Origin of the sequence: Thermomonospora catenispora (genome assembly GCF_006363815.1) — a bacterium.
Taxonomy (GTDB): domain Bacteria; phylum Actinomycetota; class Actinomycetes; order Streptosporangiales; family Streptosporangiaceae; genus Thermomonospora; species Thermomonospora catenispora.
Genome location: NZ_RRYT01000001.1, coordinates 1 through 56,958, shown reverse-complemented (window position 1 = coordinate 56,958; position 56,958 = coordinate 1). Strand labels below are relative to the sequence as shown.

Here is a 56,958-nt window from a genome sequence, read left to right as displayed (position 1 = left end):
CACACCTTCGCCGTCTATCCCTCGCTGTCGGGCAGCATCACCGAGGCCGCCCGCCGGCTGATGCACGACTCGGCCTACTGACCGGCCCGCCCGGCCCGCCGGGTTTCCGGCCCTCCCGACCGCTCGCCGAGCAGGGCGGGAAGGGGCCCGTCGAGGACGGGCGCAGGGCCGCCGGACGCCTCGCGATGTGAGAAACGCCGCTGAACGGGCACACGTGGCGCGAAGGCATCCTCAACGGGAGGTCAAGCCAGTGACCGCCACAGGAATCATCACCGCCATCATCATCGGCGCGATCATCGGAGCGTTGGGCCGGCTGGTGCTGCCGGGCAAGCAGCCCATCGGGCTGCTGCTGACCATCGGCGTGGGCATCGTCGCCGCCCTGGTGGGCACCGCCCTGGCCCAGGCCGTCGGCGTGGCCGACACCAAGGGCATCGACTGGATCGAACTGATCTTCCAGATCGGGTTGGCCGCCATCGGCGTGGCCCTGGTCGCCGGGTTCCGGCGCCGTGGCACGGGCACGCGACCGCACCAGTGACAGCTCGCCCCTCTGTGCCGAGGAGGGGCGGGGAGGGACGAGCGGCAAGCGGAAAGGGGGCCCTGCGCGGGCCCCTTCGGCACGTCCACGGCGACGGGTCGGCGGCGCATCCGTGCGGTGCATTCCGTTCGATGCATCCGTTCGACGTGTTCGACGACCGGTCGGCGATGTACTCGGCGATGTACTTGACGATGTGCCCGGTGATGTGCCCGGCGATGTGCCCGGCGATGCGCCCGTGCGGCGGGGCCGGTCAGCGGCGGGCCCGGTGCGACTGGCCGGCGGGCGGCAGGCCGTGCTGGCGCAGGCGGGCGTCGCGGAGTTCGTCGGCGCTGATCGCCACGGTCAGCGTGCTGGCCGCGAAGGCCAGCAGGGGGACGGCGAGGTGCAGCCACCATGGGCCGGGCAGCAGCGCGAGCAGCAGGCAGATGGGGAGCATCAGCGCCAGGTGGCGGGCCATGATGCGACCCCGCCACCCGGCGTCGGTCAGGTCGTGCCGCACCCAGTCGCGGTTGGCCGGCGGCAGCCGGAAACCCAGCGTGTAGCGGATCCACTGCCAGACGGTGGGGTCTCCGGGCAGGCGGTTCACCGGCCGTGCCCCCGCCGCGGGATCGGGTCAAAAGTCGCCGCCGCCGAAGTCGCCGCCGCCGAAATCGCCACTGCCGAAGTCCCAGCCTCCGCCGATGCCGCCGCTGTCGCCGCCGAAGCCGCCTTCGCCGCCGTATCCGCCCATGTGGCCGCCGCCGAAGCCCCAGCCCCCGTAGGGACCGGAGAACATCGAGCCCAGGGCCGTCCCGATCAGCAGGCCGCTCAGCAGGTCGACGCCGCCGTACCCCCGGTAGTAGCCCCCGGCGTACGGTGCATAGGCGGGACCGGCCTCCCAGTACGGGCGCCGGACGCCGTCCACCGGCACCAGCCGGGCGTCCGGGTCGGCCCCATTCTCCACGGCGTCCGCGTCCGCCGCACAGGCGGGCACGTCCCTGGGCGCACCGCCCGGCGGCGCCCACAGCACGTCCCGGACGGACGGCCCGTGCTGGGGGTTGAAGAAGCACGGCGGCCGGCGTTCGGGGACGGGTTCGCCGGCCAGCCGGGCGCGGACCGCCGTCATGTGGTAGCGGCCGTCCTCCAGCGCCGCGGTGACGTTGCGCATGTCCTCTGGGCGCCGCGCCGCCTCCACCGCCGCCTTGGCCGCGTCGTAGGAGTTCAGCGCCTGCTCGTACTCCTCGCGGATCGCCGGGTCGAGGGACGGGTCGGTGACGTTCAGGTCCAGGGCCACGATGTCCTCGCCGAGCCGGGTGATGTCCTCCTGGACGCCCTCCTTCAGCTCCGCCATCTGCAGCTCGGCGCGGCGGCGGCGCCGGTTGCCGGACACCAGCCCGATCACGACCAGTCCCGCGGTCACCAGGACCAGCAGCCCCAGCAGCGTGAACGTGGTGATCGCGCCGGATCGGGCGTCGCGGGCGGCCTCGCGTTCGGCCAGGGCGGCGAACTCCACCAGCCGGTCGTCGATGTCGCCGCCGCTGGTCTGCGAGATCAGCCGGTTGATCTCCCGGCCGGACAGCTCGTCGGAGATCCCCAGCATCCGGTTGTCGGCGGTGACGGCCAGATAGGTGTCGCCGCGGCCGACCCGTGCGCGCACCGCGTCCAGCATCCGGATCAGCGACTGCTGGGTGACGTCCGGCTTGGTGACCACCGCCCGGATGTCGGCCTGCTCGGCGGCCTCCAGCGCCCGCCGCACCCGCTCCTGGCCGGCCGGGTCCAAGGCGCCGCGCGCCTCGGTGGTCACATACAGCCGGGAGCGGCTCAGCCCGTCGGCGATCTGGCTGACGGTGTCCGCGCCCGCGGGCGCCGTCATGAGGGTGCACAGCAACAGCCCGGCCGCCGCCGATGCGGCGGTGAGCCGGGCGATGAGGGTGGTCATGGTCTTCCGCCTTCTGCCTCGGGTCGCCTCGGCGGGCTTCCCGGTCAGGGTTGGGTGTAGCGCAGCACGGCGCCCAGTCCGCCGGGTGCGTCCAACTCCCGCGGGAACAGGATCTCAGCGTCCGTGGCCGTCGCCGCGCGGGCCAGCACCGATCCGGCCGGCGCGGGACGCGGATCGGACACGCCCATCTCCTGCAGGGCCTTCTTGGTGGTGGCCAGTTCGTGGGCCTGCGGACCGAACCACAGTTCGCCGCGGATCCGGCCGCCGGCCGCCAGCAGGGTCTCCACCTGCCCGTTGCGCAGCGCCTCCGTGACGGCCTCCAGCCCGGCGACCGCGTCGCCGCGCCCGTGCCCTTCGCGGAACCGCGCCATCACCTCGGCCAGGCGCCGGTCCTGCACCTCGCGCAGGATCCGGCCGACCTCCTTCTCCAGCAGCTCCTCATCGGCCCCGGCGTTGCGGGCGCCCCGATCGGTGATCACCGTCCGGGAGGCCCACCGCTCTCCCAGGTCGTGCGCGATCAGCTCGCGGGCGCGGACGTCGCCGGCCACGATGATCACCGCGGCGTCCACCGCCTCGGCCTCCCGGACGACCGCCGCGGCCACCTCTCGGGCGTTGGCCTCCCAGGTCTCCTCGGCGTTGCGCTGGAAGTGCGACTCCGACCAGCCGCCCGCCCGGACCTTGCGAATCGGCCAGTCCATCCCGTCCACGGTGGTGACCTGCCGTTTGTCGGTCACGCTGATGATCTCCGCGCCCGTGCGGTCGGCCTTGACGCACACATGCGGGACCGGTTCGCGCCGGCTCGCCAGCAGCGGCATGACATACGGCAGCTCGCCCACCTTGAGCAGCATCTGCGGCGGGGGTTCGGGCAGCACCTCGTGGTGCACCACCCGGCCGTCGGCGGCGAACAGCGCACGCCCCGGGGCGGCGTTGTCCCGGTCGGTGATGATCTCCTCCAGCGCACGGAGGGTCGCCTCGTCGACACCGAGCCTGCTCAGCTCGGTCCGCGCGTGCCGCCAGCGCAGGGCGAGGGCCTTGGCGGCGTCCGCGGTGTGCCGTTCGGTGGCCAGGTAGACCGAGGTGAACGGACCGGAGTGCTCGTACAGGGGACGTAGATAGGCCAGTTTCACGAGATCCCTCCTTCGCGTCCGCCCGTACCCAGCAGGCGGGATCCATGCCTGCCCGGCGCCGAGACCCGGAGGCCCGCGGCGTGGCGACCGCCGTGCCGTGGGCGATGCGCGCATCCGGCGATCGTCGGTCCGGGCGGGGGAGAGGGGGCGGGGAGGGACGGGGCGAGGCTCAGCGCGGGGGAGCGGGGTCCGCCGGCGGCGGGTCGGCGGCGCGCGCGATGATCTCGCCGAGCATCGCGACCAGGCGTTCGCGGTCCGTCGGGGCGAGGCCGCCGAAGAGCCGGGCGGCCGCCCGGGCGGCGGCCTCGCCGCTCGCCCGGACCGTGGCGCGCCCGCGGGGGGTCAGCTCGATCGCGTAGGCGCGCCGGTCGCGGGCGTCGCGGTTGCGGACGGCCAGGCCGTGGCGCTCCAGCTCGTCCATGATCCGGACCATCGTCGATTTGTCGAGGTCGAGCAGGGAGCTGAGCTCGCGTTGGCTGACGGGGCCGTGCCTGTCGAGGGCCGCCAGCACGCCGAAGTGACGGGTCTGGATGCCCAGGTGCCCGAGGGCCCGGTCGAGGACGCGCCGGGCGTGCTGATGCGCCGTCGCCAGGAGCATTCCCAGGGCCACGTCGTCGCCGTTCGGGTCGCCGATGGCGGTCATGGGTGGGGTCGGCACCAGCCCATGATAGGGGGCTAGCCAGATAGTCTCAGATGAGATTGTCTCGGATGCTTCTGGCTATGCAGAACTCATCCGTCAACCGACGCACCGCACTGCGCGCGGGCGCGCTGGCCGCGGTCGCCCTCGGCGCCGGGGCCGCGGCCGGCGCCGCCCACGTCACCGGACCCGCCGCCGGGTCCCCCACCGGGCGTTCCGCGGCCGGACGCATCGACACCCACCATCACGCGGTGCCCCCCGCCATGCGCGCCTGGGCGGTCGAACACGGTCTGCTGCCCCCACGGGGCGGCCCCCGTTGGGGACAGTGGGACCTGAACAAGACCCTGGAGACCATGGACGCCAACCGGATCGCCCTCGGCGTCGCCTCCGCCCCCGCCCCCTCGGAGGTCTTCCACGACAAGTCCGTCGCCGCCGCCGGCGCGCGGGTCTTCAACGAGTCCCTGGCCGACCTGGTCCGGGATCGCCCCACCCGCTTCGGCTTCTTCGCCTACCTGCCGCTGCTGCACGTGGACGTGGCGCTGCGGGAGGCGGAGTACGCGCTGGACGAGCTCGGCGCCGACGGAGTGCTGATGATGAACACCGCCGGCGGCCGCTACCTGGGGGACAAGGTCTTCGACCCGCTGTTCGAGGAGCTGAACCGGCGCCGCGCCGTCATCATGACACCCCCTGTGTCAACCTCAAGCAGCAGATGGAGTGGTCGCTTGCTTGGTTTGTGCGGCTGCGGTCCCGTGTTTGGCGGGGTCGTAGGGGATGCCGTCGAGCCAGCAGCGGTAGATCACCCGTATCCAGGCGCGGGCCAGGACACGGACGGCGTGGGGGTGGTCCATGCCGCGGGCGCGGGCGCGCTGGTAGATGCCGGCGGCCCAGGGATTGGCGTGCCGGCTGTTGTCGGCGAAGCCGGTGATGGCCTGGCGGAAGCGTTTGTTGCAGGCCCACCGGTAGGTGACCGCGTGGTGACGTCCGGACGCCTTGGTGACCGGAGCGACTCCGGCGAACGCCGCGACCGCGTCGGGGCCGTCGTAGGCGGAGCGGGCGTCTCCCCATTCGGCCAGGACCTGTGCGGCCCGGATCTGCCCGGCCCTGGGCAGCGAGGTGAACACGGCGGCATCGGGATGTTCGGCCAGCCGTGCCCGGACCGAGCGGTCCAGGTCCTTGCGCACCGTGCCGAGGGTCTTCAGGACCGCGACCAGGGCCAGCACGGCGTCGCGGCCTGCGGCGGTCTCGGCCTGGCCCATCACCCCGGGCGGGGCCGACCGCAGCCGGGCCAGCAGCACCGCTGCGGGGCGCTTGCCGGAGTAGCCGTGCCGGGCGCAGAACGCCGCGATCCGCTTCTCGCCCAGGTGGGCCGCCGAGGCCGGGGTCGGATAGTCGGTCAGGAACGCCAGCCCGATCGGCGACTCGACGTCTTTGAAGATCTCCTTGGCGCCGGGCCAGAAGGCATCCAGCAGCGAGGAGAGCATGTTGGTCGCCATCACCCGCAGCTTGACGATGTCGTCGCGTGTGCGCACCACCGTGCGCAGCGCCTTGGTCTGGTCCGAATACGGCCGTGCCGGGGTCAGCCGGTGCTGGCGCAGCCGCAGGTACTCGGCGATGACGTGAGCGTCGCCGGCGTCGGACTTGGCTCCCGACAGCACCTCGGCGTCCCGCCATGCCTTGATCGCGTTCGACTTCACCGGCACCACCGGGTGTCCTGCCTCCAGCAGGACGTCCACCAGCCGGCCGTCGGGGCGCTCGATCCCGATCGGCACCTGCTCGGCCTCGCCCAGCCTGCCCAGACGGCGGGCCAGCTCGGTGAACCCGGCGGCGCTGTGGGCGACGGTGAACCGGGTTCTGATCTTCCCGGCCTCGTCGATCACGCATACCGCGTGCTCGGACGATCCCCAGTCGATCCCGACGTAGTAAACGCAGTCCGGCAGTGCCACAGGGCTCCTTCAGCTCATCGGCGACAAACCGGTGACGGGACTGCTCTCCGGGCGGTCACTGACTGGCGCTCTGCGGCGCATCCCTCTGTTGCCGGTCCACAGTCCCGGGAGAGCCGGGGGCGGCAGTGTCATGCGGGCTGTCGCACAGCGACCCACCCAGGCCGTCACCCCGGCTCTCACCGGCATCCAACCACGAGCACTCTTCCAGTGCCCGCACCAAGGAGGGTGCACCAGTGACCAACCCCGACGCCCTTCCCGAGGATCCCGAGCCGATCCCCGGCGTCGAGAACTACATCGCCGACTTCATGTACGACACCACCCGCTGCGCCCTCAGCCTCATCGCCTCGGGAACGCTGGACCGCTACCCCCGGATCTCGGTCATCCTCTCCCACGGCGGCGGGTTCCTCCCCTACATCGCGGCCCGCGTCGAACGGGCCGGCCGCCGGGGCGAGGGGCCCGATCCCGACGCCTTCCGCCGGGCGCTCAAGCGCTTCTACTACGACACGGCCATGCCGGTGTCGCCCTACGCCTCGCCGACGCTGCTCGGCGCCGTCGGCGCCGAACGCGTCCTGTACGGCACCGACTGGCCTCAGGTGGAGGCGCACGAGGTCGCCCACGCCCGCCGCGCCTTCGACCGCGACCCGGCGATCAGCCCGTCGGCGCGCGCCGCCATCGACCGCGCCAACGCCCTTCGGCTCCTGCCCACCGTCGCCGCCCGCCTGCGCTGACCCCGGAGAGATCCCCTCCGCCTCCCGCGACGACGCCGAAGACGGCGCGCGGCTCCCGGCCGCGGAACGGCCGGGAGCCGCGCGGGAGCCGCGACGAGGGGCGGGCTCAGGCGTCCTTGATCTCGCAGATCACGGCGCCGCTGCTGACGGTGGCGCCGACCTCGGCGGACAGGCCGGTGACCACGCCGGGCTTGTGCGCGGTCAAGGGCTGCTCCATCTTCATCGCCTCCAACACCACGATGGTGTCGCCGGCCTCGACGGTGGCGCCCTCCTCCACGTCGACCTTGACGATGGTGCCCTGCATGGGGCTGACCAGGGCGTCGCCGCCGGCGGCGACGCCGGTCTTCTTGCCGCGCCGGCGCCGGGCCGGGGCGGCCTTGCCCCCGCCGGGCTGACCGCCCAGCGCCCCCAGACCGGCGGGCAGCACGACCTCCAGGCGCTTGCCGCCCACCTCGACGGTGATGCGCTCGCGCTCGGCCTCCTCGGCCTCCTCGGCGGGCACGGCGGGGTAGGGCTCGATGGTGTTGTCGAACTCGGTCTCGATCCACCGGGTGTGGACGGAGAACGGCTCGGAGACGAACGCCGGGTCCTCCAGCACCGCCCGGTGGAACGGCAGCACCGTCGGCATCCCGTCGACCTGCATCTCGGCCAGCGCGCGCCGGGAGCGCTCGATGGCCTGCCGCCGGGTGGCGCCGGTGACGATCAGCTTGGCGATCAGGGAGTCGTACTCCTGCGGGACGGACGCCCCCTCCTCGTACCCGGCGTCCAGCCGGACCCCGGGGCCGGACGGCGGACGCCAGGTGGACAGGGTGCCCACGGCGGGCAGGAAGTTGCGGCCGGCGTCCTCGGCGTTGATGCGGAACTCGATGGAGTGGCCGCGCACCGGCGGGTCGTCATAGCCCAGCGGCTCGCCGGCGGCGATGCGGAACATCTCCCGCACCAGGTCGATGCCGGTGACCTCCTCGGTGACCGGGTGCTCGACCTGCAGCCGGGTGTTGACCTCCAGGAACGAGATCGTCCCGTCCCGCCCGACCAGGAACTCGCACGTGCCGGCGCCGACGTACCCGGCCTCCTTCAGGATCGCCTTGGAGGAGGAGTACAGCAGCTCGACCTGCTCCTCGGTCAGGAACGGCGCCGGGGCCTCCTCCACCAGCTTCTGGTGCCTGCGCTGCAGCGAGCAGTCCCGGGTGGAGACCACCACCACGTTGCCGTGCGCGTCGGCCAGGCACTGGGTCTCCACGTGCCGGGGACGGTCCAGGTAACGCTCCACGAAGCACTCGCCGCGGCCGAACGCCCCGACCGCCTCGCGCACCGCCGACTCGTACAGGTCGGGGATCTCCTCCGGGGTGCGGGCCACCTTCAGCCCGCGTCCGCCGCCGCCGTAGGCGGCCTTGATCGCGATCGGCAGGCCGTGCTCGCGGGCGAACTCCAGCACCTCCTCCACGCCCGACACCGGGTCCTTGGTCCCGGCCACCAGCGGCGCGCCGACCTTCTGCGCGATGTGCCGGGCCCGCACCTTGTCGCCCAGCGCCCGGATCGCCTCCGGCGGCGGGCCGATCCAGGTCAGCCCGGCGTTGTGCACCGCGGCGGCGAAGTCGGCGTTCTCGGCCAGGAAGCCGTATCCGGGATGCACCGCGTCCGCCCCCGACTCCGTCGCGATCTTGAGGATCTTGTCGATGTCGAGGTAGCTCTCGGCCGCGGTGCGCCCGCCCAGTGCGTACGCCTCGTCGGCGACCCGCACGTGCAACGCGTCCAGATCCGGCTCGGCGTACACCGCCACGCTCGCCAGGCCCTCATCTCTGCAGGCACGGGCGATACGTACGGCGATCTCACCGCGATTGGCGATCAGGACCTTGCGCACCTACGTCTCCTCCCGAGGTGCCGCCCTGGCGCGGAACCGCGCTGACCAGCGTGCCCGCACCGCACCGGCGACTTGAGCGAACCTGCTGGGCAGTCTAGATAACCGCGTTCGGCGGACTTTCGTAAGCCCCCGCTTTCTGGGGCTTTGCGCAAGGCGGACCCGAGGTCCGTCCGCCCGGGGGCGGAGGAGTCCGGCGGGACGAGAGCCGACCCTGACACCGGCGGGCACGGCGTGTATCGTCCGTCTCGACCGACAGCCGACCGTTCGTCGTCGCGTCCGCGGGGGCGCGTTCGTGGGGAGGTCGATGGTTCGCCACCGGGGCCACCGCGCCGCCCTGGCCGTTCTCCTGGCCGGCTGCGTCATCCTTCCCTCCTCGACCGTCCGTCACGACGGCCCGGCCAGGGTGGATCAGGAGACCGAGCGGCAGCTCACCGTGGCCGCCCGCACCATGCTGGAGCACCGCACCGAGGCGCTGGTGCAGCGGGTGCGGGCCCGTTCGCTGCCCTCTGAGGTGCTGGGGGTGCGGATCGCCCCCCAGGTCGTCCGCGCGCAGCAGGAGGCGCTGCGCAGGCTGGAGACCCGCAACCGCGCGCCGGTGCCGGGCGGGCCTCCGTTCACCGACGCCGAGACCCGCCTGACGGACGCCTCGGTGGTGCGCCGCGGCGACCGGATCACCCTGGACGCCACCGAGTACACCAAGATCCACTACCTCACCCCGCAAGGCCGTCGGGCGGTGACCCAGCGGGTCCGGCGCCGGTTCGAGTTCACCGTCGGGCCCGATCGGATCACCCTGGTCGGGGAGCGGTTGATCGACCCGGACGCCACCCCGATCAACGACCCGGACCGGCCGATGCCGGTGGTCTCGTCCCACTCGACCCACTCGACGATCTCGGTGGAGTCGACGGGCCCGGCGACCCCTGCGGCGGACCCGACGGACCGGGCGGTCCCTGCGGCGGGCCCCACGGCGGGCCCGACCCCCTCGGCGGCCGAGCCGAATCGATGAGGCCCGGCCCCGCGGCGACCCCCGGCGCCGCCCCCGTCGGCCCCTGCCGGCCCGTGCCGGGTCCGCCGAACGCCTTCCACAGGGCGCGATCGTGCGCGTAAATAGGTGTGTCACCGGTGTCGCACCGAAAGGAACGGGTCGATGAGCGACAGGCGGGGTGCCAACATCGCGGCCCTGGAAGAGCTCGCCCGGATGTTCGCCAAGCACTCCAGGAACCTGGACGCCCTGATCAAGGACCTGAACAGCCGTACCGTGAGCAGCACCGAGATCTGGTGGGGCCCGGGCGCCGACCGTTTCCGCGCCGCCTGGCAGGAGGCCAAGGCCGCCTTCGACCGCATGGCGCTGGCCCTGGAGGAGGGCGGCCAGGACATCCGCCGCTCCCGCGAGAACATCGAGGCCGCGACCCGCTGACGGCGCGCGCCGGCGGACACGGCCCCCGGCGGCGCCTCGATTCCGCCCCTGGGGCCCGCGGACGCCCCGCCGCCTCCCGCGCGGCGCTGAAGCGTGCCCGAGCGGTCGACCCGGCTGTCATGATCAGACGGGGAACCGTCGTCGAGCGAACGGGAGAGCGGTGGTGCGACCATTGCGGCCCGAGGATCCGGCGGAGATCGGCGGACATCGGTTGCTCGGCCGGTTGGGCGGCGGCGGCATGGGACAGGTGTATCTTGGCCGCTCGCCGGACGGGCGGACGGTCGCGGTCAAGCGGGTGCTGCCCGAGCTGACCGCCGACCGGGAGTTCCGCCGCCGGTTCGCCCAGGAGGTGGAGGCGGCCCGCCGGGTCGGCGGCCCCCGCACCGCCGAGCTCGTGGACGCCGACCCGTTCGCCGACCCGCCGTGGCTGGCCACCGTCTACGTCGCCGGGCCGTCGCTGCAGGAGGCGGTCGAGGCGCACGGGCCGCTGTCGCCGGGGGCGGTGCGCACGCTGGGCGTGGGCCTGGTGGACGGGCTGGCGGCGATCCACTCCGCCGGGCTGGTGCACCGCGACCTCAAGCCCGGGAACGTCCTGCTCGCCGCCGACGGTCCCCGGATCATCGACTTCGGCATCGCGCGCGCCGCCGACTTCACCGCGCTGACCGCGGCCGGGGCGATGCTGGGCACCGCCGGGTTCATGGCGCCCGAGCAGGTGGACGGCTCCCGTGAGGTGGGGCCGCCGGGGGATGTGTTCGCGCTGGGCGCGGTGCTGGCGTATGCGGCCTGCGGACGCGGACCCTTCCACGCCGGCTCCATCGCCTCGATGGTCTACCGGATCACCCGCGAGGACCCCGACCTGGACGGCGTCCCCCCGGACCTGCGGGACCTGCTGGAGGCGTGTCTGGAGAAGGATCCGGCGGCACGGCCGGAGCTCCCCCGGATCAGGAGCGCCCTGTCCGCGGACGGCGCATCGGAGGAGTGGCCGCCGCCCCCCGTCGCCGCGATGATCGCCGAACGGGAGGCGGCCGCGCGGCACGCCCCCGCGGCCGTCCCGCGGCCGGCGCCCGCGCCCGCCCCCGTCCCGCCGCAGCCGGGGCCGGCCTTCACGCCGCCCGCCCCCTCGCCCGGCCCGCCGACCGTCCCCCCGTCCCCGCCGGTCTCGGCGCCCTCCGCTGCCGTGCCGCCGGCGGTCCCCACGGGGACCGGCGCCCCCCGACGGTCCGGCGGCGTCGCCCTCCTCGCCGTGGTCGCGGCCGTGGCGCTGCTGCTCGCGGCCGGGGTCACGGGGGTCTTCCTGCTCACCCGCGGCGACCCGGAGGGCGGACCGACGGCCGGACCCACCACCGTCCGGCCACGGCCCTCGACGGTGGAGGCCTCGGCGCTGGTCGGCACCTGGGAGGGGACCTACCGGTGCGCCCAGGGGCTCACCGCGCTGAACCTCCAGATCACCCGGGCCGGAGACGGCCGTCTGGAGGCGACCTTCCGGTTCGGTCCCCACCCCTCGAACCCGGACGTGGAGACCGGCGCGTTCGCCATGCGCGGCGACCTCACCGACGGGAGGCTGCGGCTGGACGGCGACCACTGGATCTCCCGGCCCGACGGCTACCTGATGGTCGGTCTGCGGGCCGACATCACCGAGCCGCATCCTCAGCGGATCGAGGGCACCGTCGAGTCGACCACCGGCTGCACCGTCTTCAGCGTCGAACGCCGCTGATCAGCCGGCCGGCGCCGGCTCCTTCAGGACCTTGCCCAGATGGATCGACTCGGGGGCGCAGGCGTAGAGGCCGAACGGCTCGACGTCGGTGTAGCCCGCCGACCGGTACAGCGTCACGGCCTCGGGCTGCCGGTCCCCGGTCTCCAGGATGACGCGGCGACGACCGGCCTCGCGGGCGGTGCGCTCGATCTCGGCCAGCAGCCGGCGGGCGTATCCGTTGCCGCGGGCGGAGGGGACCACGTACATCCGCTTGAGCTCGGCGTCCTCCCCGTGCTCTCCGTGGGAGCGCCAGCCCGCGCACGCCACCGCCGTCCCGTCCACGTATCCGACGAGGAACAGCCCGCGCGGGGGAGCGAAGTCGGCCACCGACACCGGGGTCTCGTCCGGGCCGCCGTATCGCTCGACCACCTCTTGTTGGATCGCCTCGACCAGCCGGACGGCGTCCGGATGGTCGTATCCCACCGCTTTGATCAGCATGGTCCCATGGTCATCGACGGCGGTCGCCGGAACGAACCGAATTTCCGGGCCCTCCCGGAGCGGGCGCCGCTCCCCGGCCGCGACGACGCCGGGGCGGTCGTCGGCGTTCTGCGGCCCGGCGGGTGTGCGGGGCCGTTTTCCGGGCATTGCTGCGGTCGGTCGCACAGGCGACATGGGGAGGGGAGTCCGGTGACGACGGCACCGTTGAACAGGACCCTGCTGAGAACCGAGTCCATCGCGACGTTCACCGACTACGCCGACGCGCAGCGGGTGGTGGACCGCCTGTCGGACCTGCAGTTCCCGGTCGAGCATGCGGTGATCGTGGGGGCCGACCTGCGGATGGTCGAGCAGGTGCTCGGCCGGCTCACGGCGCTGCGGGCCGCCCTGGGCGGCGCCGCCTCCGGGGCCTGGTTCGGTCTGCTGATCGGGCTGTTCTTCGCGATCTTCACCCCGGGCAGGCTGTCGTGGCTGGCCGTCATCCTGGCCGGCCTGGTCTGGGGGGCGGTCGCCGGCGCCCTGTTCGGCGCCGCCTCGCACGCCCTCAGCGGCGGCCACCGCGACTTCGTGTCCCGGAGCTCCTTCGTGGCGGCCTCGTACGAGGTGCGGGTCGATGCGCAGTACGCGCCGGAGGCCCGCCGGCTGCTGGAGGGCGGCGACACCGCCGCGGTCGGCTGACGGCCCGGAACGGAGACCCGGCCCCGGAGGCGGACCCCCGGGAACGCCGGGAGCGGTGCCTGCGACGGCCGCGGCGGCGGTCCGCCCACGGCGCGTTCCGGCGGGCGGGGAAGCGCCGGATCCTCATCGGCCCGCCCGCACGCGGGGCGGGCCGTCCCGCCGGTCGGGAGCCCGGTGGAGGTGTCCCGCCGGCGGGACGGTCACTTGGCGCTCTCGGCGGCGGGCTCGGCCTTGGCCTGGGGGACGGGGTGGCCGGCGCGGTTCTCGGCGAGGACGACGTCGGACATGATGCCGACCGCCAGGCCGAGGATGCCGCTGAGGACCACCAGGCCGGCGCCCACGCCGAACAGCATCCAGTTCGGACCGATGCACAGCGCCACGCCGCCGAGGACGAAACCGAGCAGGCACACCGCGACGACCAGCCAGGAGCTGGGCCGGCCGGCATGACTTCCGGACATTGAACCTCCTGTCAGAGGGCACCGCCGAGGTGCCCGTCGATGGGCGGAGATCCCGTCCGCTGGGGAGGGATCGCACGGGGAACGGCCGCTGCCGGCACACCGGCCGAGTACCGGTGCCGGCCGCCAGACAGTGTCCCATCGCCGGGACCGACCCCGTGGACGAGGGTCGGTGATGGCGCCCGGCGGCGCCGGCGGGGCACCGTCCCCCGGGCCGCGCCGTCCGCGCCGGGGCCGCCGGTCCCGCCGTTCGCGCCGGGCGCGCTGCTCAGTGCAGGTCCAGCAGCCCCAGCACGACGAACGCCCCGAAGTGGACCACCAGGGTGATCACGAGCATCGCCACGAAGATGTACTTGGCCGTGGGGTGGTCGAAGTACTTGCCGCCCTCGGCCTTGCGCGCCTGCTGCTCCGCCTGCCGGAGGGCGAGCTGTTCCTCCAGGGGGAGGAAACCGAGCGGCTTCTTCATGGCTTCTCCTGAGGTTCGGGTGCGGGCGTCCTCCTTGTATAGCCCCTGTCCCTCACCCCTTCGTCCCCTGGTCGCCGGCCGCCCGGAAAACGGAGGTCACAAGATCTCGCACATGGGGCGTATGGCGTTCGGTCATGGTCTACGGTGTCCTATGCGTCCTGTTCGGTGGAATGTTCAACTACCGACCAGGGCGTCTGCCGCCCGGGATAGGCGGAGCCTGGACCAGGGCCGGACCGCGGCCCTCCCGACCGGGACGGGCGGCAGCGGGCTCGGCCCCGGGTGGGGAGGGGACATCCGGGGCCGAGCCTCCGCTCTCACGCCCGCTCGTGAGTCCGGGCCTCAGATCCTGCCACACCGCGCGACCGCACCCCGCGTCCTCGTCGAGACCGGGCCGGAGCCGAGATGAAGCCGAGGCCGAATCCGGGCGGGATCGGATCGAGGCCGGTACGAGGCCGGTGCAGGGCCGGTGCGGGGCGCTCGCGCCCGGGTCAGTGGGGCGGAAGGGCCACCTGGATCGGCGTCGCCGTACCGGTGATCACCAGCAGGCCCCGGCCGGTCGGGCCGGACAGGGCGGCGTTGCGCGGCAGGCGGAGGCCGAACAGCTCCCCGTCGTCGGGAGAGCGGGCCGCCAGCAGCACCCCGGAGCGGGAGCGGCGGGCCTCGGCCAGAAAGCCCCGGTAGCCGCGGCCCAGATCCTCGGTGGTGCCGCCGATGACGACGGCGTGCTCCCCGTCCCGGGCGGTGCGCAGCACGTCCCGCAGCGCGTCGTCCAGGTCGGTCTCCTCCAGCAGCTCGGCGTCGTCGACGACCACCGCGTAGCGGTGCTCGTCGCCGATCGCCTCCAGCAGCTCGTCCTCGGTGGCGTCGGCGCCCAGCACCCCCAGCACCCCCGGCCGTCCGGCCAGATCCCGCAGCGGCGAGCGGCGCGGCGCCAGCAGCAGCACCGGGACGAGCCCGCCGCCCACCGTCGGGTCCAGCAGCGAGTGCACGATCGTCAGCAGCGTCGTGGAGCGCCCCGATCGCGGCGGCCCCGCCACGACGAACCCCGGGCCGCAGGCGAGCAGGTCCGCGCCCATCGGGCCGAGGGTGTCCCCGCCGGCCCCCACCAGCGCCCACAGCGCCGATGGGGCCGCGAAGTCCGGATCCAGCGCCAGCGCCTCCGCGAAGGTCACCCGGACCGGCAGCTCGTCCACCCGCAACGGGGCCAGCCGGCGCGGCAGCCGGCCGTACCGTTCGCCGCACGCGCGGGCGATCTTCTGCAGCGCGGCGACCTGCGCGGTCCCGGCCGGGTCGTCGGCCAGCAGCCCGATCTGCGACTCGCGCACCGGACGGCCGGGGCCGACGTGCTCCAGCGCCCGGCCCGGCGGCATGTGCGCGGGCACCTGGCGCTCCTGCAGGCCCGCGTACCCGTAGTCCATGGGGTCGGCCATCCGCAGCACCAGCCGCCGGTCGAACACCGTGGACACCTGCCCGCCCAGCCCCGTCCGGTCGCCGGTGACCACCGCGCGCAGGCCCACCGCGGCCCCCTCGCGCAGCAGCCGGACGAACACGTCCACCAGCCGCCCGTAGTCGTAGTGCTCGAACGCCCCCAGGAAGCCCTCCCACCGGTCCACCAGCAGCACCATCCACGGCAGCCGGTCCGAGGGCGCCACGGCGGCCCGCTGCTCGGCCAGCGTCGCGAAGCCCGCCTCCGCCAGCAGCTGCTGCCGCCGCGCGACCTCCGCCGACAGCGCCTCCAGCAGCCGCTCGCAGCGGTCGACCTGGTCCCGGGAGACGACCGCGCCGCAGTGCGGGAGGGTCACCAGCGGCAGCAGCGCGCCCCCGCCGCAGTCGATCGCGTACAGGTGCACGTCGTAGGGGGAGACCGCCGAGGCCAGCGAGCCCGCCAGGGTGCGCAGCGCGGTGGACCGCCCGGACTGGGCCGCCCCGGCCACGTACAGGTGACCGTCCCGCGTCAGGTCCAGGGCGAGCGCCCGCCGCGACTGGGTCTCCGGCAGGTCGGTCACGCCGAACTCGATCGGCGGGACGTCCACCGCCGAGCCGCCGGCGGCGGTCCGCAGCGACACCCGGATCCGGTCCGGCAGCGGGTCCAGCCAGGGGGAGCGCTGCGGCGGGATCCCGGCCCGGGCGGCGGCCTGGGCGATCGCGTCGACCAGCACGGTCAGGTCGGTGACCGGCTCGGGCTCCTCGGCCGGCTCGGCCGCCTCGGGCAGGGGACGGCCGAGCAGGTCCCACGGCACGTCCCGCACCGACGGCGCCGCCGCGGACGGGGACGCGCCGGCGCGGGACGCCGGGCGGCGGCCCCCGATGCGCGCCGACTGCACCGCCTGCGGCACGGCGGCGCCCGACCGCACGTAACAGCGGCCCGGCGCGGACGGGGGGATGTCGGCGGCCTCGGGCGAGTCGATCACGTCCACCGACTCGCCCGGGTCGGTGACCCGCAGCGCGATCCGCAGGTTGGTGTTGGCGCGGATGTCGGCGGTCACCACGCCCGCCGGGCGCTGGGTGGCCAGGATCAGGTGCACGCCCAGCGAACGGCCCCGCCGGCCGATGTCCACCAGTCCGGCCATGAACTCCGGCAGTTCGGCGGCCAGCGCCGCGAACTCGTCGATCACCAGCACCAGCCGGGGCAGCGGCGGCGGCGTCGCGTCCCGCTGCGGGAGGGCGTGCCCGCCGGCGGCGGAGGAGGCGGACGAGACCGCGGCCCGGGCCCGCAGCTCGGCGTAGTCGTCGATGTCCTTGGCCCCGGCCGCCAGCAGGATCTCCTCCCGGCGGCGCAGCTCGGCGGCCAGCGAGTGCAGCGCCCGTTCGGTCAGATGACCGTCCAGGTCGGTGACCATGCCCACGGTGTGCGGCAGCGCGGCGCAGTCGGCGAACGCCGCCCCGCCCTTGTAGTCGATGAGCACGAACGTCAGCTCGTCCGGCCGGTTGGCCGCCGCCAGCGCCGCGATCAGGGTCTGCAGCAGCTCCGACTTGCCCGCCCCGGTGGTCCCGGCGACCAGCCCGTGCGGCCCGTCGGTGCGCAGGTCGATGCAGAACGGGCCGTCCGCGGCGATCCCGATCGGCACCCGGGTGGACCGCCCGCCGGTGGCGGCCCAGGCGTCCTGGACGTGGCCCGGCGTCGGGTCGGGCATGCCCAGCAGGTCCAGCAGCCGCACCTGCGCGGGCACGGTCTCGTCGGCGTCCTGCCGGGACACGTCCCGGATCGGGGCGAGGGCGCGGGCCACCCGCTCCGCCCAGGCCGGTGAGACCTGGTCGGCCAGCACCGGGCCGATGGCCTCCAGGTCGTGGCCGTGCAGCCGCAGGGTGTCGGGGGAGACCCAGGAGGCGACGGCGGCGCACTCCTCGGGCAGCAGGCGCTCCTCGTCGTCGATGCAGATCGCGTAGACGCCGTATTCGGGGCCGCGCGCCAGCACGTGCGGCATCCCCGGCACCCGCCGCAGGGCCCGCGCCCCGTCCAGCACCACGAGGATGTTGTAGGGGACCTCGGGCGTCGTCCCGGCGGCCGCGCCGCCGAGCAGGCCGGGGGCGTGCTGGCGGGTGCGGCGGCGTTCGGTGATGCGGATGGCCAGCTCGGTGACCCGGTGGGCGACGGAGTCGGGGTCGGTGCCGACCAGCGCCACGCACTCCTCCCCGGCGTGCGGGGCGCAGTGCGGCAGCCAGCGCACCCAGTTCCAGTGCTCGGCGGCGTCCGGCTCGGTCGACAGCACCACGATCGCCAGGTCGCGCGGGCTGTGCAGCACGGCGGCCTGGGCGACCAGCCAGCGGGCCAGCGCCCGGGAGGCGGGCCGGGGGCCGGTCAGCCCGAGCACCCCCAGCTCGGTCAGGTGCAGCGCCACCGGGACCGTCCGGGCCAGGGGGATCCGCACCTCGTCCGCGGCGTCGTCGGGCGCGCCGACCAGTTCGATCCGGGCGGGCAGATCGGCCAGCCCCACCCGCATGTGCAGGGTGTCGTCGTCGGTGATGCGGCGCTCCCACAGCCGTCGCCGCGGGCCGGTGGCGGTGAGCAGGGCCTCGGCGGGGTCCAGCCGCATCGCCCGGCGCTCGGCCTCGTCCCGGCGGCGCAGCGCCTCCAGCTCGTCGGCGAACGCGGCGCTGCGCCTGCGGTACTCCTTGAGCGCCCGGCGGTGGGACATCCGGCCGTGCATCCGGTCGGCCGCCCACTCGCCGATCTGGATCACCGGCCAGCTGAGCGCCAGCAGCGCCCACCACCACTGGCCCAGCGCGTACGCCATGACCAGGCCGAACGCCGAGAACAGCAGGGCGCCCAGCAGCCGCAGCCGCTCGCGCGGACCGCGTTCGGGCCGGCGGGGGACCGCCAGGCGCTTCGGGCGCCCGGTGGTCGGGCCGATCCGCGGGGGCCGGTTGAAGGCCAGCCCGCCCCCCGGCAGCGGCTCCAGGTGCGCGTCCGGGGCGGTGCTGGGGGCCAGCGTCAGCACCGTCGAGCCGACCCGCAGCAGCCCGCCGAACGGCCAGGGCGTCGCGCCCTCCAGCGGACGCCCGTCCAGGGACGCCTGAGCGTGGGGGAGCGCCTCCACCACGACGCCGCTGTCGCCGTGGTCGCCGCGGTGGACGGTGATCTGCAGCGCGCGGGGCGGGACGGCGGGGTCGGCGACGGTCAGGTCGGCCTCCTCGCCGCCGCCGAGGGTGTGCGCGCCCAGGCCCAGCCGGTGCACCGCCCCGGCCGCCGGTCCGCCCGCCACGCGCACCTCGACCAGCCCGGTCGGCTCCGACAGCACGGTGGCGGCGGCGGCCCGGCGGTCGACGGCGACCACCGCGCCGTCGCGCAGCGCGCGCACCGCCTGCGCCTGCGGGTCGAGCATCCGCCCGTCCGCCCACAGGGTGGAGGACGACGCGGAGGAGGGCGCGTCGGCGGCCGGGCGCGGCTGCGGAATCGCAGGCGGTTTCTCGTCAATTGCTGCGGAAACGGCATTGGCGATCGCGCCGACCGTCATTTCTGAATCGGCGTCGATGATCAGGTCGCGTGCCCCCCGGTCGGTCAGCGCGGTGAGCGAGATCCGCATGAACCCTCCAGCATCGACCGTGGGGCGGCTCCGGCACCGGCTCAGCTTAATTACCGCCCTTCGCGCCGGCATCCGACGCGCTGTGTACGGTGTTCCGCAGAGCACCGCATTGCGACGAGAGCGGCGCTCTATGACGATGCGAGGGGAATCCGATGAACCGCAGCCGCACCGTCCGGGAACGGGTCCGCGCCGAGATCACCCGGGAAATCGTCGAGATCGCCCGCCGGCATCTGGCCGCCCACGGCGCCGCCGGGCTGTCGCTGCGCGCGGTGGCCCGCGAGATGGGCATGGTCTCCTCGGCGGTCTACCGCTACTTCCCCAGCAAGGACGACCTGCTCACCACGCTGATCATCGACGGCTACGACTCCCTGGGCCGGGCCGTGGAGCGCGCCGACGCCGACTCCGACCCCGCCGACCACGGCGGGCGCTGGCGGGCGGCCTGCCTGGCGATCCGGTCCTGGGCGCTCGCCAACCCCCACGAGTACGCGCTGCTGTACGGCTCGCCGGTCCCCGGCTACCGCGCCCCGCAGGACACCGTCGCCCCGGCCATGCGCGCCACCCTCGTCCTCGGCGGCATCGTCGCCGACGCCCACAGGGCCGGCGCCCTGACCGCCCCGTCCGGCGATCCCGACGCGCTCCCCGGCGGGATGCGGGCGGACGCGGCCCGGATCCGGGAGCTGGTCATGCCGGGGGTGCCGGAGGAGGTGGCGGCGCGGGCGGTGACCGCCGTGGCCGGGGTGTACGGCTGGGTGAGCTTCGAGCTGTTCGGCCAGTTCCAGAACGCCGTCGAGGACCGGGAGGCGTTCTTCCGGCACAGCGTGGCGACGCTGGGGGCGCTCATCGGCCTGCCCGCGCCGGTGGGAGAATCGGCGGCATGATCGGTGACCTCGACTGGACGCCCGCCGCCGACCGCCCCGACCTGCTGGCCGAGCCGGTCCGCGCCGCGCTCGCGGGACCGGACCCCGTCGTCGCGGAGGCGCTGGTGGCCGAGATCGATCCCGAGCTCGCCGACACCGCCGCGTTCTGCGAGCGGTACGCCGTGCCGCCGGAGGCCTCCGCCAACTGCGTGGTGGTGGCCGCCAAGCGCGGCGGCCTGGTCCGGATGGCCGCCTGCCTGGTGCCGGCCACCCACCGCGCCGACGTCAACGGCGTGGTCCGCAGACGCCTGGAGGCGCGCAAGGCCTCGTTCGCCCCGATGGCGGAGGCCACCGGGGCGACCGGGATGGAGTACGGCGGGATCACGCCGATCGGGCTGCCCGCGGACTGGCCGCTGCTGATCGACGAGCTGGTCGTCGCGCGCCCGCAGGTCGTCGTCGGCAGCGGAGTGCGGCGCTCCAAGCTGCTGGTGCCCGGCGAGGCGCTGGCCGGGCTGCCGGGCGCCGAGGTGCTCGCATTGGCCCGCCCCGCCGGCTGACCGGGCGCCCATGAAAGCGATCACCGGATCGGCAATGTGACGCAGTAAGCGTCATTCGTACGACCGGTCAGCCATTATGTGGTCACCGGGACGATAGGGTCATGTGGGGACGGCCGGTTACGGGATCGCATATCCATGGCGAATCCATTGACGCGGGCTCGCCCACGCCGCAAGCATGGATCGCTCGGTAACGCGCATCTCGGAGAAAAACCAGCGATGAAGGCCAGTCAGTCGACGGTCGCCGGCGGCTCCGGCAGCGGCGCCGCCGCCAATGCGGCGACGCTCGGGCGCGGCGGGCTCGGCGCGTCCACCGGCCAGCGACTGCCCGTCCCGCCCCGCGAGCGCAAACCCGCCCTGGCCGCCCTGGCCGTGCTGCTGATCCTCGGCGGAGCGCTGGTCAGCGCCTATCTGGTGATGGCCAGCGGACAGCGGGTGTCGGCCATTCAGATCGCCCACCCGGTCGCCCCCGGCCAGCGCATTCCCGCCAGCGCGCTGCGCGAGGTGCAGATCGGCGACACCGGCATCGAGTACATCCGCTGGTCCGAGCGCCACCGGGTCACCACCGCGTACGCGGCGGTCCCCCTGGTGGAGGGCGCGTTGCTGACCAACGCGATGACCATGCCCGGCGACGACGCCGCCCTCGGCCGGGTCAGGGTCGGGCTGGCGCTCAAACCCGGCCAGCTGCCCGCCGACGGGATGCGCCCCGGCGTCCGGGTCGCGTTGTACGCGGTCGCCGGCGGCCAGGGCGGCGGTCCCCGGCCCGGCACCCTGCTGTCGGCCGATGCGATCGTCCAGCAGGTGCGGGCCGGCGGCGAGGACCGGCTGCGCAGCGAGACGACCATGGTGGACGTGGCCGTACCGCCCGCCGACGCCCCGCTGCTCACCCAGGCCGCCTCCGCCGGAGCGGTCGCGGCGGTGATCGTGCCGGAGGGCACCCGGATCACCCCCTCCCAAAGCGCCTCGCCGCCGCCGCAGTCGTCCGCCGCCCCCGCTCCCGGCGCCGGCGACCGGACGACCCCCCAGCCGAGCCGGTCGCCCGTCCCCGGAACCGGGCCGGCGAGCACCCCGGGCGGGAGCTGACGTGGCACTGATCGCGCTGGCGGCCGACAAGGGCGCACCCGGCGTCACCACCGCGGCGGTGGCCCTCGGCGCCGTGTGGCCCCGGCCGGTGCTGGTCGCCGAGTGCGACCAGGCCGGCGGCGACCTGGTCTACCGGCTGCCCGCCGCCGCCGACGACGGCGGCTCCACCCTGCTCAACCCCTCGCGCGGATTGCTCAGCCTGGCCGCCACCGCCCGCCGTGGGCTGCGCCCCGAGCAGATCGCCGAGCACTGCCAGCGACTGGTCGGCGGGCTGGACGTGCTGGTCGGGCTGACCAACGCCGAACAGGCGCAGGGCATGACCTGGCTGTGGGGGCCGCTGGGCCGGGCGTTCGCCGGGCTGTCCCCGGTGGACGTGCTGGCCGACTGCGGGCGGCTGGGCGCCGAGACCCCGCTGCTGGACCTGATCCGCGAGGCCGACATGGTGGTGCTGCTGTGCCGCGCCACCCTCGAACAGGTCGCCCATCTGCGGGAACGCGTGAACGCCCTGGCCAAGCGGCTGCCCGAGGGACCGCCCATCGGGATCGTGGTGCTGGCCGATCCCCGCGACTTCCGCGGATCGATCTCCGAGGTCGATCGGATCGTGGCGTCCTCCAAGCTGCCGGCCACCGTGCTCGGCGGACTCGCGCTCGACCCCAAGGGCGCGGAGATGCTGCGCGGCCGGTGGGGCGGACGGCTGGACCGCTCCCTGCTGATCCGCTCCGCCCGCGAGGTCGCCGCCGGGCTGGTGAGCCGCCTGGCGGACCAGCCGCGCGGCCCCCGCCCCGCCGAACGCCCCGCCCCCGGCGCCGCCGCGGCCGCCCGGGGCCCGTGGCCGCCGGGCGTTCCCCGCCCGGACGAACGCGAACCGCCGGTCCGGCGGCACGAGGCCGCCCCGACTCGGGAAAGGGGGCGATGAATGGACCACGCGCTGGTCAAACGGCTGCGCCAGGAGGTCGGCGACCGGCTGGCCACCCAGCGCAGGCTGGACGCCGCCAGCGGGCTGCCGCCGATGTCGGCCGAGGACGAGCGGCAGTTCGCGCGGGCGTTGATCTCCCAGGTGCTGGAGGAGCATGCGCGGGCCGAGCTGGCCGCGGGCCGCCGCCCGCCCAGCGCCGAAGAGGAGGAGGCGCTGGCGGCGGGGATCCACGCGGCGCTGTTCGGCGTGGGCCGGCTGCAGCCGCTGCTGGACGACCCCGAGATCGAGAACATCGACATCAACGGGTGCGACCGGGTGTTCATCGGATACGCCGACGGGCGCGAGGTGATGGGGGAGCCGGTCGCCGACTCCGACGAGGAGCTGATCGAGCTGATCCAGATCCTCGCCGCCTACTCGGGGCTGTCCTCGCGCCCCTTCGACACCGCCAACCCCCAGCTGGACCTGCGGCTGCCGGACGGGTCCCGGCTGTCGGCGGTGATGGACGTGACGGCGCGGCCCGCGCTGTCCATCCGGCGGGCCCGGCTGCAGAAGGTGTTCCTGTCGGACCTGGTGGGCAACGGGACGCTGTCCCCGCAGCTGGGCGCCTTCCTGCGGGCCGCGGTGCTGGCCCGCAAGAACATCATGATCGCCGGGGCCACCAACGCCGGGAAGACCACCCTGCTGCGCGCGCTGGCCAACGAGATCCCCCCGCACGAACGGCTGATCACCGTGGAGCGGGCGCTGGAGCTGGGCCTGGACGCCTTCCCCGACCTGCACCCCAACGTGGTGGCGTTCGAGGAGCGGCTGCCCAACTCCGAGGGCCAGGGCGCGATCTCGATGGCCGAGCTGGTGCGCCGGTCGCTGCGGATGAACCCCTCCCGCGTCATCGTCGGCGAGGTGCTCGGCGACGAGATCGTCACCATGCTCAACGCGATGACCCAGGGCAACGACGGGTCGCTGTCGACCATCCACGCCAACTCCTCGATGGAGGTGTTCAACCGGATCGCCACCTACGCCATCCAGGCCGAGGAGCGGCTGCCGGTCGAGGCCACCCACATGCTCATCGCCGGGGCCGTCGACTTCGTGGTCTTCATCGAGAAGCGCAACGACTACGCCCGCGGCGGACGGCTGCGCCGATTCGTCTCCAGCGTCCGCGAGGTCACCGGATGCGACCAGCGGGTGCTCTCCTCGGAGGTCTTCGCGATGGGCCCGGAGGGGTACGCGGTGCCGGCCGCGCCCATCTCCTGCGCCGACGAGCTGGCCGAGCACGGCTACGACCCCGTGCCGGGGGGTCAGTGGTGATGTGGGCGCCGGACATGCTGCCCGCGCTGCTCGCCGGGAGCCTGGTCGGCGGAGGGGTCGTGCTGCTGATCGTCGCGATCCGCGGCGTGCCGGTCCGGCCCGGCCGGCCTCCCCGGCGGCGCGGCCGCCAGGACCTGATCCGCACCCTGACCACCCGGACCGCCGCGTCGGTGATCGTCGGCGCGCTGGTGCTGATCGTCACCCGCTGGCCGGTCGCCGCGATCGGCGCCGGGCTGCTGGTGCTCGGCTGGGAGGGCATCGCCGGGGGCGCCGCCGAGGAGCGCCGCGCGATGGCCCGGCTGGAGGCGCTGGCCGCCTGGACCGAGTCGCTGCGCGACACCATCGCCGGCGCGGTCGGCCTGGAGCAGGCCATCCCCTCCTCGGTGCGCGCCGCCGCCCCCGCCCTGCAGCAGCCCCTGCGCACCCTGGTGGACCGGCTGCACACCCGGATGCCGATGCCCGAGGCGCTGCGCCGCTTCGCCGACGACCTGGACGACCCGTCGGCCGACCTGGTCGTGGCCGCCCTGATCATGAACGCCCGGCTGCGCGGCCCCGGCCTGCGCGACATGCTCGGCGCCCTGTCCGCCTCCACCCGCGCCGAGCTCGACATGCGCCGCCGCGTCGAGGCCGAGCGCCGCGCCACCCGGCGCAGCGTCCACATCGTCGTGGGCGTCTCGGTGGGCACCGCCCTGCTGCTGGCCGTCTTCAACCGCCCCTACGTCGCCCCCTACGATGGACTGGTCGGCCAGCTCGTGCTGTGCGTCGTCCTCGCCCTCTACGCCGCCGCCTTCCTGTGGCTGCGCCGTCTGGCCAGGTACGACCTGCCCCAGCGCCTGCTGAGCGCCCCGCCGAACCGCCCCGGCGTCCCCGGCGAGGTCCCCGCCACGGTCGCCGGCTGGCAGGGCGCCACTCCGCCCCTGCGCGGCCGGCACGCCATGGACGCGGGAGGCGGCCGCTCATGAGCCGGATCCCGACCGCCGGACGGTCTCCGCGGAGGAGCGCGAAGAGCGGAGGAGGTGAACGGCCGTGACCGGGGCGTTGCTGGCCGGGGCCTGCGTGGGGCTCGGCCTGTACCTGCTGATCCGGGCGCTGTTCCCGGCGCGCCCGGGGCTGGCGGCCTCCCTGGCGGCGTTCGACCGGGCCCGGGCGGCGGACACGGCGCAGCGGCAGGCGCGGCCCGCCGCCGGGACGGAACGGATCGGCGGGCTGCGCGCCAAGGTCGGGCACTCGCTGGCGCGGTTCTACGAGGCGCGCGGATGGGAGCAACGGTCGGTGCGGGCCGACCTGGCGCTGCTCGGACGGTCGTACGAGGGCTTTTTGGCGACCAAGTTCCTGCTGCCGGCGGCGGCGCTGGTCCTCACCCCGGCGCTGGTCGGCTACATGGCGCTGCTGGGCGTGGGCGACTCCCCGGCGGTTCCGGCCTGGCTGGGCGTGCTGCTGGCGGCGTTCTTCTTCATCCTGCCGGACCTGCAGCTGCGGCAGGAGGCGGCGCAGCGGCGGCGGGACTTCCGGCACACCGTGGGCGCCTTCCTGGACCTGGTGGCGATGAACCTGGCCGGCGGACGCGGCCTGCCCGAGGCGCTGATGACGGCGGCGCAGGTCGGCGAGGGCTGGGCGATGGTCCGGATCCGGGAGACGCTGGCCAACGCGCGGATCACCGGGCGGACCCCCTGGCAGGCGCTGGGCGCGTTGGGCGAGGAGGTGAACATCGCCGAGCTGCGCGACCTGTCGGCGGCGCTGACGCTGGTCGCCGACGACGGCGCCAAGGTCCGGCAGTCGCTGGCCGCCCGGGCCGCCTCGATGCGCAGCCGCGAGCTGTCGGAGCTGGAGGGCAAGGCCGGCGAGCGCTCCCAGTCGATGCTGGTCGCCCAGCTGCTGTTCTGCTTCGGCTTCCTGATCTTCCTGGGCTTCCCGGCCCTGATCCGGATACTGGCGGCATGACATGAGCAATCCCCGTCTCCGAGATCCCGAGGAGTCACCGTGAACCCCTTGCACGACCCCGTCTTGATCTATCTGCGCGCGCTGCTGGGCGAGCGGATCCGCCGGGCGCGCACGGCGGACCGCGGGCTGGGCGTCTCGGCCATCGAGTGGGCGATCATCACCGGGATGCTGGCGGTCATCGCGATCGCGGTCTTCGCGGTGATCAGGGACCGCATCCAAAGCGCCGCCAACAGGATCAACACCGGCTACTGATGGCGGCGCGGTGGACGTCCCGGTGGCGCGGAGCAGGCGACCGCGGGGCCTCCTCGATGGAGCTGGCCCTGCTCACCCCCGCCCTCATCCTGGTCATCCTGTGCGTGGTGCAGTTCGCGATGGTCTTCCACGCCCGGCATGTGGCGTTGGCCGCGGCGCAGAGCGGAGCCCGCGTCGCCCGCAGCGAGCCCGGCGGCGACTGGGCGGCGCTCGCCCGGGAGCGGGCGCTGCGGTCCGTCCGGCAGTACGGCTCCGGCCTGCTCACCGATCTGGAGGCGCGGACCAGCACCGACGGGGCCGACAACCGGTGGGTGGAGGTGCACGGCACGGCGGTGCGGGTGATCCCGTTCATGACGTTCACGGTCACCCAGCGGGCGGGCGGGCCGATCGAGTGCTTCCGGCCCGACGACGGCGACACCGACTGCGAGCTGCCATGAGGGCGCGGCTGCTCGGGCGGCGCGGGGACGAGCGCGGCGGGATGTCGCTGGAGCTGGTGCTGCTCGCCCCGGTGTTCGTGATGTTCCTGATGCTGCTGGCCGCGGCCGGACGGGTGGTGGACGCCAGGAGCCAGATCGAGGGGGCCGCCCGGGACGCCGCCCGGGCCGCGTCCATCGCCCGCAGCGCCGGGGAGGCCGAGGCGTACGCCGCGCGGGCCGCCGCGCGGAGCCTGGCCGACCACCACTGGTGCCGGGGCGGCCCGCGGGTCTTCGCCGACACCGCCCAGTGGGGCCCCGGCGGCCGGGTCACCGTCACCGTGACCTGCACCGTCGATCTCGGCGATCTGGCGCTGGTGGGGCTGCCGGGCTCCCGCACGTTCACCGGCGACGCGGTCGCGCCGATCGACACCTACACCTACCGCGGCACCGACGGTCCGCCGGGGGATGCGCCATGACCGGGCGACGACGCGACGACCGCGGCACCGTCGCCATGTACACGGTGCTGCTCACCCCGGCGGTGCTGTTGCTGGCCGGGCTGCTGGTGGACGGCGGGCTGGCCATCCACGCCCGGCAGCGCGCCGCCGACATGGCCGAGCAGGCCGCCCGGGCGGGGGCCGACGAGATCGACGCCGACGCGCTGCGCGCCACCGGGAGACCGGTGATCGACACCGCCAGGGCCTGCGGCGCCGCCTACGACCTGCTGGAGGCGTACCGGCAGGACATCGCGGGGCGCGGCTGCGTCCCCGGCACCGAGGAGGTCCGGGTCACCGTCACCATCCGGGTACAGGCTCACATCCTCGGCATCGTGCCCGGACTGGGGGACTTTACGATGACCTCGACCGCCTCCGCTCATCCTGAGACCGGCGAGACCCCCTAGAGGCACGGATGTCCCCACGGGAAGCAGTCAGGATCCGGACGCGCAGCGCGGGCGACGTGCTGGCGGGGTTGGGCGCGCTGCTGGCGCTGGCGGCGCTGGTCGTCGGGGTGCCCGTGGCGCTGCTGCTGGTGTTCGGCTCGCCGCTGCCCGACCGGCTGCCCACGGCGGAGGACCTGACCCGGCGGCTCGGCCCGGAATCGGTCGTCTCCGTCCTGGTCGCCTGCGTGTGGCTGGCATGGCTGCAACTGGTGGCCTGCGTGGCGGTCGAGGTGCACGCCGGCATCCGCGGGGTCGGGGTGCCCGCCCGGGTGCCGCTGGCGGGCGGGCTGCAGTCGCTGGTGCACCGGCTGGTGGTGGCGGCGCTGCTGCTGTTCACCGCGACGACGGCGGTGATGCCCGCGTTCTCCGGACGGGACCTGCTCCAGCAGGGGCCGCCGCCGGCGGCGGCCGCGCAGTTCCAGCCGATGGCCGCGACCGCGCCGGCGCCGCCCGGCCCGCCGCCCGCCGCGGCGACGACGAACCGGGCCGCGCCGGACGTCGACGGGGGAGCCGCGGCCGAGCCGGTGCGCAGGACGCGGACCACCAAGATCTACCGGGTGCAGCCTCCGCAGGGACGCCACCACGAGAGCCTGTGGGAGATCGCCGACAAGTGCCTGGGGGACGGCCGCCGCTACCGGGAGATCTACGAGCTCAACAAGGGGCGCGTGCAGCCCGACGGCTCCAAGCTGACCATTGCCAGCCTGATCCGCCCCGGCTGGATCCTGGAGCTGCCCCCGGACGCGGTCGGCGCCGAGGTCGTCCCGGTCGAGGATCTGGGGGATTACTACCGCTACGGCGAACCCCGCCCCGACCCTGCGGAGCCCTCCCCTCCGGACCGCTCCGAGGCGCTTCCTGAGGCCCCGCCGCGCGGCGAGGCCCCGCCCGACGCGCAGGCCCCGGCCCCGCCGCGCGAACGAGCCCCGCAGCCGCCCGTGACTTCGGCCCCCGCCCCGCCGCCCCGAGAGGCGTCGCCGGCCACGCCGTCCCCCGCCCCACCGCAGACCCGGGCTCCGCAGCCGCCCGCGACTTCGGCCCCCGCCCCGGACCGGACGGAGCACCCGGCCGAGGCGCAGGCCCCCGCCCCGCGGCGTTCCCCGGAGCCCGAGCCGCGGCCCACCGCCGGGGCCGAGCGGCGCGAGGCCGACGACGGCGGGATCGCCCTGCCGGAGCTGAGCTGGCCGCACGGGCTGGCGGCGGCGTCGCTGCTGGCCGCCGGGGTGCTCGCGGCGCTGGGCCGGCGACGGCGCGAGCAGATGCTGCACCGCGACCCCGGGACCATGATCCCCCGTCCGGAGGGGGCGGCGGCGCGCGCCGAGGAGGGGCTGCGGGTGGCCCGGGACGAGGAAGGGGCGCGGCTGCTGGACCTGGGGCTGCGGCAGCTGTCCCGCTCGCTGGCCGCCGACGGTCGCACCCTGCCCACCGTCTACGGCGTCCACCTGGGGACCGAGAGCCTGGACCTGTGGATCGCGCCCGCCGACCCGAACCCGCCCGAGCCGTGGCTGTCGTTCGACGACGGCCAGGTGTGGCGGCTGCCCGCGCACGCGCTGGCGGAGATGGACCCCGCCGAGCTGGGCGACGTGCTGGCGCCTTACCCGGGGCTGGTGTCGCTGGGCACCAACCGGACCGGCCGCATCCTGGTGGACCTGGAGGCCGCGCACGGGCTCATCGCGGTGCGCGGGCCGGCGGAGGTCCGGCGCGCCGTGCTCGCCGCCATCGCGCTGGAGCTGGCCACCAACCGCTGGTCCGACCACATGCGGATCACGCTGGTCGGGTTCGGCGTCGAGCTGGGCCGCAGCCTGGCCGAGATCGCCCCCGATCGGGTCCGGGCGGTGCCCACCCTGCACGACGCGCTGCCCGAGCTGGAGGCCCGCGGCGAGGAGGTGCGGCAGGCGCTGGCGGCCTCCGGGGCGGACTCGGTGCTGACCGGCCGATGCCGCGGGGTGTTCGGCGAGGCCTGGATGCCGCATTACCTGATCATGGCCGACCCGCCCGCCCCCGAGGAGGCGGACCGGCTGCTGGCGCTGGCCCGCACCGGGCAGCGGACGGCGGCCGGCTACCTGGTCGCCGGGGAGGTGCAGGGCGCGGCCTGGACCTGGGACGTCGACGCCGAGGGCCGGCTGCACGCCGGAGTCCTCGGGTTCGACGTGGCGGCGCAGCTCATCGGCGAGGAGCAGTACGCCGCGGTGGCCGACCTGTTCCGCACGGCGAGCCGCCGGGACGGCGCCCCGCTGGCCGACCTGGCCGCCGGGGAGGAGCCCGCGCACGCCGAGCACCGCTGCGAGGTGGACATCCGCCTGCTCGGCCCGATCGAGATCGACGCCCCCGGCCCGATGGACGACAGCCGCCGCGACCTGTGCACCGAGATCCTGGTGTATCTGGCCACCCACCCCGGCGGGGTGCACCCGACCGTGCTGGGCGGGGCGATCTGGCCGCGCGGCGTCAGCACCGCCGTGCGCGACGCCTGCATCGCCCGGGTCGCCGACTGGCTGGGCCGGGACGCGCGCGGCCGCCCGAACCTGTACTACGACGACCGCGGCCGGATCAGGCTGGGGTCGCAGGTCCGCGTCGACTGGGCGGTGTTCCGCTGGCTGATCTGGCGGTCGGCCGCCGAGCCCGCCTCCGAGGCCGCCTACCTGTCCTGCGCCCTGGACCTGGTCCGCGGCCCCCTGCTGGCCGATCGTCCGCGCGGCCGGTACGGCTGGCTGGCCGCCGACCCGCTGGAGTACGAGGCCACCGCCCGGGTCGTCGACGTGGCCCACCGTCTGGCCGTGATGCGCCTGGAGGAGGGCGACGCCCGCGGCGCCGCCCGCGCCGCCCGCGCCGGCCTGCGGATGGCCCCCGGCGACGAGGGCCTGTGGCGCGACCTGCTGCGCGCCGCGCACGCCACCGGGGACCGGACCCAGGTGCGGACGGTCGTCGAGGAGCTGCGCGGCCGGCTCGGCGCCGACCCCCTGATCGATCAGCTGCAGCCCGAGACCGAGGCCCTGATCGAGGAGCTCATGCCGTACTGGCGCCAGCCCGCCCCGCACTGACGCCGACCAGGGGGGCGGGCCGGCGGCCGGACTCGTGCTCCAGGAGCCACCGCTTGCGCTCGGCGCCGTAGTAGTAGCCGCCGTACCGGGCGAGACCGGCGCCGCCGGCCGCCGGGAGCACGCGGTGGCAGGGGACGGCCGGGGCGACCAGGTTTTGCGCGCAGGCCTGGCCCGCGGCCCGGGCGGCGGTGCGCTCCAGTCCGGCGCGGACCGCCAGCTCCGCGTAGGTGACGGTCTCGCCGGGACGGACCCGGCGGAGGGCGGCCAGCAGGCGTTCCCGGCGGGGTGTGCCGGGCTGGTGGACGGCGACCGCCTCCAGGGCGGTCGGATCGCCGTCGAAGTAGGCGAGGTGGGCCTTGGCGATGTCGCCCAGGTCGGCGACCTCGACCAGGGGGTGGGCACGCAGCGTCGGATGCAGGCGGGCGTGCAGCTCGCGGGGGTCGGCGGTGAACCCGCCGCCGACGAGCGCCCCGTCGTGCTCCAGCAGCGCCAGCGGCCCGACGGGGGTGTCCAGGACCGTCGCATTGATCATGAGACCTTCTCCAGTGTCGGGGTGGACGGCGCCGACAGCGACGCCCACAGATGCATCACCGCGTACGCGCGCCACGGGCGCCACGCCTCGGCTCGTTCGGTCAGCTCGCGGGGGGTCGGCGAGGAGCCCGTCAACGCCCGGACGGCGGTGCGCAGGCCCAGGTCGCCCGCCGGGAACGCGTCGGGGTCGCCGAGCGCCCGCATGGCCAGGTACGCCGCCGTCCACGGGCCGACGCCCGGCAGGGCCAGCAGCCTGTCGGCGGTCTCGGCCGGGTCCGCTCCGCCGCTCAGATCGAGCTCGCCGGAGGCGACGGCGGCGGCCAGGGCGCGCAGGGCGCGCTCTCGTGAGCCGGTCAGACCCAGCCCCGACAGGTCCGCCTCCGCGAGCGCCGCCGGCGAGGGGAACCGGTGCGTCACCGTCCCCACCGGCTGCGGCAGCGCCTCCCCGCACCGCCGGACCAGCCGGCCCGCCAGCGTGCGGGCCGCCGCCACCGAGACCTGCTGGCCCAGCACCGCCCGCACCGCCGTCTCGAACCCGTCGAAGGAGCCCGGCACCCGCAGCCCGGGGCGCCGCTCCACCAGTGGGGCCAGCAGCGGGTCGCCGCCCAGCACCTGGCGCACCGCGTGCGGATCGGCGTCCAGGTCCAGCAGCCGCCGGCAGCGGGTCACCAGCCGGGCGACGTCCCGCAGGTCCGGGGCGTCGGCCCGCAGCAGCACATGCGTGTCCCGGGGCAGCAGCTCGATCGCGTACGGGCCCGGCCCCGACCGGACGTACCGTCCGGCCGTGACCTCCTCCACCCCCGGTATCGCGCGGGCGGCCAGGAACTCCAGCAGCTCCGCCGCCGCGAAGGGCGGCCGCACCGCCAGGCGCAGCTCCAGCCCCGGTCCCGGCGCCGGACGCGGTCCGCGCAGCTGGGAGGGCGTCTGCCCGTACACCTGCCGCATCGTCGCGTTGAACTGCCGGACGCTGCCGAACCCGGCGGCGAACGCCACGTCCGTCACCGGCATCGACGTCTCCTGCAGCAGCCGCCGCGCCAGGCGCAGCCGCCGGCTGCGCGCCACCGCCTTGGGAGAGGCCCCGAGCTCGGCCACGAACAGCCGGTGCAGATGCCGTTCGGTCACCGCCAGCCGCGCCGCCAGGCCCCGCACCCCGTGGTCGTCGACCACGCCGTCCTCGATCAGCCGCAGCGCCCGCCGCACCAGGTCCCCGCGGAAGTCCCAGTGCGCCGATCCGGGGCACGCCTCGGGGCGGCACCGCTTGCACGGCCGGAACCCGGCCGCCTCCGCCGCCGCGGCGTCCGCGTAGAACCGCACGTTCCGCCGCGCCGGCGTGCGGGCCGGGCACACCGGCCGGCAGTAGATCCCCGTCGAGAGCACCGCGGTGAAGAACCGCCCGTCGAACCGGGCGTCCCGGGCCACGACCGCTCGATAGCAGGAGTCGAAGTCCAACACCCCCTCGAGTTAACCCCACGACCCGCCGGAGCACCGGCGGAAATCGGACGCGCTCGTGGGCGCGCCGGCGGACGCGGCGGGACGGGCCGGGGTCGCGCTCCGCCGGGGACCGGCGGGAGAGCGGACGAGGGAGCGGGCGGGGGACCGGGACGCCCGGAGGGCCGCGCCCGGCGCGGGCGATCGGTGCGGGCGATCGGTGCGGGGCCGCCTCAGGCGCGGATGCCGAACTCGCGGTACACCCGGTCCCAGAAGCCGTCGCGGAGCCAGGTACGGGCCTCCTGGTAGGGGCGCAGCGAGCGGCCCAGCTCCTTCTCGGCCTCGATCAGCAGCTCCTTGTCGATGACCGGGGGGAGGATCGGGCCGGGCAGCAGGTCCCGGATGTTGTCGCGCCCCCGCTCGAACAGCCACTTCTGCGCGATGTGCTCGCCGATCTCCAGCATCTGGGCGCGGTCGGGGCCGAGCTTGGCGTCGGAGTGCGCGCTCCCCGACGAGCCGCCGGCGGGCCGTCCGCCCGCCTGGGGAACGGGCCTGGTCGCCGGGACCCGGCCGGCGAACACCTGGGACGGGGAGGGCACCGGGGAGGGCTTGGCCGAGGACGGGGCGCGCGGCGCCGGCGCCGACGGCACCGGCAGGGCCTTGGCCTTGGTGAAGTAGGGGCGCAGGAAGTCGGCCGTGAGCACCTCCACGGTGTCGGACTCCCACACCAGCCATTCGGCCTGGTTGGAGCCGTGCGTGGGCTCCACCCCCCACAGGTGCACCCGCACCCCGTAGGACTGGGCCGCCTCCACGGCGGGCAGCATGTCCTCGTCTCCCGCCAGCAGCACCGCGTCGGTGATGGCGCGGTGCCGGGCCAGCGACTCCAGGTCGGCGCGCAGCTGGGCGTCCACGCCCTTCTGCTGGCCCTGGGCGTTCAGATTGCCCAGCCGCAGCTTCACCAGCGGCAGGTTGGCGATCACCCGCTGGTCCACGGTCGGCTGGCGGCGCGGCGCGGCGTCGAACCAGTACACCCGCAGCAGCTCACCCCGCAGCCCCTCGGCGGCGTGGCTGGTCAGCGCCAGGATCAGCTTCTCGGCCGCCACCCGGTACTCGCGGCGCGAGGTGGCATCCAAGAGCAGCGCCCCCGAGGCAGCGTAGAGGTATCCCGCGTCCACGAAAACGGCGTAGCGGGCGGGCTGGGGAACGAGCTCCGAGGTAGCCATGGGCCTTCTACCTTATTCGCGGGCGGGCCCCCAGGGTGGGGAACCGCCCTGCTCACCGCGTGGCTCCCCCGGCGACATCCCCGACGAGCAAGGGCGAACACCCCCGTTCCGGGCGGCGGATCGGCCCGGGAACGGGGGCGCCGACCGCGCCGGCGCCCGGCCCGCCCGTCAGCGCGGCAGCGTCGACGCCCGCCAGGCGCCCGGCCCGTACGGCAGCGACCGGCGCATCATCGCCGACCGGTCCGCCCACAGCGACCTGGGCCGCGAACCCTCGCCCGCGGCCGCCGCGGCCGCCGCGGCCCGCGCGCTCAGCGCCGCCACCAGCGCGGCGACCTCCTCGGGCGTGGCGTCTCCCCGGACGATCCGCAGCACCGGTCTGTCCTGAGCGCTCACCGGGACCTCCTCGGAACGGGACTCGACGGGTTCGACGGGGTCACAGCGGGATGTTGCCGTGCTTCTTGGGCGGCAGCGAGGCCCGCTTGCCGCGCAGCGCCCGCAGCGCCCGGATCACCTGGCCGCGGGTCTCCGACGGCTTGATCACCGCGTCCACATAGCCGCGCTCGGCCGCGATGTAGGGGTTGGCCAGCGTGTCCTCGTACTCGGTGATCAGCTCGGCGCGCCGGGCGTCGGGGTCCTCGGCGGCGGCCAGCTCCCGCCGGTAGAGGATGTTCACCGCGCCCTGCGCGCCCATCACCGCGATCTGCGCGGTCGGCCAGGCGAGGTTGATGTCGGCGCCCAGGTGCTTGGAGCCCATGACGTCGTAGGCCCCGCCGTAGGCCTTGCGGGTGATCACGGTGACCAGCGGCACGGTGGCCTCGGCGTAGGCGTACAGCAGCTTGGCGCCGCGCCGGATGATCCCGCCGTACTCCTGGTCGGTGCCGGGCAGGAAGCCGGGCACGTCCACGAAGGTCAGCACCGGGATGTTGAACGCGTCGCAGGTCCGCACGAACCGGGCGGCCTTCTCCGAGGCGTCGATGTCCAGCGTTCCGGCCAGCTGCATCGGCTGGTTGGCCACCACCCCGACCGAGTGGCCCTCCACCCGGCCGAACCCGCAGATGATGTTGGGCGCGAACAGCGGGTGGACCTCGAGGAACTCCCCGTCGTCGAGCACGTGCTCGATCACCGTGTGCATGTCGTAGGGCTGGTTCGGCGAGTCGGGGATCAGGGTGTCCAGCGCCGCGCACTCGGCGTCGACCCGGTCCAGGTCCACCGGCGCCTCGAAGGCCGGCGGATCGGACAGGTTGTTGGACGGCAGGTACGACAGCAGCGCCTTGACGTACTCGAACGCGTCGTTCTCATCCGCGGCCTGGTAGTGCGCCACGCCCGACTTGGTGTTGTGGGTGTGCGCGCCGCCCAGCTCCTCCATGGTCACCGTCTCACCGGTCACCGTCTTGATCACGTCCGGGCCGGTGATGAACATGTGCGAGGTCTGGTCGACCATCACGATGAAGTCGGTGATCGCCGGCGAGTACACCGCGCCGCCCGCGCACGGCCCCATGATCAGCGAGATCTGCGGGATCACGCCGGAGGCGTGCACGTTCCGCTTGAAGATCTCCGCGTACAGGCCGAGCGCCACCACGCCCTCCTGGATGCGGGCGCCGCCGGAGTCGTTGATCCCGATCACCGGGCAGCCGGTCTTGAGGGCGTGGTCCATGACCTTGCAGATCTTCTCGCCGAAGACCTCGCCCAGCGATCCGCCCATCACGGTGAAGTCCTGGCTGAACACCGCCACGTGCCGGCCGTCGATGGTGCCGTAGCCGGTGACCACCCCGTCGCCGTAGGGACGGTTGCGCTCCATCCCGAAGTTGGTCGAGCGGTGCCGGGCCAGCTCGTCGAACTCCACGAACGAGCCCGGGTCCAGCAGGGCCTCGATCCGCTCCCGGGCGGTCATCTTGCCCTTGGCATGCTGCTTCTCGACCGCCTTGGCCGAGCCCGCGTGGACCGCCTCGTGCCTGCGGCGCTCCAGCTCGGCGATCTTGCCGGCGGTGGTGTGGATGTCGATCTCGCCCGTGGGCTCGGGAGCATGCATCGCCATGGGAGGCACTGTAACTACACGCTTGCCGAGCTCGGCGGGCAGGCCCCCGAAGACGGCCACCGCCCCCCGATCGCGCGGAGCGCGGCTGACTAGGCTGAGGGGCGTGGCCACTGAAACGGACGCACCCGCCGAGAACACGCCCGAGCACCGCAGGGCGCTGCGCGAGGAGATGCCCGAGCCGTTGCGTCGGGACGTTCGGCTGCTCGGCTCCATGCTGGGGGACAGCCTGGTCGAGTACGGCGGCCGGGAACTGCTGGAGGACGTGGAACGGCTGCGCCGGGCGGTGATCGACGCCCGCCGCGGCCTGGTGTCCATCGACGAGGTCGCCGCCATCGTGAACGGCTGGTCGTTGGAGCGGGCCGAACAGGTGGCGCGGGCGTTCACCGTCTACTTCCATCTGACCAACCTGGCCGAGGAGCACCACCGCATCCGCACCCTGCGGGAGCGGGACGCCGATCCGGCCGCCCCGGTCAAGGGCTCCCTGGCGGCGGCCGTGCAGCGGATCCGCGAGATGGGCGAGCACCGGCTGGCCGAGGTGCTGGAGGGGCTGGAGTTCCGCCCGGTGTTCACCGCGCACCCCACCGAGGCCCGCCGACGCGCCGTGGTGACCGCGATCACGCGGATCGGCTCCCTGCTGGAGGAGCTCAACGACGCCCGGCTGGGCGCGGCCGAGCGGACGGAGCTGGAGCGCCGGCTGCGCGAGGAGGTGGACCTGCTGTGGCGCACCGCGCTGCGCAGGCGCACCCAGATGGACCCGCTGGACGAGGTCCGCACCGCGATGGCCGCGTTCGACGAGACGATCTACCGGGTGGTGCCGCGGGTCTACCGGGCCCTGGACGCCGCGCTCGACCCCGCCACCGGCGCCCGCCCGCCGCTGGCCCGCCCCTACCTGCGCTTCGGCAGCTGGATCGGCGGCGACCGCGACGGCAACCCGTACGTGACCGCGCAGGTCACCCGGGACGCGATCGCGATCCAGGCCGAGCACGTGCTGCGCGCCCTGGAGAACACCTGCGCCCGGATCGGCCGGGAGCTGACCGTCCACGCCTCCACCACCCCGCCGTCGGCGGCGCTGCGCGACCGGCTGGCCGCCGCGCGCACCGCCCACCCCGCCCGGTTCGCCGAGATCGCCAAGCGGTCGCCGGACGAGCCGCACCGGCAGTTCCTGCTGTATGCGGCCGACCGCATCGCCGCCACCCGGGAACGCGACGCCGACCTGGCCTACGCCTCCCCGGAGGAGCTGCTGGACGACCTGCGCGTCGTCCAGGAGTCCCTGGCCCGGGCGGGCGCGGCGCGGCAGGCCTACGGCCGGGTGCAGGACCTGATCTGGCAGGTGGAGACGTTCGGGTTCCACCTGGCCGAGCTGGAGATCCGCCAGCACTCGGGCGTCCATGAGCAGGCGCTGGCCGAGGTGCGCGCGGGCGGCCCGCTGAGCGAGACGACCGAGGAGGTGCTGGACACGCTGCGGGTGGTGGCGTGGATCCAGCAGCGCTTCGGGGAGCGCGCCTGCCGCCGCTACATCGTGTCCTTCACCCGCTCGGCCGACGACATCGCCGCCGTGCACGAGCTGGCCGAGTCCCTGGAACGCCCGCCGGTGCTGGACGTGATCCCCCTGTTCGAGACCGGCGAGGACCTGGAACGCGCCCCGGCCGTGCTGGACGGCATGCTGGAGATCCCCGCCGTCCGACGCCGTCTGGAGGCCACCGGCCGCCGTCTGGAGGTCATGCTCGGCTACTCCGACTCGGCCAAGCAGCTCGGCCCCACCACCGCCACGCTGCGGCTGTACGACGCGCAGGAGGCGCTGGTGGCGTGGGCGGCCCGCAACGGCGTGCGGCTGACGCTGTTCCACGGCCGCGGCGGATCGCTGGGCCGCGGCGGGGGCCCGGCCAACCGGGCGATCCTGGCGCAGGCCCCCGGCTCGGTGGCGGGCCGGTTCAAGGTCACCGAGCAGGGAGAGGTGATCTTCGCCCGGTACGGCCAGCCGCAGATCGCCAAGCGGCACATCGAGCAGGTCACCAACGCGATCATGCTGGCCTCCACCCCCGACGTGGAGGCGCGCGCCCGCCAGGCCGCCGCCCGGTTCCGCCCGCTGGCCGACCGGATCAGCGAGGCCGCGGAGCGGGCGTTCCGCTCGCTGGTGGAGACCGAGGGCTTCGCCGAGTGGTTCGCCCGGATCAGCCCGCTGGAGGAGATCTCCGAGCTGCGGATCGGGTCCCGCCCGGCCCGCCGCCGGGCCGCCAAGGGCCTGGAGGACCTGCGCGCCATCCCGTGGGTGTTCGCCTGGACGCAGACCCGGATCAACCTCCCCGGCTGGTACGGGCTGGGCTCGGGCCTGGAGGCCGTCGGGGAGGACGGGCTGGAGGAGCTGAAGGAGGCGTACGCGGCCTGGCCGCTGTTCGCCTCCATGCTCGACAACGCCGAGATGAGCCTGGCCAAGACCGACCGCGCCATCGCCGAGCGCTATCTGGCCCTCGGCGGCCGTCCGGAGATGACCGAGACGGTGCTCGCCGAGTACGACCGGACCCGCTCCCTGGTGCTGGCGGTCACCGGCCACCGGCGGCTGCTGGAGAACCGCCGGGTGCTGTCCCGCGCCGTCGAGCTGCGCAACCCGTATGTGGACGCCCTGTCCCACCTGCAGCTGCGGGCGCTGACCGCGCTGCGGGCGGGCGTCGCCGACGACGCCGAACGCAGGCGTCTGGAGGAGCTGTTGCTGCTGTCGGTCAACGGCGTCGCCGCCGGGTTGCAGAACACCGGCTGATCGGGACGGACGAGTTGAGCGAATCGCCTTTCACCGACCTGAACCGCCCTCCGCTCAGCGAGCGGGCGCTGGAGCGGCTGCTGGTGCGGCCCGAGGGGCTGTGGCGGCGGATCCAGGTGGTGCCCGAGACCGGGTCCACCAACGCCGACCTGGCCGAGGCCGCCGCGGCGGGCGCCCAGGAGGGGCGGGTGCTGGTCGCCGAGTCCCAGACCGCCGGCCGGGGACGGCTCGGCCGGTCCTGGACGGCGCCGCCGCGGTCGGGGCTGATGTTCTCGGTGCTGCTGCGGCCGGACGTGCCGGCGCAGACGCTGGGCTGGCTGCCGCTGCTGACCGGGCTGGCGGTCGCCGCCGCGCTGCGGCGGATGACCGGCCGGGCGGCCCGCGGCGACTTCGGGCAGGCCGTCGGCGCCCGGGCGCTGGACGTCCGGCTCAAATGGCCCAACGACCTGCTGGTCGGAGAGCGCAAGCTGGGCGGGATCCTGGCCGAGCGGGTCGGCGACGCCGTGGTCGTCGGGGTGGGGGTGAACGTCAGCCTGCGCCCTGATGAGCTGCCGGTGCCCACCGCGACCTCGCTGGCCTGCGAGAACGCCGCGTTCCAGGATCGGGAGGCGCTGCTGCGGGCGGTGCTGCGGGAGCTGGAGGGCCGCTACCGGGAGTGGACCGCCGCCCGCGGCGACCCGGAGGCCGCCGGCCTGCGCTCGGCCTATGCGGAGCTGTGCACCACCCTCGGGAGGCGGGTGCGGGTGATGCTGCCGGGCGACCGGGAGCTGACCGGCGTCGCGACGGACGTGGAGACGGCGGGCGGCCTGGTCGTCCGCGACGACGCCGACGCCGAGCACGTGGTCCATGCGGGCGATGTGATTCACGTGCGATGACGGAAACCGGTTGTTCGCCCGCACGAGCACCCATCCGGCCCGGTTTCTGCCACGATATCTGCGTGGGCCTGCCCAAACGCGAACGGGGGCTGCTGGTGTGAACGACGGACCGTACCCGCTGACCGAGGATGGCCGGCATGACGCCCTCGCTTGATCCGCCGGGCGAGCCCGCGGGAGACGACGCCCCCGATCCCCGGCAGATCGAGGAGCTGCTGCTCGGCGGGGAGCTGAAGTACACCCGGGTGGACGCCGTCCGGCTCGGCGGGGTGACCAAGGAGTTCTCCCAGCGGCTGTGGCGGGCGTTCGGGTATCCGCACCTCAGCGACGACGCCGTGGCCTTCACCGAACGCGACATCGAGACGCTGTGCCGGCTGCGTCGCCTGATGGACGACGGCGTCCTGGACGAGGACGGCGTGATCCGGCTGGTGCGGGCGTTCGGGCAGACCATGACCCGGCTCGCCGAGTGGCAGGTAGACCTGCTGACCAGCCTGCTCGACCAGGAGCGCGACCCGGCCGATCCGCCCAGCCCCGAGTCCATGCGGCGGCTGGCGGAGCTGGCCGAGCGGCACATCGAGGACTTCGAGCCGCTGGTGCTGCACGCCTGGCGGCGCCAGCTCGCCGCCGCCGGCACCCGCGCGATGGCGCTGGCCGCCGCCACCGACCAGACCGCCGCCCCGACCCGCATCACCGTCGGCTTCGCCGACATGGTGTCGTTCACCCAGATGAGCCGGGAGCTGGACGAACCGGAGCTGGCCCGGGTGGTGGAGCGTTTCGAGGAGACCGCCGCCGACGTGGTCGCCTCCGGCGGAGGACGGCTGATCAAGACGCTGGGCGACGAGGTGCTGTTCGCCGCCGACGCCCCGGAGACCGGCGGGGAGATCGCCCTGCGGATCGCCGAGGCGATCAAGGACGAGACCGAGATGCCCGACGTCCGCGTCGGCGTCGCCTACGGTCCCGTGCTGCCCATGCGCGGCGACGTCTTCGGCACCACCGTCAACCTGGCCGCCCGCCTCACCTCGATCGCCCGTCCGGGGTCGGTCCTCATCGACGCGGAGCTGGCCGCCGAGCTCGAGGGGAACGACGACTACACCATCACCCGCATCGTCCGCCGCCCCGCCCGCGGCCTGGGCATCATCCAGCCGTACGTGCTGCGGCGCGCCACCGCCCGCACCCCGCGTCACCGCCGCTGAGCGGCGACCGAGACGGGGCGGACGAGGCGGAGCGCGCCGCTCCGCCTCGGCGTGTCCCCCCTTCCACACGCCCGTGCGCCGGGCGACGGACGTCACGCGTGGCCTTCGTCGCCCTCGCCGGGGTGGTCGGTGAGCCGCTGGAGGTAGTTCTGCTCGCCCAGGGAGCGGGCCAGCTCCAGCTCGGTCTCCAGGTAGTCGATGTGCTTCTCCTCGTCTTCGAGGATGTACTCGAAGATCCGGGCGGAGGTGACGTCGCCGCGGGAGCGCATCAGCTCGATGCCCGAGCGCAGGCGGGTGACGGCCTCCATCTCCAGGGCCAGGTCGGCCTCGAGCTGCTCGGTGACGGTCTGGCCGATGCGCAGGGGATTGAGCTTCTGATAATTGGGGAGGCCTTCGAGGAAGAGGATGCGGTCGGTCAGCCGCTCGGCGTGCCGCATCTCCTCGATGGATTCTTCGCGGGTGTGCCGGGCGAGCCTGACATAGCCCCAGTTCTGCTGCATCTTGGCGTGCAGGAAGTACTGGTTGATGGCCGTCAGCTCGGCGGTGAGCTGCTCGTTCAGCAGCGCGATGATGTCCTTGTCGCCTTCCATGGCAGCCATGCTTCCACGCGATCGGCGACTTAGGACAGCGTAAGAAGCCCTATCACGGATGTATTTCAGGGCGTAATAGGGTGAATTTGGGGTTTCTAGGCGGCGGTCTCCCGGCGCATTTTCCCCACGTCGGCGGAGGGCGAGACGTCCGGGCGCGGGCGGGGCGCGGCGGGCAGCGCCTCCAGCGGGAGGGACATGTCGGTCTCCCGGGCGCGGCGGTGCTCGGCGACCATGGCGCACAGCCGGCGAGTGCAGGTCCCGCAGCCGGGCTTCATGCCGCAGGCGGCCTTGACCTCTCGGGTGGTCCCGGCGCCTGCGCGCAGGCTGGCCAGCACGTCGTCCTCGGTGACTCCGTTGCAGATGCAAACGTACATCCGGGCGGGACCTCTCCGGCGGGCGTCGTGGCGCGGGGTGAGCTTAGGACAGCCTTAGCTAGGTAAGGCTTCCCTAACATAGCGCACAGATGTCCGGTTTGACCAGTCCCCTCCTCCGGTGCGGTCACGGTGTGACCGTTCGTCGGCGGGGAAGGCACCTGGTGGCATCGAGGAGGGTGGGCACGTGGGTGACTTCTGGCCCGGACAGGCGTATCCACTGGGCGCGCAGTTCGACGGGGCGGGGACCAACTTCGCGGTCTTCTCCGAGGCGGCCGAGCGGGTCGAGCTGTGCCTGTTCGACGGACCGGGGCTGGATGCCCGGGAGACCCGACTGCCCCTGCCGGAGGTCGACGGGTTCGTCTGGCACGGCTACCTGCCCGGGATCGGGCCCGGGCAGCGCTATGGGTTCCGGGTGCACGGGCCGTACGAGCCGCACCGGGGGCACCGCTGCAACCCGGCCAAGCTGCTGCTGGACCCCTACGCCCGGGCGATCGAGGGGCGGATCGACTGGCACCAGGCCTGCTTCGGCTACACGTTCGGCGACCCCTGGTCCCGCAACGACCTGGACTCCGCGCCGCACATGATGCGGTCGGTGGTGGTGAACCCCTACTTCGACTGGGGCGACGACCGGCCGCCCAAGACCCCCTACCACGAGACGGTGATCTACGAGGCCCACGTCAAGGGGCTGACGATCGCCCACCCCGACATCCCCGAACGCCTCCGCGGCACCTACGCGGGCCTGGCCCACCCGGTGATGATCGAGTACCTGCGGGAGCTGGGGATCACCGCGGTCGAGCTGATGCCGGTCCACCAGTTCGTGCACGACGACCACCTGGTCAGGCGCGGGCTGCGCAACTACTGGGGCTACAACACCATCGGCTTCTTCGCCCCGCACAACGAGTACTCGGCCTCCGGCGAGTGCGGCGAGCAGGTGCTGGAGTTCAAGTCCATGGTCAAGGCCCTGCACGAGGCGGGCATCGAGGTCATCCTGGACGTGGTCTACAACCACACCGCCGAGGGCAGTCACCTGGGGCCGACGCTGTGCTTCCGGGGCATCGACAACGCCGCCTACTACCGGCTGGTGGACGACGACCCCCGCTACTACATGGACACCACCGGCACCGGCAACAGCCTGCTGATGCGCTCGCCCCACGTGCTGCAGCTGATCATGGACTCGCTGCGGTACTGGGTGACCGAGATGCACGTGGACGGGTTCCGCTTCGACCTGGCCGCCACACTGGCCCGGGAGCTGCACGAGGTGGACCGGCTCAGCGCCTTCTTCGACCTGGTCCAGCAGGACCCGGTGGTCTCCCGGGTCAAGCTGATCGCCGAGCCGTGGGACGTGGGCGAGGGCGGCTACCAGGTCGGCAACTTCCCGCCGCTGTGGACCGAGTGGAACGGCCGCTACCGCGACACCGTCCGGGACTACTGGCGGGGCCGGCCGGCCACCATGGCCGACTTCGCCTCCCGGCTGACCGGCTCCTCGGACCTGTACGCCGACGACGGCCGCCGCCCGCTGGCCTCGATCAACTTCGTCACCTGCCACGACGGGTTCACCCTGCACGACCTGGTCTCCTACGGCACCAAGCACAACGACGCCAACGGCGAGGGCAACCGGGACGGCACCGACGACAACCGGTCCTGGAACTGCGGCTATGAGGGGCCGACCGACGACCTGGAGGTGCTGGAGCTGCGGGAACGGCAAAAGCGCAACCTCCTGGCCACGCTGCTGCTGTCGCAGGGCGTGCCGATGCTCTCGCACGGGGACGAGCTGGGCCGCACCCAGCACGGCAACAACAACGCCTACTGCCAGGACAACGAGATCTCCTGGATGGACTGGGAGCGGCTGCGCGACAACTTCCCGCTGCTGGACTTCGTGCAGCGGCTGACGCGGCTGCGCCGCGACCACCCGGTGTTCCGCCGCCGCCGCTTCTTCCGGGGCCGTCCGCCCGCCGACCCCGACGCCTCGCGGCTGTCGGACATCGCCTGGTTCACCCCCGACGGGCGGGAGATGAGCGAGGCCGACTGGCGGGCCGGGTTCGCCAAGTCGCTGCAGGTCTTCCTGAACGGGGAGGCGATCAGCGAGCCGGGGCGGCACGGCGAGCGGGTCCGCGACGACTCGTTCCTGCTGATCTTCAACGCCCACCACGAGGGGCTGCGGTTCACCGTCCCGCCCGAACGGTACGGCGACACCTGGCTGCAGGTGATCGACACCGCCGAGCCGACGCCGGTGGAGGAGACCGGCGGACGCGTCTGCAAGGCCGGCGAGACCGTCGCGGTGGACGCGCGCTCGATGCGGGTGCTGCGCCGGGTCTGAGGCCCCTCGCCGACCCGGCGGCCGCGCCCGGGGTCCGGGCCCGCCCGGCCGACCTGAGGGGCGCTCGTGTCCACCGGTCGCCGGTCCCGCGGGCCGCCCGGGGCCGGGCGGGCGTCGGAGGCGGCCGGGCGGCCGGATGCGAGGACGCCGGGGCGGCGGGATCCCTCCTCGGGCGCCTCAGCCGCCGTGTTTCGGAGCGGATGATCTTTTTACCAAGAAAAACCCAGATGTCCCATAAAGCGCAGATGTCACATATTTTTCATGGAGAGGTATCACGGGGGTATCACGGCGTCGCGGTGAAGTGATCATGTCCGACGGCGGCGAGGTCTCCGCGGAATTCCCGCTTGCGCCGGCCAGGATGTGTTCGCGAATGTACTATACGTGGCAAACCGCAGGTCAAGACGCTCGCACTGGCCGGGAAACCTTCGTGAATAGTCATACGATGCCCACATGACGTCTGTACTGCTCGCCGAGGACGACACGTCCATCTCCGAGCCTCTCGCCCGTGCGCTGCGGCGCGAGGGGTACACCGTTGAGGTCAGCCCCGATGGCCCGCAGGCCCTGGAACGAGCATTGGGCGGCGGCGTCGATCTCATCGTGCTCGATCTCGGACTGCCCGAACTCGACGGGCTCGAAGTGGCCCGCCGGGTGCGGTCCGAGGGGCACGGGGTGCCCATCTTGATCCTGACCGCTCGTGCGGACGAGGTCGACACCGTCGTCGGGCTCGACGCGGGGGCCGACGACTATGTGACCAAGCCCTTCCGATTGGCCGAGCTCCTCGCCCGGGTGCGCGCACTGCTCCGCCGGGGCTCCACCGAGACCCCGATCGTGCAGGGCGTGCGCATCGACGCCGAGTCGCGCCGGGCGTGGATGGGCGACCAGGAGCTGCAGCTGACCACCAAGGAGTTCGACCTGCTGCGGGTCCTGGTCCGCGACGCCGGGAAGGTGGTCACCAGAGAGCAGATCATGCGCGAGGTCTGGGACACCAACTGGTGGGGCTCGACCAAGACGCTCGACATGCACATCTCCTGGTTGCGCCGCAAGCTGGGGGACGACGCCGCCAACCCCCGCTACATCACCACCGTCCGCGGCGTCGGCTTCCGGTTCGAACGCGGCGACTGAGCCCGCGACGGGTTCACCGAGAGGTCTGCCGCAGGAAAGGCACGGGCGGTGTCCCGAGCACCGACCCGGCCGCGGCATGACCGCGCTCCCCTACGGAAGGAGACGTGATGAGGCGTCGGCTGCTGCTGTCGACGCTCGCAGTGGCGCTGGTCGCCATCCTGTTACTGGGCATCCCCCTCGCGTACGCCACGCACCGCCTCATCTACGAGGAGGCGCAGCAGTCGCTGGAACGCGAGACCTCCACCATCCTCGGCGGGGTCCAGCTCAGCCTCAGCACCGGCCGGATGGTCACCGCCGACCGGATCGCCCAGGGCTACCCCGGCCGCTACATCGTCATAACCCTGCCGGATGAGACCGTGCTGACCGCCGGTGAACGCCCGCCCAAGGGGGCCGAGCTGCTCACCGCCTCCCGCAGCGCCGGCGGCATCGGCGTCCAGGTCTCCCAGCCCGCCGCCCAGGTCCGCGAGGAGGCGCTGCGGCAGCTGCTGCTGATCGGCTCGCTGGCGTTGCTGGGCGTGGCGGTCACCGTCGGGCTGGCCATCTTCCAGGCCCGCAAGTTCACCCTCCCGCTCAGCGACCTGGCCGAGACCGCCGACCGGCTCGGCTCCGGCGACGCCCGCCCGTGCCGCCGCCGCTACGGCATCCCCGAGGTCGACCGGGTGGCCGAGGTGCTGGACCGCAGCGCCGTGCGGATCGCCGACCTGCTGGCCGCCAGCCGAGAGTTCGCCGCCGACGCCAGCCACCAGCTGCGCACCCCGCTCACCGCGCTGTCGATGCGGCTGGAGGAGATGGTCGAGGCCGCCGACTATCCCGACATCGTCCGTGAGGAGGGCGCCGCCGCCCTCGCCCAGGCCGAACGCCTCGTCGCCGTGGTCGAGCAGCTGCTGGCCCGCGCCCGCCACGACCGCACCGGCACCGCCGAGCCCGTCGCGCTCGACGACGTGATCGCCCAGCAGGTCGAGGAGTGGCGCCCGATCTTCCACCGCGCCGGCCGCGGCATCCGGCTCGCCGGCGAACGCGGACTGGTCGGCCTGGTCAGCCCGCACGGGCTGGCGCAGATCCTGGCGACCCTGCTGGACAACTCCCTGGTGCACGGCGCCGGCACCGTCACCATCACCACCAAGAACAGCGCCGGCTCGGTCGTGGTCGAGGTCGGCGACGAGGGCGAGGGGGTGCCCCCCGAGCTGGAGCGCCGCGTCTTCGAACGCAGCGTCACCGGCGGCGACGGCACCGGCCTCGGCCTCTACCTGGCCCGCTCCCTGGCCGTCGCCGACGGCGGCCGACTGGAGCTGCTGCAGGCCCGGCCCGCCGTCTTCGCCGTCTTCCTCCGCCAGGCCGCCGACATCCGGCGAGCCGAGGAGCCCGTCGTGGTCGGTCCCGCCTGACCCGCGCGGAGGTCAGCGACGCGCGGGGGCGCGCCTGCGCCGGGCGCCCCGGGCGGGGTGCGAACGGGGACGCTCGGGGGAGACGGGGGCGTCGCCGGCCGGGTCGGGCTCGGGAAGCGCGGAGGCCGCCTCCGCCGGCTGCGTCCGGACCGGGAGGAAGACCCACTTCTTGTACGACCAGAAGCGGAAGAGGGTCGCCGCCCCGGTGCCGACGATCAGGGCGGTGTTGTAGGCGACCGGGCTCTCCAGGTGCAGGCCGTAGTGGACGAAGCCGATGAACAGCTCGGTGATCACCAGGCCGATGCCGTTGAGGGCGAAGAACAGCACGTACTCGCGGCCCAGGCCGGTGCGGTCGCGGTGACGGAACGTCCAGTACCGATTGGCCAGGTAGGCGAACGTGGTGGCGACCACGGTCGCGACCATGAACGACTTCAGCGGGCCGACGTGCAGCCCGAACTGCAGGGCGTTGGCGACGCCGATGGTGATCACGAAGGCCGCGGCGCCCACGCTGCCGAACTTCGCGAGCTCATGCACGAGGTGCTCAAAGCGCCGGTACATGGTGGCGAGGAGACTCACGAAGAACGACCGTCCTTCCGGACCGCGGGGTTGTCACGGCACAACGAAGACGAGAATAGAGGCACGTTGCTCCACAAGCGTCGCGAGTGTGAAGTTCCCCCCGGTGGCTCTTCCCATTGCGCAGACTCCCATGCCCATGAGATGCCCGGACCGGACGCTTCGTTCGCTCGGGGCTGCCGATAGCCTGTGGCGCTGTGAGGGCAGCAGGTGAGATGCCCGTCGTGGGCATGGTGGGGGGCGGGCAGCTGGCCCGGATGTTCCAGCAGGCGGCGATCGGGCTCGGCGTGACGGTCCGGGTGCTGGCGCGCTCCCCCCAGGAGTCGGCGGCCCGGGTCTGCGCGGACGTTCGCATCGGCGAGCACGACTCGCTGGAGGACCTGCGGGCGTTCGCCGAGGACTGCGACGTGGTGACCTGGGACCACGAGCATGTGCCGCCCGAGCACATCCGGGCCCTGGAGGCCGAGGGCGTGGTCTGCCTGCCCGGCTCGGCGGCGCTGCTGCACGCCCAGGACAAGTTCGTGATGCGGGAACGGCTCAGCGCGGTCGGCGCGCCCTGCCCCCTGTACGCCGAGGTCCCCGCGGACGCGCCGCTGGCCGCGCTGGAGGCGTTCGCCGAGCGCGCCGGATGGCCGCTGGTGGTCAAGGCGACCTCCGGCGGCTACGACGGCAAGGGCCTGTGGATCGTCGAGGACGCGGGGCCGGGGACCGCCGAGCTGATCGGGCGGCTGGTCGACCGGGGCGTGGGGCTGATGGTCGAGCGGCACGTCCCGTTCCGGCGGGAGCTGGCGGTGCTGGTCGCCCGCTCCCCGTACGGGCAGGGCGCCGCCTACCCGGTGGTCGAGACGGTGCAGCGGGACGGCATCTGCCACGAGGTGATCGCCCCCGCGCCCGACCTGGACGAGGAGCTGGCCGCCGAGGCGCAGCGGCTCGCCCTCGACATCGCCGACCGCCTCGGCGTGGTCGGGCTGCTGGCGGTCGAGCTGTTCGAGGTCGACGGCGGCGTTCTGGTCAACGAGCTGGCGATGCGCCCGCACAACTCCGGGCACTGGACGATCGAGGGCGCGCGGACCTCCCAGTTCGAGCAGCACCTGCGGGCCGTGCTGAACCTGCCGCTGGGCTCCACCGAGCCCACCGCCCGCCATGTGGTGATGGCGAACCTGCTGGGCGGCGACGACCCCGACGTCTACCCCCGCTACATCCACGTGATGGCCCGCGACCCGGCCGTGAAGGTGCACTTCTACGGCAAGGAGGTCCGCCCGGGCCGCAAGATCGGCCACGTCACCGCGCTCGGCGACGATCTGGAGCAGGTGCGGGAACGCGCCCGGCACGCCGCCGAGTACCTGCGGTGGGGCCCGCAGCGGAAGGAGCAGGCATGACCGCACCCGTGGTCGGCGTCGTGATGGGCAGCGACTCCGACTGGCCCGTCATGAGGCAGGCCGCCGAGGCGCTGGAGGAGTTCGGCGTCCCCTACGAGGCCGACGTGGTCTCCGCGCACCGGATGCCGCACGACATGATCGCCTACGGCTCGCAGGCCGCCGAGCGGGGCCTGAGGGTGATCATCGCGGGCGCGGGCGGGGCCGCCCACCTGCCCGGCATGCTGGCCTCGGTCACCCCGCTCCCGGTCATCGGCGTCCCGGTGCCGCTCAAGCATCTGGACGGCCTGGACTCGCTGCTGTCCATCGTCCAGATGCCCGCCGGCGTCCCGGTCGCCACCGTCGCCGTCGGCGCCGCCCGCAACGCCGGCCTGCTGGCCGTGCGCATCCTGGCCGCCTCCGACCCGGGGCTGCGGGACAGGATGAGCGACTTCCAGCAGGACCTGTACGAGCAGGCCAAGGCCAAGGGCGCCCGGCTGCGCGAGAACCTCTCTCAGGAGGCCTGAGGTCCGGGCCTCACTCGGGATCCTTGAGGACCCGAGAGTCCTGAGGGGGCGTTCCCAGGGATCCTTGGAGGACTCAGTGCCGCAGCGACCACTCGATCGCCGGGCACCGGTCCATCACCACGTCCAGGCCCGCCGCCAGCGCCCGCTCGGCGGCGGCCTCGTCGACCACGCCCAGCGGCAGCCACACCGCCCCGGCCCCGCGCGCGATGGCCTCGTCGATCACGCCGCCGGCGAACTGCGATCGCCGATAGACCCCGACCACGTCGATCGTCACGTCCTCGGGGATCTCCGCCAGCGACCCGTACGCCCGCTCGCCCAGCACCACTTCGCGGTCCGGATGCACCGGGATGATCCGTTTGCCCCGCGCCTGCAGTCGTCGCGCCTGGTCGTAGACCGTCCTGTGCGGACGGTTCGCCAGCCCCACGAACGCCCACGTCCTCGACTTCTCCAGCAACCGGGTGATCACGTCCGGATCGGCGTACCGCTCGTCCATGTCCCTGCCAACACCCGTGATCGCTCCCGGCTTCCCGCTAGCGGCCGGGGGAGGTGTAGCGCGGCCCGGCGAAGCGGGCCACCGCCCGCTCGACCTCGGCGCGCCCGGCGTGCAGATGTTCGGCTTGGGCGAGGATCTGCCAGCCGGTCTTCGCGCCGTTCTCGTCCAGCTCCGGCCAACCGAACCCAGGGCGCGACCGCTTGTCCGGCCGAAGGAGCAGCGCGACGCCCCAGGTCTGCTTTTGAGAGTCGGAGCCCACCCGACGTTGCTCCCGGACCTGGATCTCCTCGATGTCCTCCCATGGGATGGTGCGGAGCTTCCCGCAGTAGACCCTGATTTCGGCCTGGTTCAGGACGAACTCGAAGCGATTGACGATGGACAAGACGCCGGCGTAGGCCATCACGAGGGACAGGGCTGCGAAGGGGCCGGAGACGGTCGTGAGGACGATGGCCCAGCCGGTGCTCATCTCGTTCGACAACCCGGTCAGTTCAGCGATGCCCCAGGCCAGGAGGGAGCCTGTTATCGCCAGTAGCGCCAGTGATGCCAAGCAAAGAGACGCCAGCGACCTCTTGCGGCCGCGCAGGCGGATCTCGCTCAGATCGGACGACTCCTGAGAAGCGACGGTGTAGGGGCGGGTGGGCGGCGTCGCCTGGGTCACCATGTCCTGGACCGGAGGCGGCAGCCAGGCCGTCGCGTCGTCGGCGCCCTCGGTCAGCCGGGACAGCACCGCCGCGGCGGTGGGACGTTCGGTGGGATCCTTGGCCAGGCAGGCGGCGATGAGGGGGCGTAGCGAGGCGGGCACGCCGTCCAGATCCGGCTCCTGGTGGACGACCCGATAGAGCAGGGCGTGGGTGGGGCCGTCCCCGAAGGGCGCGACCCCGGCGGCGTGGCACAGCACCGCGCCCAACGCGAAGACGTCGGCGGCGGAGGTGATCTCGCCCGACCCCGTGACCTGCTCGGGCGCCATGAAACCCGGCGTCCCGACCACCGCTCCGGTGCGGGTGAGCGCGGTGCCCTCCAGCGCCCGGGCGATGCCGAAGTCGATGACGCGCGGTCCGTCGTCGGCCAGCAGGATGTTGGAGGGCTTGAGGTCGCGGTGCACCAGCCCCGCCCGGTGGATGGACTCCAGCGCCTCGGCCAGCCCGGCGGCCAGGACGCGCAGCGTGTCCTCCGGCAGCGCCCCCTGCTCGGCGAGCACCGTCGCCAGCGACGGCCCCGGGACGTAGGCGGTGACCAGCCAGGGCGGGTCGCCGTCGGGGTCGGCGTCGACGACGGGAGTGGTGTGGAAGCCGCCGACCCGCCGGGCCGCCTCGACCTCGGCGGCGAACCGCTGCCGGAACTGCGGATCGGCCGCCAGCTCCGGCCGCACCACCTTGACCGCCACCGGCCGGCCGCCGGGGGAGCGCCCCAGGTAGACCTGGCCCATGCCGCCGCCGCCGAGCCGGGCCTGGAGCCGGTACCGGCCGACGACCCGGGGGTCGGATTCCGTCAGGGGCTTCACCGGCCGCCGCACCTCCGCATGCGAGAACGTTCGGGATCACGATCGTTCTACACGCGCGGGACGGCGGCGGACAGCGCTCCGGCCGAGGGCGGTCAGGGACGGCCCAGGGCCCGGTAGGTCCAGCCGGCGTTGCGCCAGCGGTCGGGGTCGAGGGCGTTGCGGCCGTCGACGATGTTCTTCTCGGCGACGACGGCGCCGAGGGCGTCGGGGTCCATGTCGCGGAACTCGGCCCACTCGGTGAGCAGCAGGACGACATGGGCGCCGCGGGCCGCCTCCAGGGCGGAGGGGCCGTAGTCCAGCTCGGGGTGGGCGCGGCGGGCGTTCTCCAGGGCCTGCGGGTCGTACACGGTGACCCGGGCGCCCTGGGAGCGGATGTTGGCGGCCACGTCCAGGGCGGGGGAGTCGCGCACGTCGTCGGAGTTGGGTTTGAAGGCGGCGCCCAGCACTCCCACCGTGCGGCCCAGGAACGAGCCGCCCAGCAGCTCGCGGGCCAGGTCCACCATGCGGATGCGGCGGCGCTGGTTGATGGCGTCGACCTCGCGCAGGAACGACAGGGCCTGGTCGACCCCCAGCTCGCCGGCGCGGGCCATGAACGCGCGGATGTCCTTGGGCAGGCAGCCGCCGCCGAAGCCGAGGCCGGGGCCGAGGAACTTGCCGCCGATCCGGTCGTCGTGGCTCAGCGCCTCCGAGAGCTTGGTCACGTCGGCGTGGGCGGCCTCGCAGACCTCGGCCATCGCGTTGATGAAGGAGATCTTGGTGGCCAGGAACGCGTTCGCCGCCACCTTGACCAGCTCGGCGGTGGGGTAGTCGGCCACGATGAACGGGCAGCCCTCGGCGATCATCGGGGCGTACACCTCGCGCAGCACCTGCTCGGCCCAGGCGGCGTCGTCGGGATCGTCGGGCACGCCGATCACGATCCGGTCGGGGTGCAGGGTGTCCTGGACGGCGAAGCCCTCGCGCAGGAACTCCGGGTTCCAGGCCAGGACCACGTCCCCGTCGGCGGGCGCCAGCCGGACCAGCCGCTCGGTGAGCCGCCGGGCGGTGCCGACCGGGACGGTGGACTTGCCGACCACCAGGCAGCGCCGCTCCAGGCGGGGCGCCAGCGTGCCGATCGCCTCGTCCAGGTAGCTCAGGTCGGCGGCGTACTCGCCCTGCTTCTGGGGGGTGCCCACGCAGATGAAGTGGACGTCGCCGAAGTCGGCCGCCTCGTCGTAGGAGGTGGTGAAGCGCAACCGGCCGCTCTCCAGGTTGCGCCGCAGCACCGGCTCCAGGCCCGGCTCGTAGACCGGCAGATCACCGGCTTGCAGGCGGTCGACCTTGTCCTTGTCGGTGTCCAGGCCGAGCACCTCGAAACCCAGGTCCGCCATGCAGGCGGCGTGCGTGGCGCCCAGGTAGCCGGTGCCGATGACGGTGAGCCGGTGGGCCAAGGCAACTCCCTCCATCGGGGACCGCGCGCGGCGGCCCCTCGCCTGACCGGCGCATTCTACTGGCCGGTAGTCTCAACCGTATGAGTTCCGACATTCCCGCGTACGCCCCGTCCGAGGAGCACGAGCTGCTGCGCCAGACGGTCCGCGAGCTCGCCGAAACCAAGATCGCGCCGCATGCCGCGGAGGTCGACGAGACCGGCGAGTTCCCGCAGGACGCGTTGGACGCGCTCGTGCAGAACGAGCTGCACGCCGTGCACATCCCCGAGTCCTACGGCGGCGCCGGCGCCGACGCCCTCGCCACCGTGATCGTGATCGAGGAGGTCGCCCGGGTGTGCGCCTCCTCCTCGCTGATCCCGGCGGTGAACAAGCTCGGCACCATGCCGCTGCTGCTGTCGGGCTCCGAGGAGCTCAAGAAAAAGTATCTGACCCCGGTGGCGCGCGGCGAAGCCATGTTCTCCTACGCGCTCTCCGAGCCCGAGGCCGGCTCCGACGCCGCCTCGATGAAGACCCGGGCGGTCCGGGACGGCGACCACTGGGTGCTCAACGGCGTCAAGATGTGGATCACCAACGCCGGGGTGTCGCAGTACTACACGGTGATGGCCGTCACCGACCCCGACAAGGGCGCCCGCGGCATCTCCGCGTTCGTGGTGGACAAGGACGACGAGGGCGTCTCGTTCGGGCCCAAGGAGCGCAAGCTCGGCATCAAGGGCTCGCCCACCCGCCAGGTCATCCTGGAGAACGTGCGGATTCCCGCCGACCGGATCATCGGCGAGGAGGGCACCGGCTTCAAGACCGCCCTGGCCACCCTGGACCACACCCGGATCACCATCGCCGCGCAGGCGCTGGGGATCGCCCAGGGCGCGCTGGACTACGCGATCGGCTACATCAAGGAGCGCAAGCAGTTCGGCAAGGCCATCGCCGACTTCCAGGGCGTGCAGTTCATGGTCGCCGACATGGCGATGAAGATCGAGGCCGCCCGTCAGCTCACCTACCACGCCGCGATCAAGTCCGAGCGCGTGATGAACGGCGAGGAGGTGCCGGACCTGACGTTCATGTCCTCGGCCTGCAAGTGCCTGGCCTCGGACGTGGCGATGGAGGTCACCACCGACGCGGTGCAGCTGCTCGGCGGGTACGGCTACACCCGTGACTTCCCGGTCGAGCGGATGATGCGCGACGCCAAGATCACCCAGATCTACGAGGGCACCAACCAGATCCAGCGCATGGTGATGGCGCGCCAGCTCCTCAAGTAGCCGCTCGGGTCCTCAAGCGGCCGCTCGGGCGACCCGCCGACGACCCGCCGTGCACGCCCCGGTTCCGCCGTCGAGCCGGGGCGCCGCCTCCGCCGGCCCGCGCGGCCGGGTCACTTCTTGCAGAGCTTCTGAGAGGCGGTGCTGGCCTGCGGGTCCGAGAGCCGGGACTCGTCGGCGCCGGGGAGGCCCTCGACGACGACCTTCTCGGCGCCCTTCCAGTCGGAGCCGACGATGACCTGGATGCCGTCGCCGACGGAGGCGTCCTTTTTGACCTTGGCGCCGGGGATGGCGGCGGCGAGGGTCTTGGCGGCGTCGACGTGCGCCGGGCCGTAGCGGATCTGGGTGACCTTCAGCCCGGTGCGCGCCACGCCCGGCGGCACGACGGTGCGGAAGCCGACCTTGCGCAGGTCTCCGGCGGCGCGGGCGGCCAGGCCGGGGGTGCCGACCCCGTTGCGGACCGTCACGGTGATGTCCCTCGGCTGGACGGTGGGCGCGTTCGGGTCGCGGGTCGGCGTGGCCGTGGGCTCGGGGGCCTTCAGCGGCTCGTCCCGCCGGAGCTTGCCGAACAGCTCTCGCGCGCCCTGCTCGTCCCACAGCACGGTGGACTGCGGCGCCGACCCGTTGATCGGGGTCATGTGGTTCTCGCTGCGCAGCGGGACCTTGGCGAACGTGACGTCGTCGGTGGACAGGTCGCTCATCTGGGCGACCAGCTTGTCCAGGTTGTCGGCCAGCTCCTCGTCCATCCGCAGCGACTTGAGCGTGGCGTCCAGCACCCGCTTGGCCTTGACCGGGTCGCTCAGCGTCCGGGTGCTGATCGCCTGCTTCATCAGCGAGGCGAGCAGCTGCTGCTGCCGTTCGATGCGGCCCAGGTCGCTGCCGCCGGTGAGGGAGTAGCGGGCCCGGGTGAACGCCAGCGCCTGCAGGCCGTCGACGTGGGTGGTGCCGGCGTTCAGCCGCAGTCCGCTCTTGCGGTCGTCGACCGGATGCTCCACGCACACGTCGACGCCGCCGAGCGCGTCCACGATGTTGACGAACCCGTAGAAGTTGACCTCGATGTAGTGGTCGATCGACACGCCGGTCGCCCGCTTGACGGTCGCCACCGTCAGGCTCGGGCCGCCGAACTGGTACGCCCAGGTGAGCTTGCCCGGGCGGGCCGGGACCGGGGTGCCCTTGGGGCCCTCGGAGCCGTTGGAGCGGTGCGCCGGGATGGTGACCAGCGAGTCGCGCGGCAGGCTCACCACGGTGATCCGGTCGTGGTCGCGGGAGACGCGCACCAGCATCATCGTGTCCGAGCGCTCCCCGGCCTCCCGGCCCAGCCGGGCGGCCCGCCGCTGCTCGCGGGTCAGCCCTTCACGCCGGTCCACGCCCGCCACCAGGATCGTCATCGCGCCCTTGGGGCCGCCGTCGTCGCCGCCGAGCCCCTCCACCAGCAGGGGCTCGATCAGCCCGGTGGCGTAGTTGTTGAACGCCCAGGCGCCGCCCGAGGTCAGCAGCACCAGCGCCGACATCGCCGCGGTGAGCATGAGGAACCGGCGCTGCCGCCGGGCGCCGATCGCGACCCGCGGGCTGAGCTGGGGCCGGGGGCGGCGCGGTCCGCGTCCGGAGGAGGTGACCGCCACCCGCGGAGCGGGCACCCCGGCCACGGTGACGCCCTCGCCGGGCTGCTCGGGGACCGCCTCCTCCGCCCCGTCCGGACGACGCGGACGGGGGCGGAAGTACCGCTCGATCGGGTCGGAGTCACCCACGTCCGGCATGGCTGCTGCCCCCTCGTCGGTGCGTTTCCTGCCGCGGATGTCCCCACCCTAAAGTGGTCGACACCGCTGCGTTCGCTACCTGCGTTCCGTGTCGTTGGAGTAACGTGGCGCCGAGTTGACCTCTCCCGGCGTGGGACGGGGCGATCCGGGCGGTCCGGCCCGGTCGCCGCGACCGCCGGGCACCTCGCGCAGGAGGCACCGATCGAGGCATCGCATCCCGATCCCGATACGGCGGCCGTCCCTCCCCGGGCGGCCTCGCCCCCGGCGCATGTCTGAGCACAGAGGTAGCGGCTTGCCCCGGTCATCGGCACCGGGCTCGTCCCCGAGAGACCAGATGAATCCGTCACCCCACGCACGCAGCGCTGAAACCGCCACCGAGGAACGCACCTGGCCGGCCGTCTCGGTGGTGATGCCGGTGCTGAACGAGGAGCGGCACCTGGCCGACGCTGTCCGCGCGATCCTCACCCAGGACTATCCCGGCGAGATGGAACTGGTGCTCGCCGTCGGCCCGTCCCGGGACCGCACCCAGGAGATCGCCGAGAAGCTGGCCGCCGAGGATCCCCGGATCATCGTGGTGCCCAACCCCACCGGCCGCACCCCTCAGGGCCTCAACATCGCCATCAAGGCCTCGCAGTACTCCATCGTCGTCCGGGTCGACGGGCACTCGCTGCTGCCGCCGGACTACATCCGGACCGCGGTGGAGACCATGGAGGAGACCGGGGCCGACAACGTCGGCGGGGTGATGGCCGCCGAGGGGGTCACCCCGTTCGAGAAGGCCGTCGCCCGCGCCATGACCTCCAAGATCGGCGTCGGCTCCGCCCGCTTCCACACCGGCGGCGAGCCCGGCGAGGTGGAGACCGTCTACCTGGGAACGTTCCGGCGCAGCGCCCTGGAGCGGGTCGGCGGCTACGACGAGACCTTCGTGCGCGCCCAGGACTGGGAGATGAACCATCGGATCCGCCAGACCGGCGGCAAGATCTGGTTCACCCCCCGGATGCGCGTCACCTACCGGCCGCGCCCGGATCTGCGGTCGCTGGCCAAGCAGTACTTCCACACCGGCCGCTGGCGCCGCGTGGTGGGCCGTGAGCACGCCGGCACCCTCAGCCTGCGCTATCTGGCGCCGCCGATGGCGGTGGTGGCGATGCTGATCGGCACGGTGGCCGGGCTGCTGGGTTTTTGGCCCGGCTGGCTGATCCCCGGCGGCTATGTCGCGGTGGTCATGATCGGCGGGAGCCTGGTCACCGGGCGCGGCCTGCCGCCGTCGTCGTGGATCTGGCTGCCGCTGGTGTACGCGACCATGCACATCTCCTGGGGGGTCGGCTTCCTGACCAGCCCGCGCGGGCTGGGGCAGCCCTCTCCGCCGAAACGCTGAATCTCCGGACAAGCGGGACATGGGGGGATGAGTCCCGTTAGCCTGCTCGGACCGGACACGGGAGGAGCGGGCTCATGTCCACAGGAAGATCAGGGATGTCCAACGGCGCCCGGCACGCCCTGGGCGCCGTGGCGGGGCTGGCGGCGGCGCCGGTGATCATGGCGCTGATGGTGTTCGGCGTCGAACGGCTGATTCGGGCCTATCGGCTGCTCCTGGGAGCAGGGGGCACCGAACGCTGGATCGGGGCGGGATGCCTGTTCCTGGCGGCGCTGGTGATCGGCCTCCTGGTCGGGTCACGGGTGTCGCCGCTGGCCTCCCTGCTGTGCGGGCTGACCCTGTGCGCGGTGAACCTGCCGTGGCTGCTGATGAACCGCACCCTGCTCAGGCACGTGTGGGACCTGCTCCCGCGCGAGTACCGGGGATCGGTCGACACCCTCGGTTCCCTGGGGATTCTGGGCCTGGTCGGCGGCGTGCTGATCGTCGGCTCCCTGGCGCCGTCGCGCTGGCGTTCGGCGACGATGCCCCACCCGGCCGGCGCCCCGCGGCCGCCAGCCTGGACGCCGCCCGGCGCCCCCGCGATGCCGCCGGCGGGCCCGGGCGGCCCTGCGGCGCTGCCG

General features: G+C 73.9%; 52 protein-coding genes and 1 pseudogene (1 of these 53 only partly in view). 31 read left to right on the top strand and 22 right to left on the bottom strand.

The genetic code is table 11. The annotated features are described in order from the left end of the window. Together EIO00_RS00265 and EIO00_RS00260 are read left to right on the top strand one after the other, a co-directional pair. Positions 1-81, top strand: the final stretch of a protein-coding gene (locus EIO00_RS00265; protein ID WP_140174525.1) for an NAD(P)H-quinone dehydrogenase. 1,308 nt of this gene lie to the left of the window's left edge; only the last 81 of its 1,389 coding nucleotides appear in the window; the start codon falls outside the window, past its left edge; the stop codon is at positions 79-81. Positions 82-250: 169 nt separating this feature from the next. Continuing rightward, positions 251-535 (top strand): GlsB/YeaQ/YmgE family stress response membrane protein, encoded by a 285-nt coding sequence (locus EIO00_RS00260; RefSeq protein ID WP_140174523.1) that lies wholly within the window; start codon positions 251-253, stop codon positions 533-535. A 250-nt stretch (positions 536-785) separates the two neighbouring features. Here the strand turns inward: EIO00_RS00260 and EIO00_RS00255 are convergent, their stop codons facing one another. The 4 genes from EIO00_RS00255 to EIO00_RS00240 form a co-directional block, all read right to left on the bottom strand. Next, positions 786-1,121: a DUF5313 family protein gene (locus EIO00_RS00255; RefSeq protein ID WP_140174521.1), complete on the bottom strand. Its 336-nt coding sequence runs from the start codon at positions 1,119-1,121 to the stop codon at positions 786-788. A 27-nt stretch (positions 1,122-1,148) separates the two neighbouring features. Next, entirely contained in the window at positions 1,149-2,453 is a 1,305-nt protein-coding gene (locus tag EIO00_RS00250; protein ID WP_140174519.1) for a hypothetical protein, read from the bottom strand. Between the two features lie 44 nt (positions 2,454-2,497). Continuing rightward, the gene (locus tag EIO00_RS00245) at positions 2,498-3,580 is read right to left on the bottom strand and encodes a baeRF2 domain-containing protein (RefSeq protein ID WP_140174517.1); all 1,083 of its coding nucleotides are present in this window, start codon (positions 3,578-3,580) and stop codon (positions 2,498-2,500) included. Between the two features lie 169 nt (positions 3,581-3,749). Continuing rightward, entirely contained in the window at positions 3,750-4,238 is a 489-nt protein-coding gene (locus EIO00_RS00240; protein WP_140174515.1) for a MarR family winged helix-turn-helix transcriptional regulator, read from the bottom strand. A gap of 35 nt (positions 4,239-4,273) precedes the next feature. Here EIO00_RS00240 and EIO00_RS25835 point away from each other — a divergent pair. Continuing rightward, positions 4,274-4,885: pseudogene (locus tag EIO00_RS25835) on the top strand (amidohydrolase family protein); the annotation flags it as partial. A gap of 30 nt (positions 4,886-4,915) precedes the next feature. Here EIO00_RS25835 and EIO00_RS00230 read toward each other — a convergent pair. Then, positions 4,916-6,160 (bottom strand): IS110 family RNA-guided transposase, encoded by a 1,245-nt coding sequence (locus tag EIO00_RS00230; RefSeq protein ID WP_140174513.1) that lies wholly within the window; start codon positions 6,158-6,160, stop codon positions 4,916-4,918. Between the two features lie 233 nt (positions 6,161-6,393). Here EIO00_RS00230 and EIO00_RS00225 point away from each other — a divergent pair, with 233 nt between their 5' ends. Continuing rightward, positions 6,394-6,888 carry an amidohydrolase family protein gene (locus tag EIO00_RS00225; protein WP_140174511.1) on the top strand — a complete coding sequence of 165 codons (495 nt, stop codon included), beginning with the start codon at positions 6,394-6,396 and terminating at the stop codon, positions 6,886-6,888. A 106-nt stretch (positions 6,889-6,994) separates the two neighbouring features. Here EIO00_RS00225 and EIO00_RS00220 read toward each other — a convergent pair whose 3' ends face one another. Continuing rightward, positions 6,995-8,749, bottom strand: a complete 1,755-nt coding sequence (locus tag EIO00_RS00220; protein WP_140174509.1) for an acetyl/propionyl/methylcrotonyl-CoA carboxylase subunit alpha — start codon at positions 8,747-8,749, stop codon at positions 6,995-6,997. Between the two features lie 304 nt (positions 8,750-9,053). Here EIO00_RS00220 and EIO00_RS00215 point away from each other — a divergent pair, with 304 nt between their 5' ends. From EIO00_RS00215 to EIO00_RS00205, 3 genes are all read left to right on the top strand, one after another. Further along, the gene (locus tag EIO00_RS00215; RefSeq protein WP_175596075.1) at positions 9,054-9,752 is read left to right on the top strand and encodes a hypothetical protein; all 699 of its coding nucleotides are present in this window, start codon (positions 9,054-9,056) and stop codon (positions 9,750-9,752) included. A 141-nt stretch (positions 9,753-9,893) separates the two neighbouring features. Then, on the top strand, positions 9,894-10,163 hold the full coding sequence (locus EIO00_RS00210) for a WXG100 family type VII secretion target (protein WP_140174507.1): 270 nt from the start codon (positions 9,894-9,896) through the stop codon (positions 10,161-10,163). A 163-nt stretch (positions 10,164-10,326) separates the two neighbouring features. Continuing rightward, positions 10,327-11,877, top strand: a complete 1,551-nt coding sequence (locus EIO00_RS00205) for a serine/threonine-protein kinase (RefSeq protein WP_140174505.1) — start codon at positions 10,327-10,329, stop codon at positions 11,875-11,877. Here the strand turns inward: EIO00_RS00205 and EIO00_RS00200 are convergent, their stop codons facing one another. Then, positions 11,878-12,354, bottom strand: coding sequence for a GNAT family N-acetyltransferase (locus EIO00_RS00200; RefSeq protein ID WP_140174503.1), 477 nt, complete (start codon positions 12,352-12,354; stop codon positions 11,878-11,880). 189 nt (positions 12,355-12,543) lie between these two features. On the opposite strand from EIO00_RS00200, the gene EIO00_RS00195 reads away from it, so the two are divergent. Next, a complete protein-coding gene (locus tag EIO00_RS00195) occupies positions 12,544-13,029 on the top strand; it encodes a YflT domain-containing protein (protein ID WP_241661028.1) in 486 nt (161 codons plus the stop codon). Between the two features lie 200 nt (positions 13,030-13,229). On the opposite strand, the gene EIO00_RS00190 is transcribed toward EIO00_RS00195, so the two are convergent. The 3 genes from EIO00_RS00190 to EIO00_RS00180 form a co-directional block, all read right to left on the bottom strand. Then, complete coding sequence (locus tag EIO00_RS00190; protein ID WP_140174501.1) at positions 13,230-13,487, bottom strand: HGxxPAAW family protein; 258 nt, start codon at positions 13,485-13,487, stop codon at positions 13,230-13,232. Positions 13,488-13,752: 265 nt separating this feature from the next. After that, complete coding sequence (locus tag EIO00_RS00185) at positions 13,753-13,950, bottom strand: hypothetical protein (protein ID WP_140174499.1); 198 nt, start codon at positions 13,948-13,950, stop codon at positions 13,753-13,755. 488 nt (positions 13,951-14,438) lie between these two features. Next, a complete protein-coding gene (locus EIO00_RS00180; protein ID WP_140174497.1) occupies positions 14,439-18,974 on the bottom strand; it encodes an FtsK/SpoIIIE domain-containing protein in 4,536 nt (1,511 codons plus the stop codon). A 152-nt stretch (positions 18,975-19,126) separates the two neighbouring features. Here EIO00_RS00180 and EIO00_RS00175 point away from each other — a divergent pair, with 152 nt between their 5' ends. From EIO00_RS00175 to EIO00_RS00120, 12 genes are all read left to right on the top strand, one after another. Beyond that, on the top strand, positions 19,127-19,852 hold the full coding sequence (locus tag EIO00_RS00175; RefSeq protein ID WP_140174495.1) for a TetR/AcrR family transcriptional regulator: 726 nt from the start codon (positions 19,127-19,129) through the stop codon (positions 19,850-19,852). Further along, the gene (locus EIO00_RS00170) at positions 19,849-20,388 is read left to right on the top strand and encodes a YbaK/EbsC family protein (protein ID WP_140174493.1); all 540 of its coding nucleotides are present in this window, start codon (positions 19,849-19,851) and stop codon (positions 20,386-20,388) included. The genes EIO00_RS00175 and EIO00_RS00170 overlap by 4 nt, the downstream gene beginning before the upstream one ends. Positions 20,389-20,604: 216 nt before the next feature. Further along, the gene (locus EIO00_RS00165) at positions 20,605-21,468 is read left to right on the top strand and encodes a hypothetical protein (protein ID WP_175596074.1); all 864 of its coding nucleotides are present in this window, start codon (positions 20,605-20,607) and stop codon (positions 21,466-21,468) included. Between the two features lies 1 nt (position 21,469). Further along, positions 21,470-22,384, top strand: coding sequence for a CpaE/TadZ family protein (locus EIO00_RS00160; RefSeq protein WP_140174491.1), 915 nt, complete (start codon positions 21,470-21,472; stop codon positions 22,382-22,384). Continuing rightward, positions 22,385-23,686, top strand: a complete 1,302-nt coding sequence (locus EIO00_RS00155; protein WP_140174489.1) for a TadA family conjugal transfer-associated ATPase — start codon at positions 22,385-22,387, stop codon at positions 23,684-23,686. It begins immediately after the preceding gene. Next, positions 23,686-24,648, top strand: coding sequence for a type II secretion system F family protein (locus tag EIO00_RS00150; protein ID WP_140175034.1), 963 nt, complete (start codon positions 23,686-23,688; stop codon positions 24,646-24,648). The genes EIO00_RS00155 and EIO00_RS00150 overlap by 1 nt, the downstream gene beginning before the upstream one ends. Positions 24,649-24,712: 64 nt before the next feature. Next, entirely contained in the window at positions 24,713-25,627 is a 915-nt protein-coding gene (locus tag EIO00_RS00145) for a type II secretion system F family protein (RefSeq protein WP_140174487.1), read from the top strand. A gap of 39 nt (positions 25,628-25,666) precedes the next feature. Next, positions 25,667-25,879 carry a hypothetical protein gene (locus tag EIO00_RS00140; protein ID WP_140174485.1) on the top strand — a complete coding sequence of 71 codons (213 nt, stop codon included), beginning with the start codon at positions 25,667-25,669 and terminating at the stop codon, positions 25,877-25,879. After that, the gene (locus tag EIO00_RS00135; RefSeq protein WP_140174483.1) at positions 25,879-26,316 is read left to right on the top strand and encodes a TadE/TadG family type IV pilus assembly protein; all 438 of its coding nucleotides are present in this window, start codon (positions 25,879-25,881) and stop codon (positions 26,314-26,316) included. The genes EIO00_RS00140 and EIO00_RS00135 overlap by 1 nt, the downstream gene beginning before the upstream one ends. Beyond that, a complete protein-coding gene (locus EIO00_RS00130; RefSeq protein ID WP_241661027.1) occupies positions 26,313-26,771 on the top strand; it encodes a TadE family protein in 459 nt (152 codons plus the stop codon). The genes EIO00_RS00135 and EIO00_RS00130 overlap by 4 nt, the downstream gene beginning before the upstream one ends. Beyond that, positions 26,768-27,193 carry a pilus assembly protein TadG-related protein gene (locus tag EIO00_RS00125; RefSeq protein WP_241661026.1) on the top strand — a complete coding sequence of 142 codons (426 nt, stop codon included), beginning with the start codon at positions 26,768-26,770 and terminating at the stop codon, positions 27,191-27,193. The genes EIO00_RS00130 and EIO00_RS00125 overlap by 4 nt, the downstream gene beginning before the upstream one ends. Before the next feature lie 56 nt (positions 27,194-27,249). Then, positions 27,250-30,264 carry a bacterial transcriptional activator domain-containing protein gene (locus EIO00_RS00120; RefSeq protein WP_241661025.1) on the top strand — a complete coding sequence of 1,005 codons (3,015 nt, stop codon included), beginning with the start codon at positions 27,250-27,252 and terminating at the stop codon, positions 30,262-30,264. Here EIO00_RS00120 and EIO00_RS00115 read toward each other — a convergent pair. The 5 genes from EIO00_RS00115 to EIO00_RS00095 form a co-directional block, all read right to left on the bottom strand. Then, entirely contained in the window at positions 30,230-30,796 is a 567-nt protein-coding gene (locus EIO00_RS00115; protein WP_140174479.1) for a methylated-DNA--[protein]-cysteine S-methyltransferase, read from the bottom strand. The two genes, EIO00_RS00120 and EIO00_RS00115, sit on opposite strands and share 35 nt — an antisense overlap. After that, a complete protein-coding gene (locus EIO00_RS00110; RefSeq protein ID WP_140174476.1) occupies positions 30,793-32,247 on the bottom strand; it encodes a DNA-3-methyladenine glycosylase 2 family protein in 1,455 nt (484 codons plus the stop codon). Before EIO00_RS00110 ends, EIO00_RS00115 begins: the two co-directional genes overlap by 4 nt. Positions 32,248-32,456: 209 nt before the next feature. Beyond that, entirely contained in the window at positions 32,457-33,446 is a 990-nt protein-coding gene (locus EIO00_RS00105) for an NYN domain-containing protein (RefSeq protein ID WP_140174474.1), read from the bottom strand. A 168-nt stretch (positions 33,447-33,614) separates the two neighbouring features. Next, positions 33,615-33,839, bottom strand: a complete 225-nt coding sequence (locus EIO00_RS00100) for an acyl-CoA carboxylase subunit epsilon (RefSeq protein WP_140174472.1) — start codon at positions 33,837-33,839, stop codon at positions 33,615-33,617. A 40-nt stretch (positions 33,840-33,879) separates the two neighbouring features. Beyond that, complete coding sequence (locus tag EIO00_RS00095) at positions 33,880-35,481, bottom strand: acyl-CoA carboxylase subunit beta (protein WP_206663997.1); 1,602 nt, start codon at positions 35,479-35,481, stop codon at positions 33,880-33,882. A 169-nt stretch (positions 35,482-35,650) separates the two neighbouring features. On the opposite strand from EIO00_RS00095, the gene EIO00_RS00090 reads away from it, so the two are divergent. From EIO00_RS00090 to EIO00_RS00080, 3 genes are all read left to right on the top strand, one after another. Next, positions 35,651-38,236 carry a phosphoenolpyruvate carboxylase gene (locus EIO00_RS00090; RefSeq protein WP_140175027.1) on the top strand — a complete coding sequence of 862 codons (2,586 nt, stop codon included), beginning with the start codon at positions 35,651-35,653 and terminating at the stop codon, positions 38,234-38,236. Positions 38,237-38,250: 14 nt separating this feature from the next. Next, positions 38,251-39,111, top strand: coding sequence for a biotin--[acetyl-CoA-carboxylase] ligase (locus EIO00_RS00085; protein WP_140174470.1), 861 nt, complete (start codon positions 38,251-38,253; stop codon positions 39,109-39,111). A 137-nt stretch (positions 39,112-39,248) separates the two neighbouring features. Further along, positions 39,249-40,301, top strand: a complete 1,053-nt coding sequence (locus EIO00_RS00080; RefSeq protein WP_140174468.1) for an adenylate/guanylate cyclase domain-containing protein — start codon at positions 39,249-39,251, stop codon at positions 40,299-40,301. 92 nt (positions 40,302-40,393) lie between these two features. On the opposite strand, the gene bfr is transcribed toward EIO00_RS00080, so the two are convergent. Next, positions 40,394-40,891 carry a bacterioferritin gene (gene bfr, locus EIO00_RS00075; RefSeq protein ID WP_140175025.1) on the bottom strand — a complete coding sequence of 166 codons (498 nt, stop codon included), beginning with the start codon at positions 40,889-40,891 and terminating at the stop codon, positions 40,394-40,396. 95 nt (positions 40,892-40,986) lie between these two features. Next, positions 40,987-41,265, bottom strand: a complete 279-nt coding sequence (locus tag EIO00_RS00070; protein WP_140174466.1) for a (2Fe-2S)-binding protein — start codon at positions 41,263-41,265, stop codon at positions 40,987-40,989. A 184-nt stretch (positions 41,266-41,449) separates the two neighbouring features. On the opposite strand from EIO00_RS00070, the gene glgX reads away from it, so the two are divergent. The 3 genes from glgX to EIO00_RS00055 all read left to right on the top strand — a co-directional run bounded on the left by glgX (position 41,450) and on the right by EIO00_RS00055 (position 46,089). Then, complete coding sequence (gene glgX / locus EIO00_RS00065; RefSeq protein ID WP_140174464.1) at positions 41,450-43,582, top strand: glycogen debranching protein GlgX; 2,133 nt, start codon at positions 41,450-41,452, stop codon at positions 43,580-43,582. A 450-nt stretch (positions 43,583-44,032) separates the two neighbouring features. Next, complete coding sequence (locus tag EIO00_RS00060) at positions 44,033-44,704, top strand: response regulator transcription factor (RefSeq protein WP_012854433.1); 672 nt, start codon at positions 44,033-44,035, stop codon at positions 44,702-44,704. Between the two features lie 107 nt (positions 44,705-44,811). Then, complete coding sequence (locus EIO00_RS00055; protein WP_140174462.1) at positions 44,812-46,089, top strand: ATP-binding protein; 1,278 nt, start codon at positions 44,812-44,814, stop codon at positions 46,087-46,089. 12 nt (positions 46,090-46,101) lie between these two features. Here EIO00_RS00055 and EIO00_RS00050 read toward each other — a convergent pair whose 3' ends face one another. After that, the gene (locus EIO00_RS00050; protein ID WP_241661024.1) at positions 46,102-46,665 is read right to left on the bottom strand and encodes a GtrA family protein; all 564 of its coding nucleotides are present in this window, start codon (positions 46,663-46,665) and stop codon (positions 46,102-46,104) included. A 227-nt stretch (positions 46,666-46,892) separates the two neighbouring features. Here EIO00_RS00050 and EIO00_RS00045 point away from each other — a divergent pair, with 227 nt between their 5' ends. Continuing rightward, complete coding sequence (locus EIO00_RS00045; RefSeq protein WP_241661045.1) at positions 46,893-48,041, top strand: 5-(carboxyamino)imidazole ribonucleotide synthase; 1,149 nt, start codon at positions 46,893-46,895, stop codon at positions 48,039-48,041. Beyond that, entirely contained in the window at positions 48,038-48,544 is a 507-nt protein-coding gene (gene purE, locus EIO00_RS00040; protein WP_140174460.1) for a 5-(carboxyamino)imidazole ribonucleotide mutase, read from the top strand. Before EIO00_RS00045 ends, purE begins: the two co-directional genes overlap by 4 nt. A gap of 73 nt (positions 48,545-48,617) precedes the next feature. On the opposite strand, the gene EIO00_RS00035 is transcribed toward purE, so the two are convergent. From EIO00_RS00035 to EIO00_RS00025, 3 genes are all read right to left on the bottom strand, one after another. Next, positions 48,618-49,037: a CoA-binding protein gene (locus EIO00_RS00035; RefSeq protein ID WP_140174458.1), complete on the bottom strand. Its 420-nt coding sequence runs from the start codon at positions 49,035-49,037 to the stop codon at positions 48,618-48,620. A 37-nt stretch (positions 49,038-49,074) separates the two neighbouring features. Continuing rightward, positions 49,075-50,538: a serine/threonine-protein kinase gene (locus EIO00_RS00030; RefSeq protein WP_140174456.1), complete on the bottom strand. Its 1,464-nt coding sequence runs from the start codon at positions 50,536-50,538 to the stop codon at positions 49,075-49,077. A gap of 92 nt (positions 50,539-50,630) precedes the next feature. Further along, a complete protein-coding gene (locus EIO00_RS00025) occupies positions 50,631-51,980 on the bottom strand; it encodes a UDP-glucose dehydrogenase family protein (protein WP_241661023.1) in 1,350 nt (449 codons plus the stop codon). 65 nt (positions 51,981-52,045) lie between these two features. On the opposite strand from EIO00_RS00025, the gene EIO00_RS00020 reads away from it, so the two are divergent. Beyond that, positions 52,046-53,215 carry an acyl-CoA dehydrogenase gene (locus EIO00_RS00020; protein WP_140174452.1) on the top strand — a complete coding sequence of 390 codons (1,170 nt, stop codon included), beginning with the start codon at positions 52,046-52,048 and terminating at the stop codon, positions 53,213-53,215. Between the two features lie 110 nt (positions 53,216-53,325). Here EIO00_RS00020 and EIO00_RS00015 read toward each other — a convergent pair whose 3' ends face one another. Beyond that, positions 53,326-54,969, bottom strand: coding sequence for an LCP family protein (locus EIO00_RS00015; protein WP_140174450.1), 1,644 nt, complete (start codon positions 54,967-54,969; stop codon positions 53,326-53,328). A gap of 334 nt (positions 54,970-55,303) precedes the next feature. On the opposite strand from EIO00_RS00015, the gene EIO00_RS00010 reads away from it, so the two are divergent. After that, positions 55,304-56,341: a glycosyltransferase family 2 protein gene (locus tag EIO00_RS00010; protein ID WP_140174448.1), complete on the top strand. Its 1,038-nt coding sequence runs from the start codon at positions 55,304-55,306 to the stop codon at positions 56,339-56,341. Between the two features lie 95 nt (positions 56,342-56,436). Then, positions 56,437-56,958: hypothetical protein (locus tag EIO00_RS00005; RefSeq protein ID WP_140174446.1), on the top strand; the 522-nt coding region annotated here is incomplete at its 3' end.

Excerpts from the sequence above, each read along its gene's own strand:
- EIO00_RS00250 (WP_140174519.1), bottom strand. The coding sequence starts at position 2,453 with ATGACCACCCTCATCGCCCGGCTCACCGCCGCATCGGCGGCGGCCGGG.
- EIO00_RS00215 (WP_175596075.1), top strand. The coding sequence starts at position 9,054 with ATGGTTCGCCACCGGGGCCACCGCGCCGCCCTGGCCGTTCTCCTGGCC.
- EIO00_RS00210 (WP_140174507.1), top strand. The coding sequence starts at position 9,894 with ATGAGCGACAGGCGGGGTGCCAACATCGCGGCCCTGGAAGAGCTCGCC.
- EIO00_RS00200 (WP_140174503.1), bottom strand. The coding sequence starts at position 12,354 with ATGCTGATCAAAGCGGTGGGATACGACCATCCGGACGCCGTCCGGCTG.
- EIO00_RS00190 (WP_140174501.1), bottom strand. The coding sequence starts at position 13,487 with ATGTCCGGAAGTCATGCCGGCCGGCCCAGCTCCTGGCTGGTCGTCGCG.
- EIO00_RS00185 (WP_140174499.1), bottom strand. The coding sequence starts at position 13,950 with ATGAAGAAGCCGCTCGGTTTCCTCCCCCTGGAGGAACAGCTCGCCCTC.
- EIO00_RS00180 (WP_140174497.1), bottom strand. The coding sequence starts at position 18,974 with ATGCGGATCTCGCTCACCGCGCTGACCGACCGGGGGGCACGCGACCTG.
- EIO00_RS00175 (WP_140174495.1), top strand. The coding sequence starts at position 19,127 with ATGAACCGCAGCCGCACCGTCCGGGAACGGGTCCGCGCCGAGATCACC.
- EIO00_RS00170 (WP_140174493.1), top strand. The coding sequence starts at position 19,849 with ATGATCGGTGACCTCGACTGGACGCCCGCCGCCGACCGCCCCGACCTG.
- EIO00_RS00165 (WP_175596074.1), top strand. The coding sequence starts at position 20,605 with ATGAAGGCCAGTCAGTCGACGGTCGCCGGCGGCTCCGGCAGCGGCGCC.
- EIO00_RS00155 (WP_140174489.1), top strand. The coding sequence starts at position 22,385 with ATGGACCACGCGCTGGTCAAACGGCTGCGCCAGGAGGTCGGCGACCGG.
- EIO00_RS00150 (WP_140175034.1), top strand. The coding sequence starts at position 23,686 with ATGTGGGCGCCGGACATGCTGCCCGCGCTGCTCGCCGGGAGCCTGGTC.
- EIO00_RS00135 (WP_140174483.1), top strand. The coding sequence starts at position 25,879 with ATGGCGGCGCGGTGGACGTCCCGGTGGCGCGGAGCAGGCGACCGCGGG.
- EIO00_RS00130 (WP_241661027.1), top strand. The coding sequence starts at position 26,313 with ATGAGGGCGCGGCTGCTCGGGCGGCGCGGGGACGAGCGCGGCGGGATG.
- EIO00_RS00125 (WP_241661026.1), top strand. The coding sequence starts at position 26,768 with ATGACCGGGCGACGACGCGACGACCGCGGCACCGTCGCCATGTACACG.
- EIO00_RS00115 (WP_140174479.1), bottom strand. The coding sequence starts at position 30,796 with ATGATCAATGCGACGGTCCTGGACACCCCCGTCGGGCCGCTGGCGCTG.
- EIO00_RS00105 (WP_140174474.1), bottom strand. The coding sequence starts at position 33,446 with ATGGCTACCTCGGAGCTCGTTCCCCAGCCCGCCCGCTACGCCGTTTTC.
- EIO00_RS00095 (WP_206663997.1), bottom strand. The coding sequence starts at position 35,481 with ATGGCGATGCATGCTCCCGAGCCCACGGGCGAGATCGACATCCACACC.
- EIO00_RS00090 (WP_140175027.1), top strand. The coding sequence starts at position 35,651 with ATGCCCGAGCCGTTGCGTCGGGACGTTCGGCTGCTCGGCTCCATGCTG.
- EIO00_RS00080 (WP_140174468.1), top strand. The coding sequence starts at position 39,249 with ATGACGCCCTCGCTTGATCCGCCGGGCGAGCCCGCGGGAGACGACGCC.
- bfr (WP_140175025.1), bottom strand. The coding sequence starts at position 40,891 with ATGGAAGGCGACAAGGACATCATCGCGCTGCTGAACGAGCAGCTCACC.
- EIO00_RS00070 (WP_140174466.1), bottom strand. The coding sequence starts at position 41,265 with ATGTACGTTTGCATCTGCAACGGAGTCACCGAGGACGACGTGCTGGCC.
- EIO00_RS00060 (WP_012854433.1), top strand. The coding sequence starts at position 44,033 with ATGACGTCTGTACTGCTCGCCGAGGACGACACGTCCATCTCCGAGCCT.
- EIO00_RS00055 (WP_140174462.1), top strand. The coding sequence starts at position 44,812 with ATGAGGCGTCGGCTGCTGCTGTCGACGCTCGCAGTGGCGCTGGTCGCC.
- EIO00_RS00045 (WP_241661045.1), top strand. The coding sequence starts at position 46,893 with ATGGTGGGGGGCGGGCAGCTGGCCCGGATGTTCCAGCAGGCGGCGATC.
- purE (WP_140174460.1), top strand. The coding sequence starts at position 48,038 with ATGACCGCACCCGTGGTCGGCGTCGTGATGGGCAGCGACTCCGACTGG.
- EIO00_RS00035 (WP_140174458.1), bottom strand. The coding sequence starts at position 49,037 with ATGGACGAGCGGTACGCCGATCCGGACGTGATCACCCGGTTGCTGGAG.
- EIO00_RS00025 (WP_241661023.1), bottom strand. The coding sequence starts at position 51,980 with ATGGAGGGAGTTGCCTTGGCCCACCGGCTCACCGTCATCGGCACCGGC.
- EIO00_RS00020 (WP_140174452.1), top strand. The coding sequence starts at position 52,046 with ATGAGTTCCGACATTCCCGCGTACGCCCCGTCCGAGGAGCACGAGCTG.
- EIO00_RS00015 (WP_140174450.1), bottom strand. The coding sequence starts at position 54,969 with ATGCCGGACGTGGGTGACTCCGACCCGATCGAGCGGTACTTCCGCCCC.
- EIO00_RS00010 (WP_140174448.1), top strand. The coding sequence starts at position 55,304 with ATGAATCCGTCACCCCACGCACGCAGCGCTGAAACCGCCACCGAGGAA.